Source organism: Pseudonocardia sp. (assembly GCF_050246655.1).
Lineage (GTDB): Bacteria > Actinomycetota > Actinomycetes > Mycobacteriales > Pseudonocardiaceae > Pseudonocardia.
In genome coordinates, this window is record NZ_JBFWVQ010000031.1 from 1 (window position 1) to 55,396 (window position 55,396).

The window sequence follows — 55,396 nt, forward strand, 5'->3', positions numbered from 1 at the left end:
TGCTTCCCACCCGACTCCGGCACCTCCCGGATCAGGCTGCCCTCAGCTTCAACGACCCACTGCGACAGGTCGCAGACGGAGTCCTTCCACCTCCGTTCGGAACAGACAGCGCCTCGTGGCGCACGTGGCACGGCGAGCACAGGCTGATCAGGCGCCGCAACGACTGAACGCCCGTCCGCTCGTCGAAGTCCCACCGCTCGTGCGCTTCGAGCCATCGGCGGACGCCGCGGTCCTCGGCCGCGCCGCACGCCTCGCAGGTGTAGCCGGCGCGGCGGAAGATCGGCCGGCGCAGCCGCTCCCAGTCCTGCGGGGTCACACACGTGCGCACATTGGTGAACCAGCACGTCCGCGGGATGAGGTCGACGAACAGGGCGCCGCCGAACGTACGGTCCTCACCCGGCAGCACCTCCGGAATGGGCGGCCGCACTGCCCATCGGTCGAGGCCAGCCGTGGGCGGATTCGGGTCGAACCAGCGCTTCTCGCTCGAGTCCCAGCGCGCGCCGAGCGACTTCGCGTCGTCCTTCTCAGCGAACGGTACCTCAAGGTAAATCCGTCGGCGTAACGTGGCCGGAACGTGGTGCTCAACCATCGAACTTTCCGATCGCTCGACGTTATCCGATGCATCGTCGCACCACGCACCGACAGGAACCACTGACTGGAGACCAGCGCTGTCCAGCTCGAGCGGCCCGGGCTCCGCTTACGGCTTGAAATCGACCCGGTGCAGCAGTTCAGCGTTTCCGTCCCGTGATCAAGGCCGCTCCCGGCCCCCGCGCACTCCTGCCAGAGAAGGCGGAACAGACCCAGCGAGTCATCGCGCCCCTGGCACGAAGGATCGGCTGGCACGTCCTCGGGAACGAGTTTGACGAGTTGTCCCAAGCCACGCTGCGCACGTCGTCGACCGTGAGGCCACACAACGCCGCGGTCCCCGCCGTCAGGAATACACGCGAAACCACGTCGATGGCGACTAAGGCCGCCGCCAGGCCACACCGGTGGCAGGTGCAGCCGCAGCACGTGCCGAAGGCTGCAGGGGTACACGCGGTTTCTCACACGCTTGATGCCACGGACGTGCTGGCGATTTTCACGAGCAGCGGCTCCGCCCTCGCGCGGCCTGCATTCGCGCCCCTGTGGCATTGAGCCGGAATCGGGCCATCACGGGCGTAACCGCGTTGGCCTTCGCGATATCGTCGTCGCTGTCGCCCCGGCGGGCGGCGGCAACAAGCAGGGCGCGGGGAAGCAGCATCGCTCCGGCGAGCCAGTTCGCTTCCTCTTCCTGTTCGTGGTCGCAGGCGAAGAAGGTGTGCTCGCCGATGCGTTGGATCTGACGCAGCTCGTGGCGTAGGACGAGGTGGGCGAACTCGTGGGCGACGTTGCTGCGCGTCCGCCCGTCGCACTGGGCCTGCGCAGGATCGAGGACCTCGCCGTCCATCGTGATCGGGTTGTAGACCACAGCGGTGCGTCCGTGCACGGTCAGCGTTGCCGCCGACCAGGCGCCGCGCTGCTCCTGGTCCAGCGCGACGAGCAGATCCAGACCGCCGAGTACTCGTTCGGCCGACAGGACCGCGACCTTGAGGTGGCGGGCCAGGGCGGGAAGCCGCATCGTCTCCTGTTCGGAGGATCCAATCGCGTTCCGTAGGTGTGCGGCGTGGCGCTCGGCCTCGGCCTTGAACCCGCGGCGCATCAGACCTCCCACCCGGGCTCGGCGCCGAGGGTGTCATCAGCGAGCAGCGCACCTTGCAGCTGCTCAACCAGCACGTCCATCAACTTCGCCGCCCCCGGAGTGAAGGTGGTCTGGGCGCGTAAGTGCACCGCGGCGTCGTCAATCTGGGTGGCGAGCTTGGTGTAGAGCTGGTTTACCAGCTCGGCGATCTGGTCAGCCGCGTCCGGCGTCAGGTGCCGGTCGGCGTGCAAGCTGGTCCGGATCACCGCCGGAGTGCTCTCCGTGCGGACGCGCGGGGTGGCCCGGAAGAACGCGGCCGGGTCCAAGCCCACCCACGCCACCAGCCGGCTGAAGTTCGCCAGGTCGGGCAGATGGCCCTTCTCCACCCGCGACAGCGTGTTGAACGGGACCCCCGAGTCTTCCGCCGCGGCACGCAAGCTCAACCCGAGCTCCCGGCGACGCTCGACCACCCGCCGACGCAGCTCATCGGCGTCGATCGGGTCGTCCACCGGCTCGCCCTCCACCTTCCTCAAGCGCTGCTCACCTCAAGCGCTGCTCACCGGGTTCGAACCTAGCTCCACCAGGGCTAGAACTCGCGCCGGGGAGTGTGTACCGATGAAGTGACAGACAAGACGAGTTGATGCTACGGTGATCACGTGGCACCGACAGGCCCCCCGACCCGCCGGGCCATCGACACGGAAGACGAGGTACGCACCATGACTGCGCCCCTGGGCACGACCGCCAAGACCGGCTCCAGCTGTCCGGAGAGCGGGGTGTGGGTGGTGGTCGGTACGCCGTCCACCACTGCGCCGATCGCGAAGGGCAACACCATGCCGCCCTACGCGGGCAGGGCCGTCACCTGGAAGCTCCGCTCCTACGCCTGAGCTGACCGGCGCTTCCCCACTTGCCAACACCTCTGCAGGGTCCGCCACCGCGGACACTCGCTCCCCACGAAATGAGATGATCATAGCGAACCGATCGGCCCGCACCGGCCGCTACGTCTCCAACGCAACGGCCGCACGGCACCCGCGCACCACCGTGCGCGAGAAGCCGGGTCCCAACCAGTCGAGCAGCACTGCCTACCGCTCGGCGACCACGGGTAGATACGTCACCGCCCGCACCGCCCGCAACAACCCCAACGGCACGGTCACCGAGAACGGCTGACCTGTCAGCACACCGGCCCGGCCGCCACCAGGTGGCCGGGCCGAGCTGTGTCTGCCCCTATCTTCCCCCGCCTAGTAGCGGCGGCCCTTCGGGAGTCCGAGGTCCGCGATCCCCCGCCGGCTCATCTGCACCGACCCATTGGGGTCCATGTCCACGCGGCCGACGGCTGGGACCCAGTCAACGATTTAGGTGACCTGCACCGGCCGCCGTAACGTCGTGACATCGGACACCGACAAGCTCCACATGGCCACCTCCTGGTTCGACACTGGCATCGCCAAGGTCGAGCGATGGGGCAACCCGGCATCAGCGACAGCACGGGCTTAAGCGGAAGCTCGAAGAGCTATGTTTGCTGATGCACTGCGACGTAAGATCCGACAGCCTGTCACGCCGATTAGCCGCTCACGAATATTTCACCGGGCGGCAAGCAGGGAGACGCCGGATGAGTTCGGGAGCGGTAAGATTTCTACAATTTCTGAGGCATGGGATCGTTATCTGGTCTGGAACCACGCCTTGTGCGACGTCATCTTCTCGGATCGACAGGCAGGCCAGCCCGTCTACTTGGATATGGACGATGCGGTACTGTCGGCGGTCGCTGCTCGCGCCGGCGCCTCGGCGGCTAGCACCCCGACGCAGCAGCTCGTCGAGGCCGTCCGCGGCACCCTCATCCTGAAGAGCGGACCTTCCGACGTATTCCGCGGACATCTGCTGAGGCTGGAACGCTGGCGGCGTGCGGCCGCGACCGGCGGCTCAGCACACATCGACATCCCTCCTCCGCCGACAGTAGGGCTTCTCGCGCTCTTCACGGTGGCCGCCGAGGCAATGGGCAGCGACACGAGCTACGCCGTCCATGCGTACTACCCGCGGCTCAGCTCGCTTCTCGAGGTGGAAACCGACACGGCCAAGGACCGGCTCTCGGCGGCGTACCGAGCGGACGCGGAGAGGCTGTGGAAGGGCCTCAACGACTGGCTGACCGCAACGGACGGCCGGTACGGCGTCCCGACTGCGTACGCCCTGACGCATCGCTATATCGGCCTGCCGCTCTCGCAGGCGCTCGTCCGCGCCGCCGACCGCCGTCACCTCAGTCAGATGTTCCGGCAGTACGGGCTTCCTCCGGGCAGCGAGGTGCCGCCGGCGGACATGCAGCGCCTGCTCGACGCCTGGATGCAGCAATCGCCGTGTCCGGCGAGCAACACCTTGCAGGCGTTGTGGCAACGTCCGGCCGCGCAGGAACGGATCGCCGAGGTCGCAGCCCTCGAGCTGCTCAGCTGGGACAGCGGCACCGACTCCGGTGTGGTCGGCGAACGGAGCACCCGGCACAGCGACGTTCTGCTGCTCGCCCAGCTGCGGCGGTTCCCTCGGCCGGGCCTTGAGCTGTCGTTCCTCGTGCGATCATCGACCGGAGGCGCGCCCGACCACCTCACCGTCTTGGGGGAGAACGAATCCGAACGGCAGCTCGAGGCCATGCCTCTCGGTGGCGGCCTGGTACGCCCACGAAGTGCCGGCGACGTCGACGCCCAGTCGTTGGTGGAAGGCGTGCTCCAGGTCAGCGACCCGGACTCGGCGGTCAACGGACGACGCTTCCCGCGGCGGGTCGTCCCCTTGCGCCGCGACGAGCAGGCAAACGCGTTCGTAGAGTGCGAGCGGGTCCAGCTCGGCGAGGATCTGCTACTCCTCGTGCGGGATGAAGGCCCACTGCTGCGTGAGGTGCAGCAGCTCCTGAGCGAGATCGCCCGCCCCGGTTACTCCGTCAGCACGTCCTTCCCGGGACTGCCGCACGGGTGGGCGCTGGTGACGGATCTGCAGGTCCTGGCGAACCCCCGTGCGGAGCCGACGCGGACGGACCTCAACGCCCTGGTGGCGTTGCTGTCCTCGCAGCTGAGCATCGCGGGTGGCCTCAGGCTCCCGGGGAACCTGCGGAAGTGGTCGAGCCTGCACGCCCCCGAGGTCCGCGCCATCACTCAGGTCGAGGGTGAGCTGACGTTGTCCTTGACGCGGTCGCAGTTCGAGTCCGGTGAGGAGACCGTCTGCCAGGAGTGGCGCAGCCAGCGGGGGGTCGTGGTCGTCGACCTAGCCGATCTCGGCCTCGACGACGGCGACTATGAGATCACGTTGGCGGCCGGATGCCGTGTCCTGCAGCGAACGGTTCTGCGGCTCCGCTCCTCGGATACGCCGGACCTGTACAGCTGGGGCGCGCAGCGCCCTCTTGCTCACTGTCTCGACCAGCCGTCGGGCGTCCTGGCGGCAACACCGCTGGAGCGTGACGTCCCCGACCGCGTCCGCGGAGTGATGACCTACAAGTCGACTGAACGGTCCGAGCCGCTTCGGTCGGCGGCCGCACCCGGCGCCGTCTGGTGGACAGCTCCGGCTCCGACTCCGGCTCCCATAGCGCCGATCTTGATCGCGGCGCCGGCGCCCGGATCCTGCGTCGTCACCGGGGCGCACCGGATCCAGCTACCGCCCTCCTACGGCCGCGCCACCGCGAAGATGATGACGGGCGAGTGCACGCAGTGCGGCCTGGTGAAGCGCTACCCGACCTGGCTCCCCCGGTACGGTCGACGAGACCGCGAGCATGACGGCATCACGCTAGACCCCACCCGGCTGCAGAACCTTCCGGACGCCGAGGCTCAACCGGTGAGCCGGGATGCTGTGCTCGACGGGCTGGTCCACGTCGGAGGCGGGACTGCCGGCTCGCTCGAACGGCTGGTGACGCAGGTTGACGGCTCGGCTCTGGCCGTCTCGCTCTTCCTCCGCGACCTTGAGGTGCTGGGGCACGTCGACGTGCAGCGCGATACGCGTTCAGAGATGGCGAGCTGGCAGGCGGCACCGACCTGCCTCGCCGAGGTTGCGGACGGCAGCTTCGTGCTGACGGGCGCGTGGTCGGCTCGGGCACGGGACGCGCTGCAGACTCTGGTGGAGAGGGCTGGCGGTGAGCTGACCGTCGAGGACAACGGCGTGGGCCCGACGTCGTGGTTCGTCGAGGGACTTCTCGCCGAACAGCTCGCCGACCTGGTCATCGAGGGCGGCCTAGGCGACGACCTGCCGTCCGGGGCCACCCCGCATGTCGTCTCCGACGCCGCGTCCCTGATGCTGAGCGCGCTGCCCCGGCTCACGGACGTCGAACGGCACCTCGCGCGCGTCGCTCTGCCCGGCGCTCGGCGCGTGGAGCGGTTCGACCTGCAGTCGGCATCCTGGCAGGCCGTGCTGACGGCGGAAGCGGCCGGCGCCTACCGCCTTCACGCCGGCTTCCGCAGCACACACGTCTTCCGGTCGGAGCGCGACGTCGACCACGGCGAGGCGGCGATTGGCACGGTGCACCTGGTCAAGCACCTGGAGGCGCTCCGCACCGGGAGGCCGCTTATCGCCCACTACCCGGCCAAGGCCTACCTCGCCGTCCCCCTCGGGGCGGACCTTCCCGGGCTCTACGGACGTGCAGCCGTCCTGTGCAGCGGCAGACTCCCGGGCCAAGCCCGCAAGCAGAAGAGTCGCATCTACCACGAGGTCCCCGCGGCCTTCGCCACACGCCTGTACGAGCTGTTCGCGTCGAAATGAGGATGAATGCCGGTCAGCCCGAGCCCCACCGTTGTCCACCGCGCACTGAGCGACGCCTACCTGCGGTACTTCGACACGGCGTTCTGGTTGCGGGACGAGCGGCTGATGCAGGAACGGCGCCGGCTGCTCGAGCGTCCTGGTCGGCTGTTCACCGAGCCGCTGGTCGAGCCCGTCCTTCCGTACGACGCCACCGTGCCCCTGCTCGACATGGCCCGCGAGGTCGGAATCTCCGACGAGGCTGCCGACATCGTGGGACGGGCGTTGTTCGGCTCCTTCGTCGCCGACGATGAGCCGTTGCTCTTGCGCGAGCACCAGGCCATCGCCGTCCGCCGCTCGTTAGCCGGCAGCAACGAGCGGCACCGCAACGTGGTCGTCACCTCAGGAACGGGTTCCGGCAAGACCGAGAGCTTCCTGCTCCCGCTGCTGCTCCGCCTGGTCGAGGAGTCGCTGTCGTGGCCGGAGCAGCCGGCGGCCGACGAATGGTGGGCACCGGCCGGCGCGAACCGGTGGCGGCCCGTGCGCTCCGAGCACCGGCCGGCGGCGGTCCGCGGGATCGTGCTCTACCCGACCAACGCGCTCGTCGAGGACCAGGTAGTCCGGCTGCGTCGAGCTGTGCGCCGCATCGCTGACCGTTGTCCTGCCTCCCAGCTTTGGTTCGGCCGCTACACCTCGGCGACGCTAGGAACGGTCGAGGACCCGCGGGGTGCCTCCGACCCCGCGGGCCGCGCCGCGGACGAGCTCAGGCGTGTCTGCCGCGAGTTCGACGACCTGAAGGCGGCGGGAGCCACGGAGGAGGACCTCGCCCAGTTCTCCGACCCGCGCCGCAACGAGATGCTGGTCCGCTGGGACATGCGGGTCACGCCGCCGGACCTGCTGGTGACCAACTACTCGATGCTCAACACGCTGTTGATGCGCAGCGTCGACGACCCAATGTTCGACCGGACGCGCAGCTGGCTGCGGACCTCGCCGGACAACGTCCTGAGCCTCGTCGTCGACGAGCTGCACCTCTACCGCGGCACGCAGGGCAGCGAGGTTGCGATGATCGTGCGCAACCTCCTGTCCCGGCTGGGCCTCCAGCCCGACGACCCCCAGGTCCGCTTCGTCGCCACCAGCGCCTCGCTGACCGAGGACGACGACAGCCGCACCTACCTGGAGAGCTTCTTCGGGACGCCGGCCGACACGTTCCACATCACCCCGGGACGTCCTCGCGACCTCGGCGAGATGGCGACGCTGAGCCGGTCCGAGGTGCTCACCGACGAGGCGGGGGGCGGCGGGCAGCTCGACGGCCCGGAGCTGTCCCGCAGGGTTGCGCTGGCCTGCTACTCCCCGGACGACTCGCGGTTCCGGGCAACACCGCTGGCCACAGTCGCCGAGCAACTGTTCGACGACACCACCGGCGACGCGGAGGACCTCCGGGCGCTCGGCACCGTCCTCACCAGGATTGCTGAGTCCGCTACAAGCAAGGACACGATCCCGCTCCGGGCGCACCTGTTCGCCCGGACCGCTCGGGGCATGTGGGCCTGCACCAACCGCCGCTGCTTCCCCGGGACGGGCGTCGAGGCGATTGCGGGCAGCACGCACGACCGAACCATCGGTCCGCTGCTTGACGTGCCCGCCTCGACCTGCCCGCACTGCGGCTCCCGGGTCCTCGAGCTGCTCTACTGCTTCGAGTGCGGCGACGTGAGCCTCGGCGGCTTCGTCGTCGACCGGCTGCAGGAACACGAAGGTCGCGGATGGGTGCTGGGCCCCACCACGATGGCGGTCCCGGCGCTCGACCAGCAGCCCGTCTTCAGCCGCCGCTACGGCGAGTACATGTGGTACTGGCCGGGAGAGAAGCCACTCGACCCGAACCTGAGATGGCGCCATCGCCATCCGTCCGGGAAGACGGCCGAGTTCACCTTCACGCCCGCGTCGTTCGACCCCGGTACCGGGCTCCTCGACTTCTTCGGATCCACCGGGTGGGTCATGACCGTCAGCGGCGCGCCGCTCGATGAGCACACCAACCCGCCGGCGCTACCCGAGTGCTGCCCGAGCTGCGCCCAGCAGGGCTACAACCGCGACGCCGAGGTCTTCTGGCGCGGCACCGTGCGCAGCCCCATCCGAGCGCACACCGCGGGCCTAGCACAGTCCACCCAGGTGTACCTGTCCGAGCTGACCCGGTCGATGGGCGAGCGCACCGAGGACGCCCGCACGATCGTCTTCACCGACAGCCGCGACGACGCGGCCCGCACCGCCGCCGGTGTCGCCCGCAACCACTACCGCGACATCCTGCGTCAGCTCGTCCGCCAGAGCCTCGATGAGCCGGCGCCCAACCCGGTCGTCCTCCTCGAGAAGGCCACCACGGCGCCCGCCTCCCTCACCGACGACGAGCGCCAGCGGGTTGACACCCTCACGCGGACACATCCACACCTGCTGCTACTCATTCAGAAGAAGCAGTTCATGCCGCTCACCGAGGAGGAGCAGGCCCAGCTGCGCGACGCCGAGAAGGAGCAGAACGGCGTCGCCCGCACCCTATGGAGCAGCCTGCGGGGGCGGCTGACCGAGCGTCTCGTCGACACCGGCGTCCACCCCGCTGGCCCCGGACCGTCCATGGCCGTCACGCCCGACGGGTCGCCGTGGTACGCCGCGTTCGACCCGCCCGAACCCGGCATGTGGACCATGCTCGGCCCGGGCGACCTCGCGTCGGCTCGGAGGATCTACACCGACCAGCTCAACGTCGGCCTCGCCGAGGCGCTGTTCGACCGCGCCGGACGCGACGTCGAGTCGGTCGGGCTGGGTCACGTTGAGCCTGTGGGCGTCAGGCTGGACGGTGCCCCGGTCACCGTGGAGCGCGCTCGGGAGATCCTCAGCTCGGTCGTGCGCCTGCTGGGTACCGCCCGTCGCTACGTCGGGGCCGAGTACGCCGACCCCAACCCGAAGGCTCCCCAGGTCGTTCAGCGCTACCTCGCTCGCGTCGGCGGGCAGCTCCACGTGGACGTCAACGAGCTGGAGCAGTGGGTGAGCGACGTGCTCACCGTCAACGTCGCACCGGGCTGGGTGCTGCAGATTCAGACCGGCACCGCGCCCCTGGCGGTCGTGCCCGCTGGCGAGCGGGTGTGGCGGTGTCCCTCGTGCTCCTTCCGCCACCTGCATGCGTCGGCGGACGTCTGCGCCAACCGTCGCTGCCGCGGCGTCGGCCTCCTCGAGGGCACCCTCGACAGCCTCGCTGAGGACTACTACGCCTGGCTCTCGCACCGGCAGCCACGCCGTCTGGCGATCGCCGAGCTCACGGGACAGACCAAGCCGCTGGACGAGCAGCGCCGGCGGCAGCGCTGGTTCCGGGGAGTGCTGCTGCGCGAGCCACGGGAGAACCCGCTGACCTGCGGGCTCGACGTCCTCAGCGTCACCACGACCATGGAGGTCGGGGTCGACATCGGGTCGCTGCGCTCCACCCTGATGGCGAACATGCCGCCGCAGCGGTTCAACTACCAGCAGCGCGTGGGGCGCGCCGGCCGTTCCGGTCAGGCGTTCTCCTACGCCGTCACGATCTGCCGCGACCGCACGCACGACGACTTCTACTTCAACAACACCCACCGCATGACCGGCGACGTACCGCCGCAGCCGTTCCTCGACCTCGACAGGCCGCAGATCGTCCGCCGCGTCGTCACCTCCGAGCTGCTGCGTAGGGCGTTCCGCGTCACCTCCGACCCGCCGAAGTGGCACGCCGGCAGCAACCACGGCACGTTCGGCCCAACCGTCGCGTGGCCGAGCTACCGAGACGAGGTCGGGGCATGGCTGGCGTCGTCGCCTGACGTAGACGTCGTCGTCGACCGGCTGTCGGCCCACACTGGGCTCACCGCCGCGCAGGTGGAGCACCTGGTGACGTGGGCGCGTCACCAGCTGGCGGCGGACATCGACGACGCCGTCGCAGGAATCACTACGCCGCCGGACGAGCTGAGCGAGCTGCTCGCCACTGTCGGTGTGCTGCCGATGTTCGGCTTCCCGACGCGCGTGCGTCCCCTCTACAGCCGCGCCGCCCGCACCCGAGCCGACGTCGAGGGCGCCGCCCTGACCGACCGGGCGCTCGACATGGCTGTATCCGCCTTTGCGCCAGGCGCACAGGTCGTGCGGGACGGCAGCCTGCACACAGCGGTCGGCTTCGCCGCGTACGACGTCAGAGGACGTACGGCGGTGCCGAAGGACCCCATGGGGCCTGCGATGCCGATGGGTCGCTGCCGGACCTGCACCCTCCTGTTCGCCGAGCCAGACACAACAACCTGCCCGTCCTGCGGCGACGAGGTCGCCCTCTTCGACATGTACCAGCCGCTCGGATTCCGCACTTCCTACGAGGCGAAGGACTACAGCGACGAGAACGAGTTCGCGCCCGGGGCGGCGATGCCGGCGGTGACCCTGGCGGCCAAGCCGACGCGCTCTGTCGCGGTGTATCGGGTCGGGCTGGACGTGTACGAGCAGGCCCAGGTCGTCCAGGTCAACGACAACCGGGGCCGCCTCTTCCCGCTACTACAGCTCCACGACCGGTCGGTCGTCGTCCCCGACCAGTCGCTCTACCCCCCACGCAGCTGGCACATCCCAACGGGCAACGACCGAGGCCCGGCGGCCATCGGGGAGATCCGCACGACCGACGTGCTCATCGTCTCGCTGCGCGGGACGCACGTCCCGGGAGGCGTCGTTCCCGCCATCAAACAGACGTCACCGGCGGGCCGCGCCGCATTCTGGTCCTTGGCCGAAGCCCTGCGGACCGCCTGCCAGGTCACTCTCGACGTCGACCCCCAGGAGCTGGTCGTTGGCCTGCAGCCTATGCAGGTTGACGGCACGCCGACTTACCAGGTGTTCATTGCCGACGCCCTTGAGAACGGTGCGGGCTACGCCACCGAACTCGGCACCCGCGACAAGTTCAGGCGTGTCCTGGACGAAGCACGCCACGAGCTGACGCGACGGTGGGAGCAGCCCTGGCACGCCGACTGCACCGCCTCCTGCCCCGACTGCCTGCGGTCCTACGACAACCGCCGTCTCCACGGCGCGCTGGACTGGCGTCTCGCCCTGGACATGCTCGACCTAGCTGCGGGCGAAGACCTCGACCTGGACCGGTGGCTCGGCCGTAGCGAGGTCATCGCGCGTGGTCTCGCCGGCAGCGACGCCGTCGACCTCGTCTGTCACCAGGTCGAGGGCGTACCGGTCGTCGTGCACAAGAGGACGGGCAAGGCGGTCGTCCTGGGCCACCCGCTCTGGCGACGGGAGAGCGACCTACTCACCAGCCAACAGCGGGTCGCCGCCGACACGGCAGCGAAGAAGTGGGAAGCGTCCTCCGTGCTGTACTCCGACCTCTACGAGGCCGACCGGCTCCCGCTTTCCGTGCTGCGGCGGCTCCAGTAGCCCGCCACCCGGGCTCCTGGGCGGTCGAACCGGTCTACCGGGCAGGATGCCGACCGTGACGGAGCTGGTCGCCGGCCGGGCGTACGCGCGTGTCTACCGCTTGTCGTCGCGGCGGGCGGCGGTGCACGAGCGGCTGCTGCGGGCCGTCGAGGTGTCGGGGGGACGCCTGATCTACGCCAGCCAGCCGGACCGGGCTCCGGTGTACCTCGGCGTCGAGACACCATCGGGGGAACGAGTCGGGGTGCTGGCGTACCCGTTCACCGCCAACCAGGTGCTGACGAAAGGCCGCCCCGCCGACGAGCATCGCCTGCAGATCCGGTACGGGAGCGAGAAGTCGTGGACCGAGCGCGAACACCCGCTCGGACGCGACATCGCCTACACCGACACCACGCTCGTACTCGGCGTGCATGTGGACCTGAACCTGTTCGTCGGTCTCGACCCGGCGCTCTATAACCCGCTGCCCATGGGCATCTCGGTGGAGTTCAAGCAGAGCCAGGTCGACGCCGCGCTGCAGAGCCCCCACGGGTGGCACGTGTTCGAACGCGACAACATCACCGGTGTCCGACGTACCATCCCGCGCGCCCGTGACGGCCTGGAGACAGTCGTGCTGTTCAAGCCAGAACGCCTCCTCGACTACGTCCGGCTTGAACGCATCGCGTCCGACCTCAGCCTGGACCCGGCGTTGCGGTTCACGACCGCCGCGGAGGCGAGCACACCAGGCGCACCCGGCGCCTCGGCGGTGGCATCGACCCATGATCTTGAGGAGCAGTTCGCGATGACGAGCGCGGAGATCCTCGAGATGATCAGCGACCGCAACCGTTTGGCCGTTGCCGTCCGCGGCGGTGTCGCAGAGCACCACCTGGGCAAGGCCCTCGCCAGTGAACCGGGAGTCGCCGCCCTCGCCTCGCTGGACAAGGACGGGCAGCACGACTTCGACGTCACCCTGACCGACAGTCGGCTGGTCCGGGTCGAGTGCAAGAACTGCTCACCCGCGCAGTACGCCAACGGGGACCTCAAGGTTGAGGTCCAGAAGACCCGCGCCTCGAAGAACGACCCGGCCAGCCGCTTCTACCGGGCCGACCAGTTCGACATCCTTGCCGCCTGCCTCTACGCCCCCACTGGGGAGTGGCGCTTCGCCTACCGCCCAACCCGCCTCATGGAACGCCACCCCGAGCACGCCGAGCGGCTCGCAGTCCTCCACCATGTCAGTCCCGAGTGGCCCCGCAGCTTCGAGGGGGTCTGTGAGCAGCTCTAGCGAGCGCGTCGCCCGACCGAGTGTCGGGGGCGCATGGCATGGTCTGTGGCATGACCGGTGACCGTGGCGTGGCGATCTCGCTGTTCTCCGGAGCCGGCGGTCTCGACCTGGGGGCCGAGGCCGCCGGATTTACCGTCCGCGCGGCGGTCGAGCACAACAGCGACGCCGCCGACACCATGGAGAAGAACTTTCCGCACCTGCGGTCCCCTGTGATCCGCCGGAACATCCTCGAGGTCTGCTCAGGGGAGATCCTCGACGCCGCCGGCCTTCGACCCGGGCAGCGGCCGGAGTTGCTTGTCGGCGGGCCGCCGTGCACCCCTTTCTCCAAGTCCGGGTTCTGGCTGGAGTGGAAGCGCGCCGGGCTCGACCCGGACTCCTCGCTGCTACAGGCCTACACCCGCGTCCTCGCTGAGACCCGGCCGCGGTACTTCGTGCTGGAGAACGTCTACGCGCTGACCTACAACAACAGCGCCAGCCGGCCCTCCTTCGAGCGCCTCCAGCGGGAGATCCGCGCGGCTGGCTACCACTACGACCTGCGGGTGCTCAACGCTGCCGACCACGGCGTGCCCCAGGCCCGGCCCCGGCTGTTCATCGTCGGCGCCCCGATCGACGAGCCCCGGCCTCAGCTCCCCGAGGCCAGCCATGGTGGTATCTGGGAACGCCGGCACACCGGCCACACCCACCGCCCTCACATCACCACCGGAGAGGCCCTGGCCGGACTCGTCACCGAGCCGGAGCCATCGGAGAACGTTGGTGGTCGCTACGGGCACCTACTACCCGACATCCCGCCCGGGGAGAACTACCTGCACTACACCACCGAGCGCGGACATGCTGACCCCCAGTTCAAGTGGCGCAGCCGCTACTGGTCGTTCCTGCTCAAGCTTTCCCCGGACAAGCCCTCCCCGACCATCCAGGCCCAGCCTGGCCCTTACGTCGGTCCGTTCCACTGGGACAACCGCCGTCTGCGCGTGCCCGAGCTCAAGCGGCTGTTCACCTTCCCCGATGACTTCGAACTCGTCGGCTCCCGCAACTCCATCCAAGCCCAGCTCGGCAACTCCGTGCCTCCCCACCTAGCCAGCCGCGTGGTGAAGGCCATGGTCGGCGACCTCGACGACTCTCAGGATGCTGCCGACACCCAAGACCTGTTCAGCACGACGCCCCAAGACGCGGCGGTTGGGTGACGGGCTGGGTCAGCACCACCGCAGGGCAGCATCTCCGCCGACGCCTCAAGGTCGACACCGAACCCGAGCTGCTGCTCCGCCGAGCCCTGCACGCCGCAGGCGCGCGCTTCCGCCTGCACCGCCGCCTCGTTCCAGGCTGCACCCCCGACCTCGTCCTTCCCGGGCGTCGCATTGCCGTGTTCGTCGACGGCGACTACTGGCACTCCTGCCCCACCCACGGCCGCAGCCGTCCGTTCACCGGACCCAACGCCGGCCTCTGGGCCGACAAGATGCGTCGCAACAAAGATCGCGACCAACGGTCCACGCAGCTGGCACAACAGCTGGGCTGGACAGTCGTTAGGCTCTGGGAGTGCACCATCCGCGCCAACCCGCATGGCGCAGCCAAAGCAGTTCTCGCTGGGACGACCCTGCCGCCCGCCGCGTAAACTTCACAGCAGGGTAGTACCCGCCATCGCATCGTCGCGTTCCTCTTGCGGATCAGCGGCTGCGGTCGAGGTCCTTGGCGTCGGTGTCGCAGGCCTGGGTCTGCACGTCCGTCTCGGTCCAGCGGGTGAGTTCATCGCGCCGGTCGTCGTCGCAAGGATCAGCCGGGGCTGCCGTGAAGAGATCGTCCCGCCTCCGCTGCATCGTGGACAGCGCCAGCGTCGCTCGGTCGACCGTCTCGGATGTGGAGTCAGCAGGCATTCGCCGCCGCTCGTCCTCGCACTCGTTCGCGCCCGTCGGTTGATCGAACTGATCCATGTCAGAGTCGACGTCGAGTTCGGTGATCTCGCGGTGGGCGTCCTCGGCGAGCTGTGCGGCGCGGTGGGCGTCGAGCCACTCCTCACCGGTGACGCGCTCAGCGGGGTTGTCGAGATCGATGCCGCGGACGGCGGCGGCGTGGCGAGACCGCTCGGCCTTGTCCTTAGTCACGGCAGACTCGTAGCGCCAGGCCGCGCGGGTGTCGTCGGCGAGCTGCAAGTCCTCGACCTGCTTCTCCAGCTCGGCCACCCGGCCGCGGGACTGCTCGGCGGCCGCGCAGAGCTGGTCGGCCTCCAAAGGGTCGGCTGCGGCGTCGGCGCGGGCCGACCACAGGGTGGCGTTCTCGCGGGCAGCACGGAGGGCGGCGTGGGTGGCTTCGAGGCGGTCCGCGACATACTCCGGGGCGGCGGCCTTCTCCCGTTCCCACGCCGCGATGCGGACGCGGAGCTGCCCCTCGGACATGGCCTCTTCCTCGGCGCCGGCGGTGGCCAGGTCGAGGGCGGCGTGCGCAGTGTGGAACAAGGCGTGCTTCTCGGCCAGGCCGCGAGGCGGGGCGGCACCCAGGGGGTCCTCGGCGTCGGTGTGTTCGACCAACTCGCGGTAGCTGGCCGCCCAGCCGGCCTTGGCCTCCCACACGGCGCGCTCGTCGGCGTCGTCGGGAACCGGCCCGAGTGCCTCCGTCACCCAGGTCGGCGCGGCGAAGGCGAGGGTGGAGCCCAGCTCGGCGCGACGGGCGTCCGCGGCGTCGGCGAGCGCGAGCAGGCCGGCGCGGGTGTCGGCCGGGAGGTCGGTGGGCAGGAGGTCGCGGTAGCTGGTGACGGCGGGGGCGAGCTTGCCGTCCAGGGCGGAGCGAATGCGGAAATGCAGCACCTGCGCAACGGACGTCGAACCTGCCAGCGACGTCGCCGTCACCGCGTCCGCGAGGGCCCGGCGGGGGTCGTGGCCGGCCAGCTCGGCGGAGCGCAGCAGCTGGTCGAGCGACTCGCGCGCCTCGTCCGCGGCGAACGCCACCCGGTACTCCTTCGGCAGATCACCGGTCGCGGCGAGTTCGTCGAGCCAGCGGCCGGTGCGGCCGGCGAGCGCGTCGTCGAGCACGGTCAGCATCGGGTCGATGTTCGCCGCGGTGGAACGAGCGCGGTCGGCGGCGGCTTCGGCCTCGGCCATGGCGGTGCGGTTGCGGTCCTCGTCCGGCGGGCGGATCACATCGGCCAGCACGGCAGCGGCGGTGCGCTCGGCGACCTCGAACGTCTGGCCGGTGTCGGCGCCTTCGTCGACGTTGCGGGTCACCGCGAACAGCACGTTCGTGTCCGTGCCGCGGGTGGCCTCGACGTAGGCGGTCGCGGCGTCGGTACCGGGTGTGAGCACCCCGAACCCGTCCTGGACGGTGCGGCCGTGTGCGGCGTGCACCGTGGATGCGTAGGCCAGCGCGACGTGCTCGTTCACGTACCGGGCGGGCAGGTGCAGCGGCTCGCCGAGCTGCTCGGCACCGTCGGCGTCGCGGCCGATCACCCGGGCGACGGTCAACCCGCCCCCGTCGGGCGCGAGCCCGGTCACGCGGTAGACGGTGCGGTTGATCGGGGCCTCGGTGTTGCCCAGCTGGCCGTCCAGGTGCCAGGCGTTGCGGCGGGCCTGGACCAGGTCCCCGACTCCGGCGTAGGTGCCCTGCATCCCCAGCGGCACCCCGCGCTCCTCCACCCGCCCGAGCCGGACCAGCTCGGCGCGCAGCGCGCCCGACACCCGCGCCGCGGCAGCGTTGCTGCTGACCACGAGCAGCGCGTCACGACCCCGCAGAGTCGATGCCAGCCACGCCCGGGCAGCGGCGGCCTCGGCCTGCTCCGGGGTGCCGCTGTCCACGAGACGGCCGTGCTTGGCGTACTCGGCGACCACGGACTCGTCGCCGTCGCGCAGCCGCAGCGACGCCGGCCCCTCCCAGCCGTTGCGGAACCGGCGCACCTCGGCGAGCTCGTAGCGGATGCCGCGCTCGGCGATGTCGGCCAGCGCGCCGCCGGCACCGACGGCGGAGAGCTGCTTCGGATCGCCGACAAGCAGCAGCTTCGCCCCGGACGCCTCGCAGCGGCGGTGGATCGCCACCAGGTCCGGCGTCGACGCCGCGCCTGCCTCGTCGACGACGACCAGGTCCCCGGCGTGCAGCCGGAACGCCTCGTCGTCCTCGCCGGCGGTGCCAGCGTCGAGGCGGGCCTGCCCGTCGAGCCACCGGCGGATGTTCCGCGCGGTCACCCCCTCCTCGGCGAGCACATCGGCCTGTCGCTGCCCGTACGCCAGCCCGAACACCCGCCGCGCCCGCTCCTCGCCCGCTGTGGGCGAGCCGGGCGCCGACCGGGACGGAGCACCCCAGGACTCGGCGAGCGTGCCGACGAGGAACGACTTCCCCGTCCCGGCCGGTGCCATCAGCACCTCGACCGCCGCGCCGGAGGTGAGGATGCCGCGCAGGGCTGCGGCCTGGTCCTCGCCGAGGGTTCGCCCGGACCGGGCGAACCGGGCAACCAGCTCCTCCGCCTCCTCCGCGGTCCAGGCCGGGGCGCCGCGACGAACCGCGGCCGCGCGCAGCTCGTCCTCGCCAAGCAGCTGGTTCGCCGTCGCGTAGCGCTCGTTCCCGGGCCGGACGAACACGCTCGTGCCGTCGGCGCGGTAGTAGCGCCGGTCCAGGCCCTCCGGCCCGGTCAACGGGTTCAGGTGCTGCGCCAGCGTCAGGCCCTTGTCGGTCAGCCCGTCCAGCAGCTCGCGGACGTCCCCGTGCGCGACGCCCAGGTTCCCGGGCAACGCCTGCGAGATCTCCCACTCCAGATCGGCCCGGGTCCAGGACTGCTTGCGCTCCTCCAGCGCGGCGAGCGCGCGGGCGAGCACGTCCCGCTCCGACCACGGCGCAGGCTCACCCGCCTGTCGGCTGGTGATGGTCCGGGCGACGTCGCCCAGCTCCACACCCAGCTCCGCGGAGTGCTCCTCCGCCCACCGCGCGATCTGCCCCTCGCGGGTCTCCCCGCCGAACACCTTCCCGCGCCGCGTCGCCAACGTCGCCCGGTCGGCCAGCCGGGTGTGCTCCCGCGCGGTCGGTTCTCGCCCGGTCTCCGCCCGGAACCGGGCGACGAGCCCGTCCAGCGTCGGCGTGATGGCCTTCGTCCGCTTCGAGAACAGCCCGGTGGACTCGGCGTCGACCCCGACGATCTCCCGCGCCACCCCGTCCGCGCGGGTACGCCAGTCCGTGCCGAGCCGCTCCCACAGGTACGCCTCGGCCGTACGCGCACCGACGGCCGACGCGGCCGGCTTCCACAGGTTGAACAGGGTGCCGTCGAGCGCGCGGACCTTCCCGTCCGCGCACTCCTGCCGGTTGAGCACCGGGCCGTGCACGTGCAGCTGCGGGTCCTTGTCGCGCGAGTCGTGCTGCAGGAACTGCGCCGCGACGATCCCGGCTCCGTCGACCCACTGCCCGGCGCCGCCGCCGTGGTGCCCGGCGCGGGAGTAGCCGGCCTTGTCGGCGAGGAAATCCAGCACGGCCCGGTGCCCCACCAGCAGCGACTCCTCGACCATCCCGGCCTTGCGCTGCCACTCGGCCGCGGCCTCCTCGTCGCCGGCGGCGCGCGCGTCGTTCGCGGCCCGCTCGAACGCCACCCACGCGACCGTCATCGACTTCGGCGCGGAGAGGATCACGTCGTAGAACGCGACCGACTGCCGCGCAGACTTCGCCGCCTGCGCGCGCAGCAGCTCCAGCTCCTCCGCGGTCGCCTCCGGGTTCGCCTCGACGAGCTGCGCATAGATCTCGTCAGCCTTCCGGTAATTCCGCGGCGCGCTGCCGAAGCGCTCGGCCTGGCCCCACGTCTCCCGTGATCCGATGTTCGGATCGCGAGGGTCGAGCCCGTGGGTGTAGAGCGCCTTCATCACCTCGGCGTCGACCTCACCGACCAGCCCCAGCGCCGTGGCGCCCTTCCCGTACCAGAGCCCCGGCGGCTCGCCAGCCACGACGGCGCCGGTGTAGTAGCCCTCTCGGCCCTTCGCGACGGCCTCGGTCAGGTAGTCCGTGTCGTGCCCCACCCGCACGTTCAGCATGATCATCTTCTCCCGGATGCCGCGGGCCCGTCAGAGCTCGCGGCACCCCCCGTCGGATCAGGATGCAATGGTCTGGTCGTCGTTCTTGGGTCGTTGAGTAGTTGGCTCTTGGCTCGTGGTCATGTCGTCTGGTGGTGTCGGTCGGTGCTGGTGGATAGCTCGTGGTGCTGGTCGGAGTGATCGTGAATCGGTGATCTGGTCGTCGAGATCGGTCGGGTGATCGAGGTTGCTCGCGAGGGGTCTGCGGCGTGGCGTTCTGCCGCCCGATCGGATGGGGACGTCGCGCGCGCGAAGCGCGCGCAGGACGGCGCCCTGCCCCACCCCGAGCACCGACGCGATGCCGCGGGCGGTCACCCCCGCCCGGTACAGCCGCGCAGCGCGCTCGACGTCCACGACGGTGACGCGACCGGCCGCGCGCCGCAGGCACGAGCGGCACGACGGCACGAACAGCTCCGGATCGTGGACGTCCGCAGCGGCGGACCAGCACCACGCCGGAGCACCGCACGACGCGCACGACCGGTCGGCCGCCGGGCCGCGCTTGGCCCGCACGCGGCACAGCACCGCGCGGCGGCTGCTCGACCCACCCCGGTCGGCGACCGGGACCCCGGCGGCCGGATCACCGGTGCGCCGCCACCGCAGGTAGTGCGCTCGGCAGAACCCGCGTGCCAGGTGCGGCCGCCGGCACCCCGAGACGGTGCAGCCGGTCATCGCCGCCGCCGGATCTGCGTCGCGGCCTGGGCGCGGTCCTCGTCGAGTTGCTCGTCGGTCGGGGCAGGCGCCGTGCCGGACCGTCCCCACTCCCCCGCCAGGGCTGCTGCATGCTGCGCCAGGGGCGCGGGCGGCGGCTCGACGGCCGGTCCCCGGTCGGCCCGGTCGCCGACGTGCAGGGACAGGTCGCACTTGCCCAGCACCTCCCGCACCCGCCGGGCGACGCCGGGGCGCTGCCGGTCGTGCCAGTCCCCCACCCGTAACCACGAGCCGGTCTCCGGGTCGTAGGCGTCAGCGTGGGCGCCGCGCAGCCACCACAGCTCCTCGACCACCCAGGGGTGCCAGAGCCAGCACCCGGTCAGCAGTGCGTCGGGGAACCGCAGGTACACGAGGTCGAGCCACGTGATCAGGTCAGTGAGCACGGCCGGGAGGTGCTCCGCGTCCGTTCCGGCCGCCAGCAGCCACGACTCGATCAGCCGCATCTCGGCGTCCGGCGCCGCGGACGCCGTAGGCACCGGCCGGTCGGCGACCGCGCCCGCGAGGCGAGCGAGATCGGCCGCCATCCGGCGCACGTTCTCCTCCAGCGCGGTGACCCTCCGCCCGGTCCGGTCCAGCACCCGGGCGACGGCCAGCACATGCGGGTCCCGCGGCTCGCTCTTGTCCGCACTCACCGGTTCGGCCCCCCGGTCGTGCCGTCGCCGGGCTGGTCGCGGCGCGAAGGTCGCAGCGGGACGACATCGCCGCCCGTGGTCGGGCTCGCGGGATGGGCGAGTTCAGCGTCGATGTCCCAGGGACCGCGGTAGACGATCGGCCCGCCGTGCCCGGTCACCTTCAGCCGCAGCGAGGCCGCCCATCCACTGACCGTGCGGGCGGCGCCGCGGGCGCTCGCGACGATCCATCGACCCGCCGCCACTCGGTGCCGGGCGAGGCCGGCGCAAGCGCGGACGGTGAGCGCACCCGGGTTGTGGTGGGCCCGCACGTCGCGACGGCGCCACGCCTGCTCCGCCCAGCCGATCACCGGCGGGATGTCGCTCGTGAACACCACCACGCGGGCCGGCGGCAAGGTGGCGAGCTGCGCCACGGGCAGCACCGGCACCCGGCGCAGGTGCCGGGACGTCGTGCGCCCGTTCGCGTCGAGCGCAGGCACCCACTCGTCGCGCTCCCCGGCCAGGGACGACCAGTAGGTGAGGTCGTCGCGGTCGGCAGTGCCGCCGTAGAGGACCCGGGCTCCCGAGTTGTTGATGATCGTCGCTGCCTTCGCCTCGCCGTAGCGGTCCACGAGCTGCGCGCGGGACTGAAAGCAGGCCACGATGTTCACCCCGCGACCGCCCATGTCCGCGGTCCACTGGTGCAGCGGGACCGGGCAGATCAGCGCGCACTCGTCCAGCCGCAACGACAGCGGCGGGTCGAGCCGACCACCCGGACGGAACGCGGCCAGCCGGCGGGCCTCACGGGCGATGTAGCCGGTCAGCGCGCACACCAGCGGCGCCACCTGCGCCTCCTCGCCGCCGACGATGAACACCAGCGCGCGGGAGTCGAGCAGCGTCTCGACGTCGAACGGGCGCCCGCCGTCATCGGCAGGCGCCGCAGCGGCCCGGGCCGGACCGTGGGTCAGCCAGCCCAGCGCCGGCGCGATGGTCGCCGTGATGCTGGTGCGGGTGCGGTCGTTGGTGCCGATGAACTGGTTGATCGCCGCGACGAAGCCGGGCTCGGTGGAGTGGTCGCGCAGCAGCCGCGTGATCTCCTGCTGGTAGCCGTCCAGGTCAGCGAGCCAGTCCTGCACGATGTCCATCGACGTGCCGCCCAGCGCGGCCGCGTGCATCAGGGCGGCGAGGACACGGCACCCCTGCTTGTCCCAGAACTCCCGGTCTCCTCCGGACCCGGACGGACCGGCCCCGCCACCGATCATGTCGGCGGCGCGCTCCATCGCCGTGACCGGATCCGTGCAGCCGATCAACGGGTCGAACGTGATCGTCGAGGTGCGCAGGCCGAGACCGACGGGGTTGAACACGTAGACCGGGCCACGCTCGGCTCGCATGGGTCCGACCTGATCCAGCAGGTCCAGCCGCGTGGAGGTCGCGATCACCGCGCCGGGGGCGTCGAGGATGGCGCCGGCCAGCGACTGCGACTTGCCCTTGCGCGGCCCGCCGAACTCCAGCACCACCTCCTCGCAGGCCGACCAGACCCGAACGCCTCCGGTCCGGCACAACGGCACCGCGACCTCGGTCACCGGCAGCCGCAGCAGCTGCGCCACCCGGGCACCCCACGCGGGCATGCGCAGGGACGGGCGCAACGTGGCCGCGCGTCGACGCATCGCGAACGCTCCGCGGTAGCGGAAGATGTCCACCCGCGACGCGACGCCGGACGTGCGGCGGCTTCGCAGGCCCCAGCGGTTGACGACGGCGGAGCTGCGCACCCACCGGTTCCAGGCCGCGGCCGCACCGATGCCGACCAGCCCGAACGCGACGACGGGGTGGAGCTCCCGGAGCACCGACCACACCAGGAGCACCGCGAACACGCCTGCACACACCGCCATCGCGTGCGCGCCTCGGCGCCACCCGACGTGCGCGGTGAGGGTCGAGGCGGCGAGCAGGATGAAGGTCCAGACGTTCATGCCGGGTCTCCGATGCCGTTGAGCGACGCCGTGACCGGCTCGCCGTCGTCGTGGTGGTTGCGGGTGCGCGCGATGAGCTGGCGCGCCTCGTACTCGGTGATCTCCAGCTCGCGCGAGAGCCGGCGCCGTCCGACACCGGCTGCGATCAGCTCCGTCGCACGGTCGTGCACCGCCGGCGCGTCGTCCCAGTGCCGGGACAGGCCGAGCTCGTCGAGCAGCTCGGGCTCGTCTGCGTCCGTGAGCTGGTACGGGATCGGCTCGTCCAAGTCGGTCCTGGCGGCCGTTACGGGCTCTGGTCTGCCGACCAGCACCGCCAGGTGCACGACGGCGCCCAGGACGGCGGGCGCAACCGCGGACACGATCACGACCACCCACCACGCCGGTGCGAGTTCGAACGCGGCAAGCCCGTGTCCGAGCGCGTTCGCCGCGACGGAGAGCCCCAGCAGGGCCAGGGCCAGGGCCCGGGCGAACGTGCGGGCGGCAGAGCCGGCGTGCCCGCCCAACCAGATCAGCGATCCGGCCGCAGCGCCGGCGTCGACGACGACGGGCAGCAACCAGGCGAGCTGCGGGGCGAACCCGCAGACGAGCGCGAGATCGCGCAGGGCGGAGAAGCTCAGCACCGCGGCCGCAGCGGCGACGACACCGAGAAGCGCGTAGAGGACGGCGCGGGAGTTCACGGCCCCACCTCCACCGCGATGTGGCCGATCGCCGACCAGAACCGGTTGGCTGTGCGCTCGGCGATGTCGATCTCGGCGCGCAGCTGCACGCCAAGCGACCAGGCCTCCACGAGCCGGGATGCCGGGTCCGCGCCGGCGTCGTCGCGCAATACCCGGCCGCGCCCGTAGCCCTCGGCCTGCTGCGCGAGCACCGATGCCACCGCCGCGAGGCAGCGGAGGGTGTCGACCAGCTCGCCGGTGATCGCGTACCAGTCGGAGTGGTCGGGAGTGGCGGCCCGCTGCGCGTGCGCGACGGAGCGCCACGAGTCCCCGCCGATCTCGGCGTGGGCAACGGCCGCCGAACGGCCGCTGCTGTCGTCGTGAATGCTCATCTACCCTCGGTGTCCTTCCATCGCGGTCCCCGCCCGGGTGCTGTTGTGGGAGATCAGGACGGGAGCCCGGTTGCCGCCGTGGCTCTCGTCCGCCGTGTGTCTGACCTGCGCGGCCCACCGTTGGGCGGTCCGCACGCTGACGCCGAACTCGCGCGAGATCTCGACGGGCGTCCGCCCGCACCGCAGAGCCGCTCGTCCCGCGGCTGCCTGCTCACGCGCGGTGGCGTTGACCGGAACGGCCCTCCGGCTGTGGGTCTCGCGGATGCGCAGACCGCGCCGCTCGTTCTCGGTGAGCCCACCGGCGATGCCGTCCGGCAGCTGGGCCACGGCCCACCGCCGGCACTGCGCCAGCACCGGGCACCGCCCGCACACTGCCTTGGCCGCAGCCTCCTGCTCGGCGAGCGCCGGACCGGCCTCCGCCGTCGGGAAGAACAGCTCCGGGTCCGCCGCCACGCACTCGGCGAGGTGCCGCCAGTCGCCGGTACCGATCGTGGGCCGGCTCATCCCACACCTCCCTCGGTCAGCGGCTCGGACGCCTGGGAGACCGACTGCAGGACGGCACCGATCGCGCCGGGCAGACCCGAGCCGACCGGCGTTCCGATGAACAACACGAGCGCGATCAGCGAGAAGATGACCGCTCCCCCGGCAACCCGCGCCTTGGCGCAGATGAAGGCGCCGAGGATGGCGAAGAAGATCAGGACTCCGACGCTCACGCGGCACCGCCGGAGGTGCGCTGGCGCCACTGCGCGGTGAAGTCGGCCGACTCGACCGTGGTTCCGGCGTCGGCGGCCGCGTCGAGCAGCTGCTCGATGGCCCGCGCCGGGATCACGTAGCGGCCCTGACCGGCACCGGCTCGCATCCGCACGGCGGGGAAGCCGTCGGACTGGATCAGCCGGTAGAGGTACTCCTGGGAGATGCTCAGCAGCACCGCGGCCTCGGGCACCGAGTAGCTCGGCACGCCTGCGGCCCTCTTGCCGATCGCGCTCTCCAACGCGCGGAGTCGGAGGACCCCGCGCAGGTCGCCAGCCGATGGTCCGTCCTGGTGACCGTCCGATCGCCTGGGGGCGGCGGACTTGTCCGTTCCCTGCATCTCGCACTCCCGTCTCTGGTCTACTTGCAGAGACAGCATAGCTAGTAAAGTTGGCAGAGTGCGTTCGCTCGTTCGGGTGTACTAGCTGGGCTAGCAAAGATGTTGGAGTAGTCCTACCCTGTTGACCCGTGGAACCACTCGACCCTGACGACCCGCGTCCGCCGTTTCAGCAGGTCGCGAACGCGCTCCGGGCCGCAATCCGCACGCGGAAGTTCCAGCCCGGGGAGCAACTGCCCTCGCTGAACGAGATCTCCAAGTCCTACGGCGTGTCGTTGATGACGGTGCAGAAGGCCGTCGGAGTCCTGCGCGACGAGGGCCTGGTCATCTCGCGACAGGGCAAGGGTTCGTTCGTGCGCCAGCGCACGGAGCGCGCGGTGGGGTTGCGCCCGCACGTGGAGCAGGCATTCGAGCGGGACAGGGTGACGATCGACTTCGCCGGGTTCTCCGGCGAGACCCTCGCCGGCGCTCTCCAGGAGCCCCTCGACAAGATCCGCATCGGCCGGCTCACCCCGGACTCGATCACGTTGCGGGTGCTGCTGCCCGACCTCTCGGTACCGGCCGGGCTCCCCGCGCTCGCCAGCACCGCGGCCGACGACGAGCGGGTCCGCGCGCGCGTGGCGCACATCAGCGACCGGGCGAGCGGGGCGCTGGCGGACGCGCTGCACGAGCTGGCCGAACTCGACCTCGTGCAGGCAGCCTCGCTGGAGGTACGGACGTTCGGAACCAGCCCGCTCTTCAAGCTCTTCATCATCAACGCCGAGGAGGTGTTCTTCGGCTTCTACCCCGTGGTCGAGCACAAGGTGCTCATCGACCGCGAACCGACCGCGATCCTCGACCCGATGGGCAAGGACGCGATCCTCTTCCACTTCGCCGCCAGCGAGGACGACACCTCGACCGGCACCCAGTACGTGAGCGAGGCACAACGATGGTTCGACTCGGTGTGGCAGACGGTCGCGAAGCCGTCGTCGACGTGACGCACCTGCGCGAGCTGCTCGCGACGATCGAGGCCGTGCTGTTCGACTTCGACGGCCCCATCTGCTCGGTGTTCGCCGGCTACCCGGCCCCGAAGGTCGCCGAGCACCTGCGCCTCGACCTGCAAGCGCTCCGCCCCGATCTCGTGTGGTCGGCCGCGGGCTGCTCCGACGATCCGCTGCGCGTGCTCATCGACACGCCGGCATGGGGGCCGGAGTTCGCGATCGCCGCCGACGACCGGTTGACCGAGCTGGAGACGCTCGCGATCGAGACTGCGGCGCCCAGCCACGGCGGCGAGGCCAGCATGCGGGCTTGCCGGGACTCCGGCCGCGGCCTGGCCGTGGTCAGCAACAACTCTGCGCGCGCCGTGCGGACCTACCTCGAACTGCACGGGCTCGTCGACCTCGTGGGCGGGCGCGTGATCGGCCGGCGGCACGGACGGCCGGAGCTGATGAAGCCACATCCCGCACCCATTGAGCACGCCGTGCGCGCGCTGGGCATCGCCCCGTCTGCCGCGGTGCTCGTCGGAGACTCCCTGACCGACATCGTCGGCGCCCGCGCCGCCGGCGTCCGGTGCATCGGCTACGCCGACACGCCCGGCAAGACAGAACTGCTCGCCGACGCCGACGTGGTGATCAAGGACATGCAGGTGCTCGCCGAACAGCTCCGGGACGTTCCTGCACCTCGTAGGTAAGCGAGTCCGACGCCGAGCACGAGGCGATGGCAGCCGCGGCCCACCCTGCTCGACCTCGACCCGGCTGGCGCCCGGCTCTCGTCGGGGCTCTCCGAGCGAGGCCGGGTCCGGGCAGCGCCCGGCCCCCGGAGGGAGCCGGCCCGACAGGGACGGTGCACTGAACTCGACGGCGGGCACACCTGCGGCCGGGTGATCAGCTGGGTCTCTCCTCGCGTCGGCGTGACGGAGTCCTGCCCGGGGTCCCGGTGGCGGTCCGGGCTCGCCGCAGGCGACCGCGAAGCGGCCGCAGGGCCTGGAGCGTCGCCGGGTTCCCGGGCACCGTCACCACGCCGACGCGAGGAGAGACCACACCCTCGGTAGCCCGACCCGGACAACCTCGCAGCGGCAAGGGTCAACTGGGCCAGCTGAAGCTCGACGTCGCCGCCAGGAATTCAAGCCACCGAGCCGGACCCGGCTCACACAACCTGCCGAAGAGCATGATCGTCGCGCTCACATCTCAGCCGACCGAAGACGCCGAACTGTTGGCGAATGAGAAGAATAGGTTGATTGCCGCAACCGGGACAAAGATCCCACCCCACCACTTGATGGCGGAGAAGCAGGCTCCACGCCACCAGTTCTCCTCTCGTTTATAGATGCCGGAGTAGCTCGCTGCCCATGCCACGACAAATGCCAGCGTTGCAGCCCACTGAAATACAACTTGAGCGTTGGCGTTGGCATCAAAGATCGCCGCAACTACAGTAAGGACTAGCGCTGCGGCGAACGTGAGAACGGCAACACGCGTCGCTCGAACGATTGCAGGCAGCTCGCTTGCAAAGTCAACCTGAGCAGCCACCCCCTCCCGAGAGTGCGCCCAAAGCAAGGCCTCATTGCTCGGTCGCCTAATTGAAATCGAGCTTACGCGCTCGTAGAACTTGCGAACGAACCTCGGCAGCTGCTTGAGCGCGTCGACCGGTGTCCGAGCATATCCATTTCGATAAAGAAGTCCGTGCGCGACTGGCTCCTTCGTTCGAAATAGGCCGACGCCCACTGCGGCCCGGTCGACAAGGTCTCCACGGCGGTTCGCCACCTGCCAACGCTTTATGGACGGATCTACGTCATGGAATCTATAGCTCGCCAACCAGTTATGATATAAACACCTATACCATTCCCCAGGTACTGGCCTCTTACATGGCCTCTTCCGCGCGGTGAATGGATACGCACATCGAACCGGAAGGAGGGATCCGCGCACGATCCACACCCACACGGTCACTCCGATCAAGAACACAGGAAAGAGGCCGCCGATCCATAACGGCCACCAAGGACTTGCGGCGTCGCTCAGCTTCTTAGCAGTCCACGCAAGCGTAGAAGGCAGGAGTGAAAGATAGTCATTCAACGGTGCACCCCCCAATGCGCCATTTCAGCAATTCGATGGTGGCTTATCGAAGGGGTGGCCAGCAAGGTCCAAGCAGGTGCTTTCACCATTGTAGTTCGGAAGGGAGCCGGCGGCCGGCACCCAACAGGCCGCCGTCCGGGGATCGACGTGGACGATCCCGCACACGGCAGCCATCGTCGCCTTCCTGGTTGGCTCGTGGCAGGTCCGGTCCGGGGTCAACCCAGTACACCGATCCCGCTGCCGGACACCATGGCGCCGTGCCCGGTCGGTGCGACATCAGGCGATGTTGACGCCGGCCGAGCGCGCGAAGACGATCGACGGCCAGCGGAGATGACCCGAAGCCGCTCACGCCGGGCCTCGTCGTCGGGTAGCCAGCTGCCCGCCACCGCTGCCGGAGGAGTGGGTCGTTCGCAGCCGGTCCGCACCCAGCACGGGTCCGGCTTGATCGATTGGGAGGTTACGGCGACGTCGGTCGGCGCATGCGGTCGCCAAGAATCTCGGCGGCCCGCCGATCGGCTTCGCCGACCCAAGCCGCGTACACCCGCAGTGTCGTCGCACCGCCTCCGCCGTGGCCCAGCCGACCCGCAACCGTGCGCAGGTCGACGCCGGCGGTCAGCAGCTCCGTCGCCGAGTAGTGCCGCAGCGCGTGCAGGTGGCTGTCGATGCCGAGCTTCGCGCACATCGCGCCGTACCGGTGCGTCACCGCGCTCGGGTCCATCGGACGATCCGCGGTCGGGCGATGCGAGAAGACGAACGCCTCGGGTGTCGGCTCCTCGCCGAGGGCGCGCACGCGCTCGGCGTACCGCTCCCGGTGCTCGGCCAGGACGGCGACGGTCTCCGGGTCGAGGGCGAGGCGGCGCACCTGGTGGGTCTTGGTGTCCTTCTCCACGCCGTTCACGTAGTTGCGCCGGATCGTCAGCACGCCGGCCTCGAAGTCGACCCGGCTCCAGCGCAGCGCCAGCAGCTCGGCGCGACGGATCCCGGTGACCATGACCAGCCAGACGAGAGTGCCCCACTGCTCGTCCCCACCGGCCCACGCGGCCTCGATGATCCGCGCTGCTTCCGCCGCCGTCGGGGGCTCGGGCTGCGGCGTGGGCTGACGCGGCTTCTTCGCCACGTCGGCCGGGTTGGAGCGGATCCACTCCCAGCGCACCGCGGCACCGAGGACGGCGCTGAGGATCCAGTGCACCTGCCGGATGGACGACGCCGACATCGGCGTGCACCGGTGCGGCGGGCACTCGACGACCACGCAACCCGCCTCAGCGCAGTCGTGCGGCGAGGCACCGGGGCGGCCAGGGCGCCGCTTGTGCCGCACGGTCCGGCACTCGTGCTCAAGAGCGGTGCGGTGGTCGACGGCCGGCACGCCGTCCCGGCAGCGGGCCCGGCACCGCCGGAGGTCCGCGTAGAGGTCCTCCAGCGTCTTGGGCGTCACCTTCGCGATCGGCACGTGGCCGAGCGCGGGCTCGATCGTCCGCCGGACGTACCCGCGGTAGCCGTCGAGCGTGCTCTCCTCGGCCTCGTGGCCGCGGAGCCACTCCTGCAGTGCCGCACCGAGCGTGGCCTTCGTCCGCGCGTTGCGCTGCTCGTCGACCTGCGACAGCAACCGCGTGAGGATCTTCTCCGCTTCCTTCGCGTCGCGCGTCGACTCGGTGAGGTAGTTGTCCTTGCCCGTCAGGGGGTCCACGCCGGCGTAGACCAGGACCTGGAACGACCCGCCGCGCTGCCGGATGTGGCCGCGCCGACGGCGGGCCTTCCCGCTGGGTCTGGGCACAGCAGGATCGTACTCAATGACACTGTCATTGACAGACGATCAATTGGGCGGTAGTCTCGCCGGAGTAATCGCTGGTCAAACCCGGTGGGCCCCCGGGGGATCGAACCCCGAACCCGCGGATTAAAAGTCCGCTGCTCTGCCGATTGAGCTAGAGGCCCGGCACACCACCACGCGAACGGCCTGGTGGCGCGACCAGCCTAACCGGGAGCGGACCCGCGATCGCACGACCCGCACGGCCGGTCCCGGCCGACGCCGGTCATCGTGTCCGGGACGGCTCCCGCTGTCCCAGCGTCACGCGCTGCCGCACCGGCCGTCGCGCCCGACGGCGCCGGACGGCGTTGATCGCGAGGTCGGCCACGACGAAGGCGACGAGGCTCACCCCGAACACCGGCACGAGGTAGCCGAGCACCGCGACGACGAGCAGGATCGCGGCCCGGACGGGGTGCGTGAGCTCGCGCACGGCGGGCGGCGGCGCGGGCGGCAACGGCCCCTGGTAGGGGCTGCGCTTGGCCCACCACATCAGGTAGCCCACCACGATCAGCACGATCGTGGCGACGGCGAGCAGGGCCAGCAGGATCTGGTTGGCCACCCCGAAGAGGGCACCGGTGTGCGCCTCGGTGCCGAGGGTGCGCACCTTCGCCAGGAAGGCGTAGTCGTCCCAGCCGATGCGCTCGGTCACCGCCCCCGTGTAGGGATCGACGGCGATGCCGTCCCGTCCCGGGGCCGTCTCGGCGACCACCGCCGGCCGGTCGGGGACGGCAGGCGGGGTCACCCGGAGCTCGCCGTCGAGACCCTCGGCCCGGGCGACGTCGAGCATCTCGTCGACGGTGAGGGTCCGCACGTCGGACGGGACCGCGACCGGGGCCAGCGCGAGCTGGGGCACCCGCGCGTTCGGCAGGCCGCCCATCATCAGGCCGGTGACGCTCATCCCCACCAGCCCGAACGCCAGCCACAGCCCGAGCGGACCGTGCACGCTGCGCAGCCTGCTCTGCGTCCCCTTGCCGCGCGGCACCGGCACCAGGAGCTCCCGGGCACTGCGCCGGCGCCGCCCCTGCTTCGCGACCCACAGCAGCACTCCGCCGAGGACGACCGCGGGCAACCAGCTCGCCGCCACCTGCGCGTACAGCCGTCCGATCTCGCCGAGGTGCAGGTTGCTGTGCAGGTCGCGCAGCCAAACGTTCGCAGGCAGGCGATCGTTCATGGTGGTCAGCTCGCCGCTGATGTAGTTCGTGTACGGGTCGACGTAGACGGTGCGCGCCTCGCCGCGCTCCGAGAGGCTCGGCACCGACAGATTCACCCGCGTCGTCCGGCCCGGCTCGGGGGGTGGCACGACGGAGCGCAGCTCGGCCTCCGGGTGCGCGTCCATCGCCGCGGCGACCTGCTCGGCCACCGGACGCGGCGCGTCCCCCACGTGGTGGACGTAGAGCTGCTGGGCGTAGAGGTTGTCGTGGATCTGCGGGCTGAACACGTAGACGAGACCGGTCAGGCACAGCAGCAGCACGAACGGTGCGATCAGGATCCCGGCCAGGAAGTGCACCCGGCGCGCGAGCGGGCGCAGCACCGGGCCACCGGCCGCGCCTCCGGGCGCGCGCGGCTGCGGCGCCCGGGACGTGCGGGGCATGTCGGCGGTGGACACCATGGTTCCTCCCTCTACCGGGGTCATCGGGCCGACCGGGTGGCGAGCGCGAGCTGGGCGTGGCCGGGAGCCGGTGCGGTCGCCGCGGCGGCCGTCAGCGCCACGGCCCCGGCGACGGCGGCGACGGCGACCGCGCGGCGCAGGCGTGTGCGCCCGGGCCGGGCCGGGCCGCGGGTGTCCGCCCGACGGCGCGCCCAGCCGTGTCCGGCGAGCGCGACGGCGACGACGAGCGCGGCCAGGGCGACGAGCGCCGCGAGCTGCCACCCGCGGGCCGTCGCAGCCGCGACCGCCAGGAGCACCGCGGCGCACACCGGCATGAGTCGCGCGAGTCGCGGCACGACGACGCCCAGCTCGGAGTCGGCGGCGCAGCGCAGCGCCGTCCACAGCAGCACCGGCCCACCGACGCAGACCGCGACCGCCAGGAGCAGGCCTGCCTCGGAGGTCACGGCGAGCAGCGCCGGCCCGTCCGGATCCTGCGGCCGCGAGTAGCTCCACGTCGCCGCCAGCGCCGAGGCGCCCGCGAGCACCGAGCCGGCGGTGGTCCACCGCTGGACGGCCGTCCCGGCCGGGTTCCCGGTGAGCATCAGGATCAGCCCGACGGTCACCGGGACCAGCACGAGCAGCCTCGCCGAGAGCCCGGCGCCGACGCCCGCGCCGAACGTGGCCACCACCAGCGCGGGATCGAAGGACTCCGCGAGCGGGGTCCGGGCGGCGTAGCCGCCGAAGGTCAGAATCGTGCCGACGGTCGCCAGGACGAGCGCCCACCACGTGGCCTTGATCAGCCGCCGTACCGGGGCCCGTTCGACGCCCGCGGGCCACACCGCGACGAGGACGACGACGATTCCCACGCCGACGGTCAACGCGGCGGTCGCGACCAGCCGGGTCGCCCCGTGGGCCACCGCGACGACCCGGTCGCGCTCGGCGGCGATCTCCGGGAGGGCGGCCGGCCGCTTCGGCGCGAACACGTGGAAGCGGAGAGTTCCCTCGATCGGCTCGAGCCGGGTCGACGGCAGCGACCACGCCAGCGCGTACGTCCCGCCGTAGCGGGTCTGCGGCATCGTCACCACGAGGGTGTCGTCCGTGCCGGGGGCGTGTGTGGGCCGACCGGTGACGATCTGCTCGCCCGACGGCCTCGTCATCCGGACGGTACCCAGCCCGGCGGGCACCGGACGGTCGAAGGTGAGCTGCACGGTGTCGGGGGACTTGACGATCTCGCCCTCGGCCGGGGTGGTGGAGATCAGCACCGGGTCCCCGGACGGCGTCGGGAAGGCGACGAGCAGGGCCATCCAGCAGGTCGCGGCCAGCAGGAGCATCCCGACGAGCCGGCGGGCCGTCGTGGACGGCGTCATCGCCCACCTGCCGGGGACGGGCGCCGGATGCGGAGCCCGGCGAGCACCAGGACGGCGACGAAGCCGCCGACCGGGCGCCCGCCGGGCGGGAACACCCCCGCGCCGGAGGGGAGCGCCGGCGCGGCGGGCGAGAGCGTGGCCAGACCGGGCACCGCGACGAGTCCGGTCGCGATCACGGCGATCAGCCCTCGGATGACGGACGTCGTGCGGTGGGTCACGGAATGGCTCCTCGGGGGAGGGCCCGGGACCGGGCGGCGCTGCCCGGCCCCGGGCTGTGGGGTAGCCCGATCAGCAGGCGGACTTGTCGATCGGGTTGATCTGCCGGCAGGTGAGGTCCTTGCGCCACGCACCGGGGATCTCTTGGGACCAGCCGTTGTAGACCAGCGGGATCGCGACCACGCCCTGGCCGCCGACACCGGGGTGGGCCGTCACCGCGTCGTCGGTCTTGGTGTCCTCCGTCGCCCCCAGCACCATCTGCCCGGCGATCTCGGCGTCGGCGATGTCGCCGTCACCGTTCGGGTCGATGTCGATGATCTGCATCGCGTTGGAGAACTTGTTGGACACGTAGGCGTAGTAGCCGCCGCCCTTCTTGGCCCCGAAGTTGGCGCCGTGGCAGCCGGCGTTGCACGGCAGGTCCTTGATGTGCTTGTTCGTCTTCGGGTCGATCACGCTGACCGTCTGCGACAGCGTGTTCTCCGCCAGCATCGCCTTACCGTCCGGGCTCACCGGGAGCTGGATGGTCAGGCCGCCCCACGCCCCGGTGGGTCCGGTCAGCGGGTTGTAGTTCTTCCACAGGTCGATGGTCGAGGTGTGCTCCTTCTTGCCGCTCTCGGTCGCACACGCGTCCTCCTCCAGGGAGACACACGTGATGCTCATGCCGAGGAAGTCGGACAGGTACGCCTTCTTCGAGTCCGGCGTCATCGACGTGGCGATCGGGAATGCCCCGACCTTGTCGTGCGTGACGGTGCCCTTCTCCATGTCGACGATCACGGCCGTGTTGGTCATCGTCTCGGGGGCGACGACCGTCTTGCCGTCGTGGCTCGTCCAGTGGGCGTGCGGGTGCGGTGTGAGACCGCTGTCCGGGTTGACGGCGATCCGGCGGGTGATCTCCCCGCCGCCCGGCGCGAGCTCGACGATGTCCTTGCCGGCGTTGATACCGACGGTGAGCTTGTCGGAGCCCGGTCGCGTCATCACGTGCGCCGGGTTGGGCCCGACCTCGATCTTGTGCACGAACTCGCCGGTCTCGCGGTCGAACGTGTCGGTCTCGTTGCCGAACCACTCGTTCCCGTACAGGAACTTGTAGTCCTTGTCGGTCCACATGTTGTGGACGTTGTTCATGTTGATCGAGGGAGCGGCGATCTTCCGGTCGATCGACCAGTCCTCCACGTCGATCTTCGTGATGGAGCCGTGCTTCTCCTTGCCGGCGTAGTCCTCCATCTGGGTGGCGACCCAGACCTCACCGACACCGGGCGTGGTCGGCTTCTTCAGCGCCGGCAGCGTCCGGGGGTACTTGAAGTAGCTGTCGTAGTAGGCGTCCAGGTTCGGAACCAGCACCTGGTTGCCCGCCGAGTCGTACTGCAGGATCGGCGCCGGCGGCTGGACCGGGTTCCACGACACCTCCTCGGTCTCGCTGAACATCTGCCAGTTGCCCGGGTTGGTGATCGTGAAGAATGCGTTCACCAGCCGCTGGATGATGTCCGCGTTCGACGGGACCGCCTCGGGCTTCCCGTTGACGACCAGGCTCTTGCCGAAGTCCACACCCAACGTGAGGGGGTCGTCGACGACAACGGCGCCGAGCATGTAGGGCGCGACCGAGTCCGTGAATGCGTACAGACCGGGCTCGGTGAGCTGGATGGACTTCGTGCCGAAGAAGGCACCCTCCATCGTCTCGTAGGGGAAGCCCAGCGCACCCTCGGGGGCGATCAGGCCGATCGGGTTGCGAATGGCCTCCGACCGCGCCGGGTCGACCGTGAAGTTGACCGTGACCGCCGGGCCCTTGACCGCGAACTCCTTGAGCGAGTCGAGGATCCGGGTGAGGTCCGCGGCGACGGGGACCTCGTTCAGGTTCACGGGGGAGTCGGCCGGGAGCTTCGCCAGCGCGTCGGGGAGCTGGGCGAGCAGGCCCTCGGCCTCGAGGGCGAGCGGCGCGGCCTCTGGGTTGGACGCACCGATGCCCTGGACGGCGGCCAGGGTCTTGTCGAGCGCCAGCGCGTCGACCAGGTTCGGCGTGCCGGACTCCGGAGCGGACCCGGGCCCGTGCAGCCCGGCGCGGGGGTTCGCCGGATCGAGGCTGGTCAGCACGGCCGGGGCGGCCGCAGACGACGACGAGAGCGCCAGGCTGGGCACGCCGACACCGGACGTGCCGACGCGCGGCAGCTCCGCCACGGCGAGCGACTGGCTGCCGAACAGGTTGAGGCCCGAGTCGAACCAGTTGCCGTTCTCGTCGGTCAGCTCGAAAGTGATCGGCAGCGGCCCGGCGCCGACCGGCTGCGATGCCGTGGCGGGGAACACGGACACCGTGGTCGCGCCGACGGCGGTCGCCGCCAGCACCGTCGCCGCCGTGACACGGCGACGTCGTTTTCGAGATCCCGAAGTACCCTGGGGAGCGGGGACTGACATGGGTTTCCTCTCGTGATTTCGTCAGCTCTCAATTTCCACGCAAAACAATTCGGGGGCGTGGAACGCGGACAGTGAATCACGCCGGGCGTTACCGGATTCGCACCGAGAGTTAAGCAGACGTTAAAAGGACCTGTAATCTGCCGTCGGGCTGCGTGAGGAATTGGGTGGATAATCGATCGGGTGAACAGGCCGGAAAAGAGTTCACCTCCGCCGCCGCCCGGGCGTCACGTGCCGCAACCGGCGATCACGCCGGATTCGCGGATTCCCAGAATGCCACGGACCCGGGCCGCGGGTCGGGCGCGCAGGCGCCCCTCGCGCCACCGCCCACGCGCCCCCCCCCCCCCCCCGGGCCTCCGCCCCCCGGTCGGGGGCGGCGGCGGCCCGCGCGGCCACGAGGGGCACCACCCGCTCCAGGAGCCTGCGGGCGGCGAGATGGGTGCCCGGATCGTTCACCGACTCGACCGCGGTCAGCAGCCCGTCGCGGAAGCCGAGCACCGAGAACCGGTGCGGTCCGCCACGGCGCACCAACCGGTCGGGTTCCGGCCCGAGCTTGACCATCTGCAGCTTCAGCGACCCCTGGTTGCTCCAGAACCACGGCACCGCGGTGTACGGCGACGTCGTCTCGCCGAGGATGCGCGCGGCGACGTAGCGCCCCTGGTCCGTGGCGTTCTGGACGGACTCGAGGCGCCGCGTCGTCCCGGTCGCCGGATCACGGACGGTGGCGCAGTCGCCGATGGCGCTGATCCGCGGATCGCTCGTGGTGAGCCAGCCGTCGACCACGACGCCGTCGGCCGTGTCCAGGCCGGCCCGCGCGGCGAGGCCGGTCTCGGGGACCGCGCCCACCCCGACGACGACGAGGTCGGCGGGCAGGAGCTGCCCGGAACCCGTCACCACGCCGGTGACACAGCCGTACCGGCCGATGAGGGTGGTCACGGACTCGCCGAGGCACAGGCGCGCACCCTGGGCCACGTGGTGGGCGGCGACGGCCTCGGAGACCTGCGGCGTCACCGCTCGGCCGAGCAGCCGCTCGCCCCGCTCGAGCACGGCCACGTCGATCCCGCGCGCGCTCGCCGCGCTCGCCACCTCCAGGCCGATGAACCCGCCGCCCACCACCACTGCCTGCCGGGCCCTCGCGAGTGACGCCCGCAGGGCGAGCGCGTCGTCGAGGCTGCGCAGCTCGATCACGCCCGACAGCCCCGACCCCGGCACCGGCAGCCGCCTGGGGGTGGCCCCGGTGGCCAGGACCAGGTGGTCGTAGCCCAGCCGTCGCCCGCCTGCCAGCTGCAGCAGGCGTCGGACCCGGTCGATCCCGACCACCGGGTCGTGGAGCAGCGCGATCTGGCGATCGTCGAAGAAGGACCGCGGGCGCATCGCGATCGCGGCGGGGTCGGTGCCGCCCGCGAGCATCTCCTTGGACAGCGACGGCCGGTCGTACGGGGCGTGTGGCTCGGCACACACCACCGTCGCGCCACCCCGGTATCCGCCCGCGCGCAACGACGCCACGGTCTGCAGGCCGGCGTGCCCGCCGCCGACCACCACCACGCCGCCCACGTCAGCCCTGCTCGGCAGGGATGCGGACGACCAGGTCCATGCCCTCGCGGTCGGGGACGAGCTGGCAGCTGAGTCGGCTGTTCCCGGCCCGGGCGGCGGTCGTCCAGTCCAGCATGTCCTCCTCGTCCCCGGACGGAGGAGCGAACAGATCGACGCCCCGTTCGAGGTAGACGTGGCAGGTCCCGCAGGTTGCCGAGCCCCCGCACTCGCCGACGATGCCGGGAACGTCGTTGGCCAGCGCGGCCTTCATCAAGCTCGTCCCGACCTCGACCTCGACGGTGCGGCGCGAGCCGTCGTCGAGCAGGTATGTGACAGTGGGCACGGGGTCTCCTCCTGGTGGTCGGCGGTTCGGTGGGCGCGGGCGTCAGGTGCACGTCGCGCAGGTCGCCCCGTCGCTGCGTCCGGACAGCCAGCTGTCGAGGACCGAGAACTGCTCGGGCGGCCAGGAGCAGACGACGATCCGGACGTCGCGTGCGAGGTGCATCCGCAGCCGGTGGCGCAGCTCGTCGAGCGCGGTGACCCGGAAGGGCCGGGAGCTGGCCAGGAAGCTGAGGGACCCCCGACCGGTGACGGCGAGCAGCGCGTTCGCGGGATCCAGGTCGAGCGGTAGGCGGGGCCTGGTCCAGGCGATCCGCACCCGGTCGCCCGGTGGCCACGCAGGCTCCGGGAAGCTCGCGATCGCCTGCTCGTCCGCCCGCGGCCGCCAGCAGGGGTCCGAGGTGGTGTCGATGCCCCACCGGTACAGGTAGCGGCCCACCGTGGAGGCGGCCAGGGTCATGCCGAACTCGCGGTTCACCAGCTCCGCGACCGCGCGCCGGGTCCACAGCCGGGCGGGCAGCCCGAACCGGTCGGGCGGGCCGGCCACGAGGTGGCGAAGGATCCGCTCCTGCTGCGGCGCGCCCAGCGCCAGCTGCAGGCCGGGCCTGCGGCCGCGCTGCTCCACCCGGAACGACGCCTCTCCCCTGGCCCGATAAGCGCGCACCCACTCCCCGACGGATTTCCGGGTCACCCCGAACTCCGCCGCGACATCCTTCTGCAATGCGCCCGCCTCCACCGCGTTCACGGCACTTCGGCGGAGCAGTTCCAATTCTTCGCACGACAATCCGCGAGCATCGCGGATATTACGTTTCACACCATCGCTCATCAGCATTCACACGAATTCCTTCCGGCCGAACCCGCAGGTCCGGCGCACATCTCGTCGTGCGGCGCGGACCCGGCGCAGCCCATGTCGCCCGGACCGGGGCAGCACACCCAGAGGTGTCACCGACACGACGCCCGAACAGCGGCGCCAATTACGCCGAACCGCCATGACCGAGATGTCGCTCAGCCGTAAACGCGGCGTAACATAGATCTCAACCAATCCGGGGCGAGACGTGAGCGGTCCTGTACCTGATCTTGGCGATCGTCCGCCACGTCCAGGCCACGACCGCAACATGCCTGCTCGGGCCGCACCACCACCGGTCCGCCGGGGCGACCGGGCGGCCAACCGCGCGCCGCGTCCCGCCCCGCACCGCCGACCGATGTGACCCCACCCACGGCGGTGCCACGGCACGACCGACCGGCCTTCCATCACTCGATCGAGTGAACTAGCGCCAGATAGCCCGTCAGCTCCTGCACGACTGCGCCGTACGGATGCGTCACCTACCTGCCGCTCGCCGCAGGTAATGTGACGGCAATGTGACGGCAATGTTTCGACCGCGCGCGCACGGCGGTGTGCCCCGGGGCACACCATGTACCGATGCGAACGTCATGGCACGGCTTCCGGCACAGCGACCGCCGCCTTCACCAGAGCGCCATCGGCAGGGCGCGCATACCACTTCTGCTCATCGCGGGGCTCCTTCTCGCGGGTTGCGGCGGCGCATCGGCCGGAACCGACGTCAACGCGCGATTCACCGCCCCCGGCGGCGGCCCCGCTGCGACCTACGACCCGACCCTGGTCCCGCTCGGCGCGACGGCGGAGGTGACCGCCGAGGAGGCCGACGGGGCGACCACCGTCACGCTCGCCGTCACGGGCCTGCTGCCGAACCGGGCCTACGGCGCGCATGCGCACGTCAACCCCTGCGGGGCGGACGGGATGGCGGCGGGCCCGCACTACCAGTTCCGGCAGGACCCCGTGACGCCGTCGGTGGACCCGGCGTACGCCAACAGGGAGAACGAGATCTGGCTGGACCTCACGACGAACGCCGAGGGCGCGGGTGCGGCGACGACCACGGTGCCGTGGGTGTTCCCGGCCGACCGGCGGGCCCAAGCGGTGATCATCCACGAGAAGTCGACATCGACCGAGCCGGGCAAGGCGGGCACGGCGGGCGCGCGTCCGGCGTGCATCACCGTCGCGTTCTGACCGCCTCCCACGCGACGGCCCCGCCTCCCACGCGACGACCCCTTCCGGCCGGGCGGGGCCGTCCCCGATTGCCGCCTGGTGACCAGAGACGCACCCCGGCAGGCTGGAGAGACACGACGCGACGGAGGAAGGTGGGCTCGTGGCGCGCACGGACGAGACGGAACCGGAAGGCGGCGAGATCCTCGCCCTGCCGTCGGTGGGAAGCCTGGTGGGCGGCCTGGCTTCGGCCCTCGGGCAGGGCCGGGTGGTGGGCCGGGAAGCGGTGAAGCTCGGCGGCGAGCTCGCGAAGATCGCAGTCGGCCGCTCCGAGGTGGCGCCGCAGCGGGGCGACCGGCGCTTCAAGGATCCGGCCTGGTCGGCGAACCCGCTGTACCGGCGGCTCGAACAGGCGTACCTCGCGACCGGTTCGGCCCTCTCGAACGTCGTGGACTCGATGGACGGGTCGTCGGACGCCCGTCGCGTCGAGCAGGCTCGGTTCGCGACCACGGTGCTGACCAGCGCGGTCGCCCCGACGAACTTCCTGCCGACCAACCCTGCGGCGCTCAAGCACGCGTTCGACACCGGCGGTGCGAGCCTCGTGCGGGGCGTGCGGCAGTTCGTCGGCGACGTGCGCCACAACGGCGGGATGCCGTCGATGGTGGAGCGGGACGCCTTCGTGGTGGGCCGGGACCTGGCGCTCACGCCCGGCTCGGTGGTGGCCCGCGACGAGGCAGGCGAGGTGCTGCAGTACACGCCGTCCACCGCGCAGGTGCGGGAGCGGCCGGTGCTGATCATCCCGCCGCCGATCGGGCGCTACTACTTCCTGGACCTGAGGCCCGGCCGCAGCTTCGTCGAGTACGCGGTGGGCCAGGGCCTGCAGACGTTCATGCTCAGCTGGCGCAACCCGACCGCCGAGCACAGCGACTGGAACCTCGACACCTATGCGGGCCGGGTCCTCGCGGCCGTCGACACGGTGCGGGAGATCACCGGTTCCAGCGACGTCAACGTCGTGGGGTTGTGCGCGGGCGGCATCATCACGACGACGGCGCTCAACCACCTCGCCGCGCTCGGCGACGAGCGGGTGCACAGCGTCACCTACGCGGTGACGCTGCTCGACTTCGGCGAGAGTGCCCCGATCACGGCGTTCGCGGCGCCGAGCCTGCTGAAGTTCGCGCGCGCCCGGTCGCGCCGCGCCGGGATCATCACGAGCCGCCAGATGGGCTCGGCGTTCACCTGGATGCGCCCCGACGACCTCGTCTTCAACTACTGGGTCAACAACTACCTGATGGGCGAGAAGCCGCCCGCGTTCGATGTGCTGGCCTGGAACGCGGACGGCACGAACCTGCCGGGCGCCCTGCACTGCCAGTTCCTCGACGCCTTCGAGCACAACCTGCTTCCCCGGCCGGGCGGCCTGACGGTGCTGGGGACCCCGATGCAGCTCGACGCGATCAAGATCCCGATGTTCGTGACGGGCGCGGTCAGCGACCACCTCACCCCGTGGAAGGGCTGCTACCGCACCACGCAGCTGCTCGGCGGCGACGCGACGTTCGTCCTCAGCTACTCGGGGCACATCGCGAGCCTGGTCAACCCGCCCGGCAACCCGAAGGCGCACTACTGGACGGGCGGCACACCGGGCGAGGATCCCGAAGCCTGGCGCGAGGGCTCCACGCGACACGAGGGCAGCTGGTGGGAGGCGTGGGTGAAGTGGGTCACGCCGCGTTCGGGGGCGCTCGTCCCCGCACCGGACGGCGAGGGCAGCGCCGGTCATCCCGTGCTGGAGCCGGCCCCCGGCCGCTACGTTCGGGACCTTCCGCCGGACGCCGCCGCGCAACGAGCGGCGCGTTCGTCCGACTGAGCTGGACGAACGGCCCGTTCGTGCAGCCTGGATGATGGGGGCGTGAGTGCCCCCACGCGCGTCACGGCTCCGCTGCGGATCGGGCCGTACACGTCCGGGACCCCGGTCGTGCTGGCCCCGATGGCCGGCATCACGAACCCGGGGTTCCGGCGGCTGTGCCGCGAGCAGGGCGAGGGCTTCTACGTCTGCGAGATGATCACTTCGCGGGGCCTCGTGGAGCGCAACCCGCTCACCTTCCGGATGATCGAGTTCACCCCGGACGAGCACCCGCGCTCCATGCAGCTCTACGGCGTCGACCCGGCGACGATCGGCGCCGCCGTGCGCACGGTCGTCGAGCGCGACCTCGCCGACCACCTGGACCTGAACTTCGGCTGCCCCGTCCCCAAGGTCACCCGCCGCGGGGGCGGGGCGGCGCTGCCGTTCAAGCGGAAGCTGCTCGCGAACATCGTCCGCGCGGCGGTGGACAACGCCGCGGGCAGGCCCGTCACGATCAAGATGCGGATCGGGATCGACGACGGCGTGCACACCTATCTCGACGCCGCGCGGATCGCCGTGGACGCCGGGGTCGCGGCCGTCGCGCTGCACGCGCGCACCGCGGCCCAGCGGTACTCCGGGACGGCCGACTGGTCCGCGATCGCCCGGCTGCGCGACGCCGTCCCCGCGTCGGTCCCGGTGCTCGGCAACGGCGACATCTTCTCGGCCGCGGACGCGCTGGCGATGGTGGCCCGGACCGGATGCGACGGCGTCGTCGTCGGGCGGGGGTGCCTCGGCAGGCCGTGGCTGTTCGCCGATCTCGAGGCCGCGTTCGCCGGTCGGCCGCTGCCCGAGCCGCCGACCCTCGGACAGGTGTGCGCGACGCTGCGCCGGCATGCCGCGCTGCTCTGCGCGCACCTGGGCGAGCACAAGGGGATCCGGGACGTCCGCAAGCACATCGCCTGGTACCTCAAGGGATTCGCGGTCGGGTCCGAGACCCGGCGGCGGCTCGGGCTGGTGTCGTCGCTGGACGAGCTGGACGAGCTGCTCGCCACGCTCGACCCGCACGAGCCCTTCCCGGCGGACGCCGAGGGGCCCCGCGGGCGCCAGGGTTCACCCGCCCGCGTCGTGCTGCCCGAGCGGTGGCTCGACGATCCGGACGACCCGTCCGTGCCGTTCGGCGCTGAGCTGGACCACTCCGGCGGGTAACGGGCGGCGGCACGCGGGCCCGCCCGGCAGCCGTCGACCCGGCCGGCCCGGCCGCTCGCCCGGCAGCCGCTTGCACGCCACCGCTCGCCCGGTCGGCTGACACCCCGCTGCCCTCTCGCCCGCCGAGCTTCGTAAGCTCCGGACCCGGGGGCGGGAAGGATCGTGAAGATCCGGACCGCCCTTCGTGTGTAGAGACGTCGCCGTACGAGCTGCACGAGGAGGTGGAGTGGAGTCGGACCCCAACCGCGCGCGGCGCTCCCCCGCCGACGGGCCGGTACCCGGCCGTGGCGACGCCGACCGGGCCTTCGACGAACTCCTCCGGCGTCACGCCGTCGTCGGCCCGCGGCGCAGCGGGCATCGGCCGGTCCTCGCGGACGGCCAGGCCGACGGGCTCTCCGCGAACGGCGGGGCTCCACGCGACGGCCGCTCCACCAACGGGCACGGCCGACACACGAACGGGCACTCCACCCACGGGCGCGGCCGGCACACGAACGGGCACTCCGCCAGTGGGCACGGCGCATCCGGACGCGTGAGCGGCCCGCCGGACGGGCACGCCCCGAACGGGTCCACCGCGAACAGCCGTACGCCCCGCAACGGGCACACCGCCGATGCGCGCCCGACCACCGCACCGCCCGCAGGCCGCGGCACGTCCCGGCACGCCACCGATGCGGACCTGACGAACGGGCGCGCCGCGCGCCACGGCGACGCAGGCTCGGCGAACGGTCGCCCCGCCCGCCACAGCGACGCAGGCTCGGCGAACGGCCGCCCCGCGCGCCACAGCGACACAGGCTCGACGAACGGCCGCTCCGCGCGCCACAGCGACACAGGCTCGACGAACGGTCGGTCGGCCCGCCGGGGCGATCTCGGTCTCCCGGCCGACGGCGGCGGCCCGGGGGCCGGTCGCGGCGTAGCGGGTGGTCTGCCGATCGGTCGCGGGCCAGGGAGCGAGCCCCGGGCCGCCGGCCGCCCTCGGGCGGGCATGCCCGAGCCGGACGGCCCGGGCGCCCCCGACGGCGGTCACGATCGGCCAGCGCACGGCCGCGGGCGCCGGTCGCGGACGGCCGCCAGGCCCGCGGGGCGGCCGGAGGGTACGGGCCGCCACGGACACCCCGGAGAGGCGACGCACGGCCATGGCCCGGACGGCCGTGCTGCCGAAGCGCCGGCATCCGGGCGTCACACCGGCACCTCCCGCGCGGACCGTCCGCGCAACGGACACGGCCATCCGAGCCGCCGACCCATGACCGACCCCGGGCGAACGGGCCAAACGGGAAACAGGACGTCCCACACGGGCCGTTCGCTCGAAGTCGGGGAACCGCCGCGCGACCGCCCACTCGCCGGCGGGGCGGCCACGCCACCCCCCGGTCGCCCGGCAACCGCAACCGGCGGGCGCACTGCCCCACCAGCGGCCGCCCCCGCGGTCGCGCCACCCCCCAGCCACCCGGCCCCACCGGCCGCCGGCCCAGCGGTCACGCCATCCGTGAGCCACCCGGCCCCACCTGCCGGGCCGAGGCCGGTCACCCGCGCGACCCCGCCACTCCATGTCGGCGCACCACCGACGGGCACCGCGCGAACGGCCCGGAGGGGAGATCGTTCCTCCCACCCCGGCCGTTCGCCCGGCGCCGGGGAGCTTCTGCGCGGGCCCGCGGCCGGCCCGCAGACTCGCGGCCGCAACGGTCGCCCCACGAACCCGCCCCAGGGCCACCCCACAGGGCTCACGCCCAACGGCCACCCCACGAACCCACCACCCAACGGCCACCCCACAGCCCTCGCGCCCAACGGCCACCCCACAGCCCTCGCGCCCAACGGCCACCCCACAGCCCTCGCGCGCAACGGCCACGCCGCGAAACCCCCGCCCAACGGCCACCCCACGGGGGCACCGCCCACCGGCTCCACCCCGACCTCGCGGCCCGGCCGCATCCCCCCCGACGTCCGCTCCCCGCACGGCACGTCGGCCGGTCGCGCGCCCGGGCTGCTCCCCGGGCGCGCGGCCGGTACCGAAGCGGCCCCCCGCGGCCGCGTCGCGCCCACCACGGCCGTCCCCGAACTCGACGCCCGCCGTCGGGCCGCCCGCGGAGCCGTCGATGACAGCCCCGCAGACGCCCACGCGACCCGCGACCGTCGAAGGACCGGCGACCTCCCACCGGACGGCGCCGCTGCGCCCGGTGCCGTACCCACCCGCGAGGCCGCCGAGCCGGACGCCGGCGCTCCCCCGGAGGCACGCGCCGATCAGCGCCCCGACACCGCCGCCCGCCGCGCCGACCGCGCCGACCGCGCCGACCGCGCCGACCGCGCCGACCGCGCCGACCGCGCCGACGATCGGAGCGACACCGACGATCGCAGCGACACCGGCGAGGGCCGCGACACCGTCGGCGGGACGCCCGACTCCGACGACCCCACCCCCGGTCGCCTCGGCACCTCGTACGCCGCCCGCGCGGCCCGCAGGCTCCGCGACCGGCTCCGTGGACCCGCCCGCGCCGCCACCCGGGTCGGCACCAGGCTCGGCATCACCCCCCGCGTCGCGAAGATCGCCGTCGTCGTCCTCGCGGGCCTGATCGTCCTCTCCACCGGCACGGCCGCGACCTCCCGTTCCTGGCTGGACGCCGCCGTCACGCAGGCGAGCGCGCTGGACCCGCAGTCCCCGACGATCCGCAACGCGGACGCCCAGGCCGGGGACGAGAACGTCGTCGTCCTGACGGCGGACTTCCCCCGGGCCGGGGCGGCCCCCGACCCGCGCGTCGCAAGCCTCGTCGTGGCGCACGTGCCGCGGGACTCGGACAGCGTGGTGGCACTGTCGCTCCCCGCGGACCTGGAGATCAACCGGCCGCCCTGCGAGATGTGGGACCCGCAGGCGCGCACGTACCGGGACCAGACGATCCCCGCCGAGGTGCGCACGACGCTGATCAGCGCGTTCGAACTCGGCGGCCCGCGGTGCACGACGAAGGTGGTGCAGCAGCTCACGGGCCTCGCGATCAGCCGGTTCGTCGCGGTGGACCGGGCAGGGGTGGCGGAGATGGCGCGCGTGGTGGGGGTCGACCCCTGCCCACCGGGCCCGGCACCCACCACGGACGGGGAACGGATCGAGCGCGAGCACGGGCAGCTGCGGGCCGTGCTCTCCCGGACGCTCTCGATCGCGGGTCTGCTGGCGCCGCCGCAGGTCGCGTCGCTGCACGGGACGTTGCCGTCGGCGGTGCTGGCCGACCAGGTGGACCTGGGCCGGCTGCTCGGCGTCGCGGAAGCGCTCGACGACCTGGACGCGGACCGGATCACCTACGCAGCGGCGCCCGTCCAGCCCACCGCGAACGCCCGCGGGCACAGCGAGCTGCGCGAGGCCGAGGCGAGCACGTTGTTCCGGGCGATCCGCGAGGACACGTCGCTGCCTGCGCCTGCGATCCGCGCGGCGGGCACGGCGCTGCCCGGGCCGGGCGACGTGACGGTGGACGTCTTCAACGCGTCGGGCCGCGACGGGCTGGCCCGCGGGGTGGCCGGGCAGCTCGCGGATCTGGGGTTCGGGGTGGACGAGGTCGGCAACGCGGCGGACACCGAGGCGTCGACGGTGATCACGTACTCGCCGGACCGCGCGGCGGGTGCGGAACTGCTGCAGACCAGCATGCCTGCGGCGTCGCTGGTGCCCGAGCCGTCGGCGAGCGGCGTGCTGGAGCTGACGTTGGGCAGCGACCTCGACGAGGCCGCGGATGGCGCGGTCCGGCCGCCGGGCGACCCTGCGACGATCACGGTCGCCACCCAGACTCCCGGCTGCTCGTGATCACCTCCGGACATTCACCGTTCATCCTGGGTTCACGGTCTGGCGCTGCCCCCAGCGGACGGACGACCTAGGCTCACACGCATGCGTGATGTCTATCTCGCCCAGCTGGACCGACTGGCGGACACGCTCGCCGGCATGTGCGACCGGGTCGCCGAGGCGATGCAGCACGCCACGCAGGCACTGCTCAACGCCGACCTGCAGCTCGCCGAACAGGTGATCAGTGACGACGTTGGCACGGACGAGCTGCGCGCGGCCGCCGAGGAGCAGGCGTTCGCGCTGCTCGCGCTGCAGGCGCCGGTGGCGACGGACCTGCGCGTCGTGGTGTCCGCGATCCACGCCGCCGGAGACATCGAGCGGATGGGCGACCTCGCCCTGCACGTCGCGCAGGCCGCCCGGCGCAGGCACCCGAGCCTGGTGCTGCCGGATGAGGTCGCACCGTACTTCGCCGAGATGGGCCGGGTCGGCGTTGCGCTCGCGCACAAGGCCGCGGAGGTCATCCGGTCCCGCGACGCCGAGGCCGCCACCGAGCTCGAGGCCGATGACGACGCGATGGACGATCTGCACCGGCACATGTTCACCGTGCTGATGGACCGCAACTGGTCCCACGGGGTGGGCCCCGCCGTCGACATCACGCTGCTCGCGCGCTTCTACGAGCGCTACGCCGACCACGCGGTCGCCGTGGCCCGCCGGATCGTCTACGTGGTGACGGGCCGGATGCCGGGCCCGCTCACCGTCTGACGGCAGTGGCGGCCCCACCGCTGGCCACCCAGCTCGACCAGCTCGGCGAGTGCGTCGCCGGCATGTGCTCCGCCGCCTCGACGGCGCTCGCCCACGCCACCAGGGCGCTCGTCGAGGGGCGGGAGCGCCTGGCCGCGAAGACGGCCGAGGGCGATCCGGAGATCACGCGGCTGCGCGAGGAGACCGAGCGGATCGCCTCGGAGGCGCTCGCGATCCACAGCCCGGTGGCGGGCGACCTGCGCACGGTCGTGGCCGCACTGCGCGCCACCAGCGACGCGGACCGCATGGCGAGGCTGGCACAGCACGTCGCCGCGGCCGCGGTCCGCCGCACGCCCTGCGTGCCGGCCGAGGTGGCACCAGCCTTCCGGGAGATGGGCCGCGTCGCCGTGGACCTGGGCCGCAAGGCGGCCGAGGTGGCTCGCAGCCGCAATGTCATCCTGGCCGTCGAGCTGGACGCCGCGGACGACGCGATGGACGAGCTGCACCGGCGGATGTTCGCGGTGATGATGCACCCGAGCTGGCCGCACGGGGTGGCGGCGGCCGTGGACGCGACGCTCCTGGCGCGCTACTACGAGCGGTTCGCCGACCACGCCGTGAAGATCGCGCACCTCACCGTGTACGCCGTCACCGGCGGCGAGCCCGAGGCGCTGTCGCTGTAACGCGGCCGCACCCCGGGCTCGCCCGGCGCGGGGCGGATCAGCCGAATCGGCCGGAGACGTAGTCCTCGGTCGCCTTCTTCTTGGGCTGGGAGAAGATCGCGGTGGTCTCGGCCATCTCGACGAGCTTGCCCGGCTTGCCGGTGCCCTCGATGTTGAAGAAGCCGGTGTAGTCGCTCACCCGCGCGGCCTGCTGCATGTTGTGGGTGACGATGACGATCGTGTACTCGGTCTTCAGCTCGTTGATCAGGTCCTCGATCGCGAGAGTGGAGATCGGGTCGAGCGCGGAGCACGGCTCGTCCATGAGCAGCACGTCCGGCTGCACGGCGATGGCGCGGGCGATACACAGCCGCTGCTGCTGCCCGCCGGACAGTCCGGATCCGGGCTTGTCGAGGCGGTCCTTGACCTCGTTCCACAGGTTGGCGCCCCGCAGCGACCTCTCGACGAGCTCGTCGAGGGCGTCCTTGCGCATCTTCTGGCTGTTGAGCCGCAGGCCGGCGACGACGTTCTCGTAGATCGACATCGTCGGGAACGGGTTGGGGCGCTGGAACACCATGCCCACCTGGCGCCGGACGCCGACGGGATCGACACCCGGGCCGTAGAGGTCGGTGCCGTCCAGCTCGAGCCTGCCCTGGACGCGCGCGCCCGGGATGACCTCGTGCATGCGGTTGATCGACCGCAGGAACGTCGACTTGCCGCAGCCGGACGGGCCGATGAGGGCGGTGACCTGGGCAGGTCGGATCTCCATGTCGACCCCCTCCACCGCGAGGAAGGTGCCGTAGTAGATGTTGAGGTTCTTCGCCTCGATGCGCTTGGCCACTTGCCGTCCTATCGGGTCTTCGGGGCGAACACTCGGGCGATGACGCGGGCGAGCAGGTTCAGCCCCATCACGATGATGATCAGGACGAGCACGGCCGTCCATGCTCGGTCGATGAAGGCTTCGCGCGGGATGCCGGGGGTCGCATAGGAGTAGTAGGCGAACACCGGCAGTGTGGCCATGCGGCCGTCGAACGGGTTGAGGTTCACCCCGGTGGCGATGCCGACGGTGATGAGCAGCGGCGCCGTCTCGCCGATGACGCGGGCGATGGCCAGGGTGACCCCGGTGGCGATGCCCGCGATGCTCGTCGGCAGCACGACCTTGAGGATCGTCCGCCACTTCGGCACGCCCAGCGCGTACGCCGCCTCGCGCAGCTCGTTCGGGACGATCTTGAGCATCTCCTCGGTCGCCCGCACGACCACCGGGATCATGAGCACCGACAGGGCGACGGCGCCGATGAAGCCGAAGCGGGCGCCCGGTCCGAGGATCAGCGTGAACAGCGAGATGGCGAACAGACCGGCGACGATCGACGGGATGCCGGTCATGACGTCGACGAAGAACGTGATCGCGCGGGCGAGCCTGCCGTTGCCGTACTCGACCAGGTAGATCGCGGCCAGCACGCCCACCGGGATCGACATCAGCGCCGTGATCCCGGTGATGATCAGCGTGCCGTAGATGGCGTGCAGGCCGCCGCCGCCCGCGCCGACGACGCCCTGCATCGAGCTGGTGAAGAACTCGACGTCGAAACGCGCGAGCCCGTTGACCACGACCGTGACGATCACCGACACCAGCGGGAGCACGGCCAGCAGGAAGGCGCTCGTGACGGTCACCGTCACCAGCCGGTCCGTCGCCTTGCGCCTGCCCTCGACCACCCGCGACCAGAGGTAGATCGCGAGGGCGAACAGGACGAAGGCGACGATCACGAATCCGGGCACGTTGAACTCGGACAGCGCGAAGACGACGGACGCGAGCGCGAGCCCGGCGCCGAGCGCGATCCAGGTCGCCCCGCGGGGAAGCGTGCCCTTGACCTTCAGGGCAGGTTCGACGGGCGCGGGGACCTCGGTCCTGCCGGGGCCCTGCGTGGAGGTGGTCATCAGTTGGCCCCTGAGAACTCTTTGCGGCGGTTGATGATGTACCGGGCGATCATGTTCACGATCAGCGTGACGAAGAACAGGACCAGACCGGACGCGATGAGCACGTTCACCGTGAGGCCGCTGGCCTCGGGGAACTGCAGCGCGATGTTCGCGGCGATCGTGCCCGGGTTGCCGTCGCTGATGAGGTTGAACGTGATCCCGCCGGAGATCGACAGGATGATCGCGACGGCCATCGTCTCGCCGAGCGCGCGGCCGAGACCGAGCATCGCCCCGCTGATGACGCCCGACTTCCCGAACGGGATCACCGCCATCCGGATCATCTCCCAGCGGGTGGCACCCAGCGCCAGCGCCGCCTCCTCGTGCAGCCGGGGCGTCTGGAGGAACACCTCGCGGCTCACGGCCGTGATGATCGGCAGGATCATGACCGCCAGCACGAGGCTCGTGACGAGCATGCTCCGGCCGATCGCCGAGGCGGGACCTGCGAAGAACGGCAGGAAGCCGAGGTTCTCCTCCAGCCAGCGGGTGCTGGGCACGCTCGCCGGGGCGAGCACGGCGACGCCCCAGAGGCCGTAGACGAGGCTCGGCACCGCGGCGAGCAGGTCGACGACGTAGCCGAGAGTCTGCGCGAGGCGCCGCGGCGCGTAGTGCGTGATGAACAGGGCGACGCAGACCGCCAGCGGGGTCGCGACGAGCAGCGCGATCGTCGACGACAGCAGCGTGCCGAAGATCAGCGGCGCGATGTAGCCGGACAGCCCCTCGCCGCCCGGGATCTCGTCGGCCGGGGCCGTGAGCGCCGGGACGGCCTGGATGAGCAGGAACACCGCCACCCCGGCCAGCACGGCGAGGATGAGGATGCCGGCACCCAACGCCGCCCCGGCGAACGTGCGATCAGCCCTGCTGCGGATTCCTGCGGTGCCCTGGCGCCCGGGAGGCGCCTCGGTCGTCGTGCTCACACGTCGTCCTCTCCAGTGCCGGACGGGGCGGGGGGACGCCGGCGGCCGTCATTCATGATGACGGCCGCCGGCTCCCGCGAACAGTGGTGCGGCATCGCGGGTCCGGCTCAGGCGAGCGGTCCGCCGATGGCATCGAGCGCGGGCTGGAACTCCGCGCGCAGCTCGTCCGAGATCGGCGCCGAGCCGGCGTTCTGCGCCCCGGCCTGCTGACCCTCCGGGCTTGCGATGTACGCGATGAACGCGCGTGTCAGGTCGCCCTGGGCAGCGTCCTGGTAGGTGTTGCAGGCCAGGATGTAGGAGACCAGGACGATCGGGTACGTGCCCGAGGCCGTGGTGTCGCGCGCGAGCTCGTAGACGAAGGTGTACTTGCCGCCGCCCTGCACCTGCGGCGACTCCGACACGATCTTCGCGGCGGCCTCGGCGGACGGGCCGACGAACTCGCTCCCGACGCCGATGTTCGCCTTGCCGAGCTGGCCGACCTGGCTCGCGTCCGCGTAGCCGATCGTGCCGTTGCCGGCGCTGATCGCCCCCACGACGCCCGAGGTGCCCTGCGCGGCGGCGCCACCCGACACCGGCCAGACGCCGTCCGGCTCGAAGGTCCAGACCTCCGGCGCCACGGCGTGCAGGTACTCGGTGAAGTTCTCGGTGGTACCCGACTCGTCCGAGCGGTTCACCGCCGTGATCGCGAGGTCGGGCAGCGTGACGCCCGGGTTGTCCGCGGCGATCGCCGGGTCGTTCCAGTTCTTGATCTTCTGGGCGAAGATGCCGGCGAGGGTGGCGGGCTTCAGGTTCAGCTCGCTGACGCCCTCGAGCTTGTAGGCGATCGCGATCGGCGAGATGTAGAGCGGCAGCTCGATCACCGCATCGGGGCCGCCGCCGCAGCGCGTCTGCGCCTTGGTCAGCTGGTCGTCCTTGAGCGCGGCGTCCGAGCCGGCGAACGCCACCGCACCGTCGGCGAACTGGGTGCGGCCGCCGCCGGAACCCACCGGGTCGTAGGTCACGGTGGCGTCGGGGTTCGCACCGGTGAAGCCCGCGATCCAGGCCTGCATCGCCGCACCCTGCGAGCTCGCTCCGGCCCCCGCGATGGTGCCGGAAGCCTGCGAGCCGTCGCCACTGGGCGCGGCGGTCTCGTTGGCCGCTCCACAGCCGGCGAGCAGGAGGGCGCTCGTCGTCGCGAGTGCGGCGATGGCGGCGCGACGGGCACGCACGCCGTTGGGCATTGTGGACACTGGACTCCTCCGTCGATCGTCCTGCTGGACGCCCATGCGGCCCGGGGTGGCCGCTCGGATCGCGACGCTAAGGACCGAGGGTGGACACGTGGCCCCGATAAGGTGAACGCGAGGTGAACAGGTCACCCGGCGTGAGGGACGCAACGCCCGGACCAGGGCCGTGATCGGCCTGTGACCTGCACGGTTCCGGGCCGTGATCGGCGCGCCACGTGACGGGCGCGTGAACGGCACTCAGCGGGCGAAGGACACGTCCGTGTCCCAGTGCGTGAAGCCGAGATCGCGATACAGGCCCACCGCCGCGTCGTTGTCCGACTCCACGTACAGCATCACCTGGCGCAATCCGAGCTCCCGCAGGTGCCGCAGGCCGGCCAGCGTCAGCGCCCGGCCCAACCGCATCCCCCGCGCGGCCGGATCGACCCCCACGACGTAGACCTCGCCGATCGGCTCGTGCGGGTGATCGCCGTCACCCGAACCGTGGACCTTCGTCCAGTGGAACCCGAGGAGCCGGTCCTCGGCGTCGACCGCGAGCAGGAAACCGGCCGGGTCGAACCAGGGCTCGGACTCCCGCAGCTTCACCTGCGCGACGTCCCAACCGCCCTGTTCGGGATGCCAGTCGAAGGCCGCGTTGTTCACCGCGAGGAACGCGGCCTCGTCGGCGCCCACCACGAACGGGCGGATCTGCACGCCCTCCGGGAGCTCCACCGGGTCCAGCGGCGCGAGCAGGCTGCGCCGCATCTGCCACAGCACCCGCACGCGTGAGAACCCGAGCTTCTCCGCCAGCGCCACCGCGCCGGCGTGCTCGCCGTGCGCCCAGAGCCGCAACCGGCCACCCCGCGGGGCACCCGCTGCCGCCGTGCGCTCCAGCAGGGCCTCCACCAGCGCCGTTCCGGTGCCCGTGCGCCGGTGTGCGGGATGGACGACCAGTTCGCCGGCACCGCCCGCCACCGGATCGGTGAGGTCCAGGTGCGCGAACCCGACGAGCGGGCCGCCCGTCGCTCGGGCCAGCAGGTGCGCGGCCTGCGTGTCCCCGCCACGCCGCACGTGCAGCAGGACGTGCTCGGACAGCGGGGCCGTGCCGTCGGCGTCCGTGGCCGCGGCGACGAGCTCGCCGACCTCTCCGATCTCGGCCTCGTTCAGCCTGTCCCGCCACACCAGGTCGACCACCCGATCGACCCTACCCGGAGGTCAGGTCATGGCGCGGTGGTTGAGGTTCGCGCGGTCGGTGAGGGCCTCGACCCGGCCGTCGTCCTCTCCCCGACCGTCGTCGCCGCTCTCGTCGCTCAGCATCGCGGCGCCGCCGAGCCCGCCGCGGCTGGGCCGGACGAACTTGTAGCCGACGTTGCGGACGGTGCCGATCATCTGCTCGTGCTCAGGGCCCAGCTTCGCCCGCAGCCGCCGCACGTGGACGTCGACGGTGCGCGTGCCGCCGAAGAAGTCGTACCCCCACACCTCCTGGAGCAGCTGCGCGCGGGTGAACACCCGGCCCGCGTGCTGCGCCAGGTACTTGAGCAGCTCGAACTCCTTGTACGTGAGCTCCAGCAGCCGCCCACGCAGCCGCGCCGCGTACGTGGCCTCGTCGATGACGAGCTCGCCCAGCACCAGCGCGCCCCCGCCCGCCCCGGCATCGGCTCCCGGCCGGGAGCGCAGCAGGCGCAGTCGCGCGTCCACCTCGGCCGGGCCCGCGCCGGGCAGGAGGATCTCGTCCACCACCCACTCGCCGGACACCGCGACCAGCCCACCCTCGGTGAGGATCGCCACGACCGGCACGTCCATCCCCGTGCTGCCGAGCAGGCGGCAGAGGCTGCGGGCGGCCACGAGGTCGGTTCGGGCGTCGACCAGCACGGCGTCGTGCGGGCCGGCGTCGAGCAGCGCCGCCACCTCGGGGGCCGCGGTGCGGACGCCGTGCGGAAGCAGGGTCAGCGCCGGGAGGACCGAGCCGGGATCCGGGTCCCTCGTCAGTAGAAGGAGTTCCATACCGGTTGCTCCTCTCCACCGATCACTTCTCGGATCGATGCAGAGTACCTAACGTGCAGGCGTCCGGGGGGACGAGCGCGGCGCAGCTCACCCCCGCACGCCTCGCCAAGGCCTGCCCCGGAGGCCACCGCGGGAGCGCTCCGCTCTACCGTCAGGGGGTACGCGGTCCGCCGGAACGCCGAAGACGGTGGAGCGGGCCACGATGCCCGGAGGTCGGATGAAGCGCATGGTCATCGCGCTGCTGGTGTTCGTCGCCCTGCTCGTCGCCGCGGACTTCGGGGCGGCGGCCCTCACCGAGTCGGCGGTGTCGCGGCAGATGCGCGAGCAACTCGGCCTCGACGAGGACCCGTCCGTGCGCATCAACGGCTTCCCGTTCCTCACCCAGGCGGTCTCCGGCAGCTACCGCAGCGTCGACGTCGCGGCCCAGCGCATCCCGGTCGGCCAGCTCCGGGAGCTGGAGGTCCGCGCCCAGCTGCGCGACGTCACCGCGCCGCCGCTTGGGCAGATCCTGAGCCGCGGCGTCCGCGAGATCACGGTCGGGGAGGCGGACGGCACGCTGCGCATCGGCGCCCGCGACCTCGAACGGCTCATCCCCGGGGTGGACAAGCTGCGCATCGAGAACGTCGACGCGGACGCGCTCGAGAAGGTCGCCTCGGAGGGCGGGGACCCGGCCGTCGCCACGATCGACCCGGACACGGCCGCCCGCCTCGTCGGCACCACCACCGTGCTCGGCCAGCAGTTCGAGGTCGCCGTGATCACCGAGCTGAAGATCGTCGAGGGGAAGATCGAGATCCAGCCCCGTGACGTCAAGCTCGGCACGGACGGGCCGTCGCTGCCGTCGTTCGCCCAGCGGGCCCTGCGCAGCCTGTTCACCATCCGCATCGACCCGGGGCGCCTTCCGCTGTCCGTCACCCCCACCGACCTGCGGGCCGTCGGCGGCGCTCTGGAGGTCACCGGCCGCACCGGGCTCATCGTCATCGGCGGCACGTCCCCCTCGGGCGCGGCAGGCGGCTGATCGTCCCGCGTACCGAGATCGTGGTCCCCGCGCCCGCGGGTTGGGTTACCCTCGACGCCGTGTACTGGCCGCTGACCCGCCGCCGCGCAGTCGATCTGTGCCGCGTCGGCAGCTGCCTGTGTCACACCTCCTGACCGTCGAGTAGCCGGCCCGGCCGTGCCCGGGCCTCCTTCCACCCGTCAGGAGACGTGACGTGTCCAATTCCGCCTGCCCCGTCGACCGGGATCCGCCGGTCGACGCGCGCGGGGTCCGCTTCGCCGCCGCCGTGACCACGGCGGTGCTCGCGCTCGTCCTGGTCAGCGGCAGCGGCCTGCTGCTCGCCGCCCAGGGCGCCGTGTTCGCGCTCGGCGCCTTCGCCGGGTTGCGCTTCGCGCCGTACTCGGTCCTCTACCGCCGCTTCGTCGCCCCCCGCCTGGGTCCGGTGACGGAGCGGGAGGGCTCCGCGCCCGTGCGCTTCTCGCAGGGCGTCGGCCTCGTGTTCGCCGCCGTCGGCGCCGTCGGCTATCTCGCGGGCGCACCCCTCGTCGGGATCGTCGCCACCGCGTTCGCCCTGGTCGCCGCGGCGCTCAACGCCGCGGTCGGCCTCTGCATCGGCTGCCGCATGTACGGCCTGCTGCACCCGCTGATCACCCGCACCCACCGCCGCATCGATCGTCAAGGAGCCACCGCATGAGCCGCGAGGACGTGCTCGTCACCGCCGACTGGGCCGAGAAGAACCTCGGGACGGACGGCGTCGTCTTCGTCGAGGTCGACGAGGACACCACCGCCTACGACGGCGGGCACCTGCCCGGCGCCGTGAAGATCAACTGGACCACCGAGCTGCAGGACCCGGTCCGTCGCGACATCGTCACCAAGGAGCAGTTCGAGGAGCTGCTGTCCGCCAAGGGCATCGGCGCCGACGACACCGTCGTACTCTACGGCGGCAACAACAACTGGTTCGCCGCCTACGCCTACTGGGAGTTCCGGCTCTACGGCCACGGAGCCGTCAAGCTGCTCGACGGCGGGCGCAAGAAGTGGGAGCTCGACGGCCGCACGCTCACCGACGAGGTGCCCACCCGGGCCGCCACCACCTACACCGCGCAGGACCCCGACAACTCCATCCGCGCCTTCCGCGACGAGGTCGTGGACGCGATCGGGAACAAGAACCTCGTCGACGTCCGCTCGCCCGACGAGTTCTCCGGCAAGATCCTCGCGCCCGCACACCTGCCGCAGGAGCAGTCGCAGCGCCCCGGCCACGTCCCCACGGCCATCAACATCCCGTGGAGCGAGGCCGCCAACGAGGACGGCACCTTCAAGTCCGACGAGGACCTCCGCAAGCTCTACGCGGACGAGGGGTTCGACGAGGGCCGGGCGACCATCGCCTACTGCCGCATCGGCGAGCGTTCCTCGCACAC

At 71.7% G+C, this 55,396-nt stretch carries 44 protein-coding genes, 1 tRNA gene and 1 pseudogene; 18 read left to right on the top strand and 28 right to left on the bottom strand.

Translation table 11 applies throughout. The features are described from left to right. Window positions 1-31 precede the first annotated feature (31 nt). The 3 genes from AB7J25_RS12680 to AB7J25_RS12690 form a co-directional block, all read right to left on the bottom strand. Window positions 32-589, bottom strand: coding sequence for a DUF5710 domain-containing protein (locus AB7J25_RS12680; protein WP_428508447.1), 558 nt, complete (start codon window positions 587-589; stop codon window positions 32-34). A gap of 489 nt (window positions 590-1,078) precedes the next feature. Beyond that, on the bottom strand, window positions 1,079-1,678 hold the full coding sequence (locus tag AB7J25_RS12685) for an ImmA/IrrE family metallo-endopeptidase (protein ID WP_428508449.1): 600 nt from the start codon (window positions 1,676-1,678) through the stop codon (window positions 1,079-1,081). Further along, window positions 1,678-2,166 (bottom strand): helix-turn-helix domain-containing protein, encoded by a 489-nt coding sequence (locus tag AB7J25_RS12690; RefSeq protein WP_428508451.1) that lies wholly within the window; start codon window positions 2,164-2,166, stop codon window positions 1,678-1,680. Before AB7J25_RS12690 ends, AB7J25_RS12685 begins: the two co-directional genes overlap by 1 nt. A gap of 207 nt (window positions 2,167-2,373) precedes the next feature. On the opposite strand from AB7J25_RS12690, the gene AB7J25_RS12695 reads away from it, so the two are divergent. The 7 genes from AB7J25_RS12695 to AB7J25_RS12725 all read left to right on the top strand — a co-directional run bounded on the left by AB7J25_RS12695 (window position 2,374) and on the right by AB7J25_RS12725 (window position 14,604). After that, the gene (locus tag AB7J25_RS12695; RefSeq protein WP_428508453.1) at window positions 2,374-2,541 is read left to right on the top strand and encodes a hypothetical protein; all 168 of its coding nucleotides are present in this window, start codon (window positions 2,374-2,376) and stop codon (window positions 2,539-2,541) included. 76 nt (window positions 2,542-2,617) lie between these two features. Continuing rightward, on the top strand, window positions 2,618-2,821 hold the full coding sequence (locus AB7J25_RS12700) for a hypothetical protein (RefSeq protein WP_428508455.1): 204 nt from the start codon (window positions 2,618-2,620) through the stop codon (window positions 2,819-2,821). 510 nt (window positions 2,822-3,331) lie between these two features. Then, complete coding sequence (locus tag AB7J25_RS12705; RefSeq protein WP_428508457.1) at window positions 3,332-6,370, top strand: hypothetical protein; 3,039 nt, start codon at window positions 3,332-3,334, stop codon at window positions 6,368-6,370. A 6-nt stretch (window positions 6,371-6,376) separates the two neighbouring features. Continuing rightward, window positions 6,377-11,743: a DEAD/DEAH box helicase gene (locus tag AB7J25_RS12710; protein WP_428508459.1), complete on the top strand. Its 5,367-nt coding sequence runs from the start codon at window positions 6,377-6,379 to the stop codon at window positions 11,741-11,743. 55 nt (window positions 11,744-11,798) lie between these two features. Further along, window positions 11,799-12,998 carry a hypothetical protein gene (locus tag AB7J25_RS12715; protein WP_428508461.1) on the top strand — a complete coding sequence of 400 codons (1,200 nt, stop codon included), beginning with the start codon at window positions 11,799-11,801 and terminating at the stop codon, window positions 12,996-12,998. 50 nt (window positions 12,999-13,048) lie between these two features. Continuing rightward, the gene (locus AB7J25_RS12720) at window positions 13,049-14,179 is read left to right on the top strand and encodes a DNA cytosine methyltransferase (RefSeq protein ID WP_428508463.1); all 1,131 of its coding nucleotides are present in this window, start codon (window positions 13,049-13,051) and stop codon (window positions 14,177-14,179) included. Beyond that, window positions 14,176-14,604 (top strand): very short patch repair endonuclease, encoded by a 429-nt coding sequence (locus tag AB7J25_RS12725; RefSeq protein WP_428508465.1) that lies wholly within the window; start codon window positions 14,176-14,178, stop codon window positions 14,602-14,604. The genes AB7J25_RS12720 and AB7J25_RS12725 overlap by 4 nt, the downstream gene beginning before the upstream one ends. 52 nt (window positions 14,605-14,656) lie before the next feature. Here the strand turns inward: AB7J25_RS12725 and mobF are convergent, their stop codons facing one another. From mobF to AB7J25_RS12770, 9 genes and pseudogenes are all read right to left on the bottom strand, one after another. Continuing rightward, the gene (gene mobF, locus AB7J25_RS12730; RefSeq protein WP_428508467.1) at window positions 14,657-18,988 is read right to left on the bottom strand and encodes a MobF family relaxase; all 4,332 of its coding nucleotides are present in this window, start codon (window positions 18,986-18,988) and stop codon (window positions 14,657-14,659) included. 51 nt (window positions 18,989-19,039) lie between these two features. Then, window positions 19,040-19,375 (bottom strand): hypothetical protein, encoded by a 336-nt coding sequence (locus AB7J25_RS12735; protein ID WP_428508469.1) that lies wholly within the window; start codon window positions 19,373-19,375, stop codon window positions 19,040-19,042. Between the two features lie 311 nt (window positions 19,376-19,686). After that, the gene (locus AB7J25_RS12740; protein WP_428508471.1) at window positions 19,687-20,361 is read right to left on the bottom strand and encodes a hypothetical protein; all 675 of its coding nucleotides are present in this window, start codon (window positions 20,359-20,361) and stop codon (window positions 19,687-19,689) included. Further along, window positions 20,358-22,304: a type IV secretory system conjugative DNA transfer family protein gene (locus AB7J25_RS12745; protein WP_428508473.1), complete on the bottom strand. Its 1,947-nt coding sequence runs from the start codon at window positions 22,302-22,304 to the stop codon at window positions 20,358-20,360. The genes AB7J25_RS12740 and AB7J25_RS12745 overlap by 4 nt, the downstream gene beginning before the upstream one ends. Continuing rightward, entirely contained in the window at window positions 22,301-22,981 is a 681-nt protein-coding gene (locus AB7J25_RS12750; protein WP_428508475.1) for a DUF2637 domain-containing protein, read from the bottom strand. Before AB7J25_RS12750 ends, AB7J25_RS12745 begins: the two co-directional genes overlap by 4 nt. Next, complete coding sequence (locus AB7J25_RS12755) at window positions 22,978-23,352, bottom strand: hypothetical protein (protein ID WP_428508477.1); 375 nt, start codon at window positions 23,350-23,352, stop codon at window positions 22,978-22,980. The genes AB7J25_RS12750 and AB7J25_RS12755 overlap by 4 nt, the downstream gene beginning before the upstream one ends. 249 nt (window positions 23,353-23,601) lie before the next feature. After that, window positions 23,602-23,856, bottom strand: a pseudogene (locus tag AB7J25_RS12760) (WhiB family transcriptional regulator); the annotation flags it as partial. Beyond that, window positions 23,853-24,065: a hypothetical protein gene (locus tag AB7J25_RS12765; protein ID WP_428508479.1), complete on the bottom strand. Its 213-nt coding sequence runs from the start codon at window positions 24,063-24,065 to the stop codon at window positions 23,853-23,855. The gene AB7J25_RS12765 and the pseudogene AB7J25_RS12760, both read right to left, overlap by 4 nt. Next, window positions 24,062-24,343: a helix-turn-helix domain-containing protein gene (locus tag AB7J25_RS12770; RefSeq protein WP_428508481.1), complete on the bottom strand. Its 282-nt coding sequence runs from the start codon at window positions 24,341-24,343 to the stop codon at window positions 24,062-24,064. The genes AB7J25_RS12765 and AB7J25_RS12770 overlap by 4 nt, the downstream gene beginning before the upstream one ends. 227 nt (window positions 24,344-24,570) lie before the next feature. On the opposite strand from AB7J25_RS12770, the gene AB7J25_RS12775 reads away from it, so the two are divergent. Both AB7J25_RS12775 and AB7J25_RS12780 read left to right on the top strand, forming a co-directional pair. Next, the gene (locus AB7J25_RS12775) at window positions 24,571-25,416 is read left to right on the top strand and encodes a GntR family transcriptional regulator (protein ID WP_428508483.1); all 846 of its coding nucleotides are present in this window, start codon (window positions 24,571-24,573) and stop codon (window positions 25,414-25,416) included. Beyond that, complete coding sequence (locus tag AB7J25_RS12780; RefSeq protein WP_428508485.1) at window positions 25,383-26,108, top strand: HAD family hydrolase; 726 nt, start codon at window positions 25,383-25,385, stop codon at window positions 26,106-26,108. Before AB7J25_RS12775 ends, AB7J25_RS12780 begins: the two co-directional genes overlap by 34 nt. A gap of 496 nt (window positions 26,109-26,604) precedes the next feature. On the opposite strand, the gene AB7J25_RS12785 is transcribed toward AB7J25_RS12780, so the two are convergent. From AB7J25_RS12785 to AB7J25_RS12830, 10 genes are all read right to left on the bottom strand, one after another. Then, entirely contained in the window at window positions 26,605-26,940 is a 336-nt protein-coding gene (locus tag AB7J25_RS12785) for a hypothetical protein (protein ID WP_428508487.1), read from the bottom strand. A 997-nt stretch (window positions 26,941-27,937) separates the two neighbouring features. Continuing rightward, entirely contained in the window at window positions 27,938-29,251 is a 1,314-nt protein-coding gene (locus AB7J25_RS12790; protein ID WP_428508489.1) for a tyrosine-type recombinase/integrase, read from the bottom strand. An 85-nt stretch (window positions 29,252-29,336) separates the two neighbouring features. Next, a tRNA-Lys gene (locus AB7J25_RS12795) sits at window positions 29,337-29,409 on the bottom strand. 98 nt (window positions 29,410-29,507) lie between these two features. After that, on the bottom strand, window positions 29,508-30,890 hold the full coding sequence (locus AB7J25_RS12800; protein WP_428508491.1) for a PepSY-associated TM helix domain-containing protein: 1,383 nt from the start codon (window positions 30,888-30,890) through the stop codon (window positions 29,508-29,510). Window positions 30,891-30,910: 20 nt separating this feature from the next. Further along, window positions 30,911-32,236, bottom strand: coding sequence for a copper resistance protein CopC (locus AB7J25_RS12805; protein ID WP_428508493.1), 1,326 nt, complete (start codon window positions 32,234-32,236; stop codon window positions 30,911-30,913). After that, window positions 32,233-32,454, bottom strand: a complete 222-nt coding sequence (locus AB7J25_RS12810; protein WP_428508495.1) for a hypothetical protein — start codon at window positions 32,452-32,454, stop codon at window positions 32,233-32,235. The genes AB7J25_RS12805 and AB7J25_RS12810 overlap by 4 nt, the downstream gene beginning before the upstream one ends. A 70-nt stretch (window positions 32,455-32,524) precedes the next feature. After that, window positions 32,525-34,786, bottom strand: a complete 2,262-nt coding sequence (locus AB7J25_RS12815; protein WP_428508497.1) for a YncE family protein — start codon at window positions 34,784-34,786, stop codon at window positions 32,525-32,527. A 270-nt stretch (window positions 34,787-35,056) separates the two neighbouring features. After that, the gene (locus AB7J25_RS12820) at window positions 35,057-36,406 is read right to left on the bottom strand and encodes an NAD(P)/FAD-dependent oxidoreductase (protein ID WP_428508499.1); all 1,350 of its coding nucleotides are present in this window, start codon (window positions 36,404-36,406) and stop codon (window positions 35,057-35,059) included. A 1-nt stretch (window position 36,407) separates the two neighbouring features. After that, complete coding sequence (locus AB7J25_RS12825) at window positions 36,408-36,728, bottom strand: 2Fe-2S iron-sulfur cluster-binding protein (protein ID WP_428508501.1); 321 nt, start codon at window positions 36,726-36,728, stop codon at window positions 36,408-36,410. Window positions 36,729-36,770: 42 nt separating this feature from the next. Then, on the bottom strand, window positions 36,771-37,556 hold the full coding sequence (locus AB7J25_RS12830; protein ID WP_428508503.1) for a helix-turn-helix domain-containing protein: 786 nt from the start codon (window positions 37,554-37,556) through the stop codon (window positions 36,771-36,773). Between the two features lie 588 nt (window positions 37,557-38,144). Here AB7J25_RS12830 and AB7J25_RS12835 point away from each other — a divergent pair. The 6 genes from AB7J25_RS12835 to phoU (AB7J25_RS12860) all read left to right on the top strand — a co-directional run bounded on the left by AB7J25_RS12835 (window position 38,145) and on the right by phoU (AB7J25_RS12860) (window position 46,923). Next, complete coding sequence (locus tag AB7J25_RS12835; RefSeq protein WP_428508505.1) at window positions 38,145-38,747, top strand: superoxide dismutase family protein; 603 nt, start codon at window positions 38,145-38,147, stop codon at window positions 38,745-38,747. A 139-nt stretch (window positions 38,748-38,886) separates the two neighbouring features. After that, on the top strand, window positions 38,887-40,581 hold the full coding sequence (locus AB7J25_RS12840; RefSeq protein ID WP_428508507.1) for a PHA/PHB synthase family protein: 1,695 nt from the start codon (window positions 38,887-38,889) through the stop codon (window positions 40,579-40,581). Window positions 40,582-40,623: 42 nt separating this feature from the next. Further along, window positions 40,624-41,763, top strand: coding sequence for a tRNA dihydrouridine synthase DusB (gene dusB, locus AB7J25_RS12845; RefSeq protein ID WP_428508509.1), 1,140 nt, complete (start codon window positions 40,624-40,626; stop codon window positions 41,761-41,763). A gap of 1,477 nt (window positions 41,764-43,240) precedes the next feature. Then, window positions 43,241-45,526, top strand: coding sequence for a LytR C-terminal domain-containing protein (locus AB7J25_RS12850; protein WP_428508511.1), 2,286 nt, complete (start codon window positions 43,241-43,243; stop codon window positions 45,524-45,526). Window positions 45,527-45,607: 81 nt separating this feature from the next. Further along, window positions 45,608-46,264: a phosphate signaling complex protein PhoU gene (gene phoU / locus AB7J25_RS12855; protein ID WP_428508513.1), complete on the top strand. Its 657-nt coding sequence runs from the start codon at window positions 45,608-45,610 to the stop codon at window positions 46,262-46,264. Window positions 46,265-46,269: 5 nt separating this feature from the next. Beyond that, the gene (gene phoU / locus AB7J25_RS12860; RefSeq protein ID WP_428508515.1) at window positions 46,270-46,923 is read left to right on the top strand and encodes a phosphate signaling complex protein PhoU; all 654 of its coding nucleotides are present in this window, start codon (window positions 46,270-46,272) and stop codon (window positions 46,921-46,923) included. A 37-nt stretch (window positions 46,924-46,960) separates the two neighbouring features. Here phoU (AB7J25_RS12860) and pstB read toward each other — a convergent pair whose 3' ends face one another. The 6 genes from pstB to AB7J25_RS12890 all read right to left on the bottom strand — a co-directional run bounded on the left by pstB (window position 46,961) and on the right by AB7J25_RS12890 (window position 52,987). Further along, on the bottom strand, window positions 46,961-47,740 hold the full coding sequence (pstB, locus tag AB7J25_RS12865) for a phosphate ABC transporter ATP-binding protein PstB (protein ID WP_428508517.1): 780 nt from the start codon (window positions 47,738-47,740) through the stop codon (window positions 46,961-46,963). 8 nt (window positions 47,741-47,748) lie between these two features. Then, a complete protein-coding gene (gene pstA, locus AB7J25_RS12870; protein WP_428508519.1) occupies window positions 47,749-48,831 on the bottom strand; it encodes a phosphate ABC transporter permease PstA in 1,083 nt (360 codons plus the stop codon). Continuing rightward, window positions 48,831-49,736, bottom strand: coding sequence for a phosphate ABC transporter permease subunit PstC (pstC, locus tag AB7J25_RS12875; protein ID WP_428508531.1), 906 nt, complete (start codon window positions 49,734-49,736; stop codon window positions 48,831-48,833). Before pstC ends, pstA begins: the two co-directional genes overlap by 1 nt. A 155-nt stretch (window positions 49,737-49,891) precedes the next feature. Next, window positions 49,892-51,004, bottom strand: coding sequence for a phosphate ABC transporter substrate-binding protein PstS (pstS, locus tag AB7J25_RS12880; RefSeq protein ID WP_428508533.1), 1,113 nt, complete (start codon window positions 51,002-51,004; stop codon window positions 49,892-49,894). Between the two features lie 240 nt (window positions 51,005-51,244). Further along, on the bottom strand, window positions 51,245-52,177 hold the full coding sequence (gene mshD / locus AB7J25_RS12885) for a mycothiol synthase (protein WP_428508521.1): 933 nt from the start codon (window positions 52,175-52,177) through the stop codon (window positions 51,245-51,247). Window positions 52,178-52,198: 21 nt separating this feature from the next. Beyond that, a complete protein-coding gene (locus tag AB7J25_RS12890) occupies window positions 52,199-52,987 on the bottom strand; it encodes a winged helix-turn-helix transcriptional regulator (protein WP_428508523.1) in 789 nt (262 codons plus the stop codon). A 217-nt stretch (window positions 52,988-53,204) separates the two neighbouring features. Here AB7J25_RS12890 and AB7J25_RS12895 point away from each other — a divergent pair, with 217 nt between their 5' ends. The 3 genes from AB7J25_RS12895 to AB7J25_RS12905 form a co-directional block, all read left to right on the top strand. Then, complete coding sequence (locus AB7J25_RS12895; RefSeq protein ID WP_428508525.1) at window positions 53,205-54,002, top strand: LmeA family phospholipid-binding protein; 798 nt, start codon at window positions 53,205-53,207, stop codon at window positions 54,000-54,002. 193 nt (window positions 54,003-54,195) lie between these two features. After that, window positions 54,196-54,675 carry a DUF4395 domain-containing protein gene (locus AB7J25_RS12900; RefSeq protein WP_428508527.1) on the top strand — a complete coding sequence of 160 codons (480 nt, stop codon included), beginning with the start codon at window positions 54,196-54,198 and terminating at the stop codon, window positions 54,673-54,675. Next, the coding region (locus AB7J25_RS12905) for a sulfurtransferase (RefSeq protein WP_428508529.1) at window positions 54,672-55,396 on the top strand (725 nt) is incomplete at its 3' end. The genes AB7J25_RS12900 and AB7J25_RS12905, both read left to right, overlap by 4 nt.

Bases quoted from the DNA above. Each gene is read 5' to 3' on its own strand.
- AB7J25_RS12680 (WP_428508447.1), bottom strand. From the start codon at position 589: ATGGTTGAGCACCACGTTCCGGCCACGTTACGCCGACGGATTTACCTT.
- AB7J25_RS12685 (WP_428508449.1), bottom strand. From the start codon at position 1,678: ATGCGCCGCGGGTTCAAGGCCGAGGCCGAGCGCCACGCCGCACACCTA.
- AB7J25_RS12695 (WP_428508453.1), top strand. From the start codon at position 2,374: ATGACTGCGCCCCTGGGCACGACCGCCAAGACCGGCTCCAGCTGTCCG.
- AB7J25_RS12700 (WP_428508455.1), top strand. From the start codon at position 2,618: ATGATCATAGCGAACCGATCGGCCCGCACCGGCCGCTACGTCTCCAAC.
- AB7J25_RS12710 (WP_428508459.1), top strand. From the start codon at position 6,377: ATGCCGGTCAGCCCGAGCCCCACCGTTGTCCACCGCGCACTGAGCGAC.
- AB7J25_RS12720 (WP_428508463.1), top strand. From the start codon at position 13,049: ATGACCGGTGACCGTGGCGTGGCGATCTCGCTGTTCTCCGGAGCCGGC.
- mobF (WP_428508467.1), bottom strand. From the start codon at position 18,988: ATGATCATGCTGAACGTGCGGGTGGGGCACGACACGGACTACCTGACC.
- AB7J25_RS12745 (WP_428508473.1), bottom strand. From the start codon at position 22,304: ATGAACGTCTGGACCTTCATCCTGCTCGCCGCCTCGACCCTCACCGCG.
- AB7J25_RS12755 (WP_428508477.1), bottom strand. From the start codon at position 23,352: ATGAGCATTCACGACGACAGCAGCGGCCGTTCGGCGGCCGTTGCCCAC.
- AB7J25_RS12800 (WP_428508491.1), bottom strand. From the start codon at position 30,890: ATGGTGTCCACCGCCGACATGCCCCGCACGTCCCGGGCGCCGCAGCCG.
- AB7J25_RS12805 (WP_428508493.1), bottom strand. From the start codon at position 32,236: ATGACGCCGTCCACGACGGCCCGCCGGCTCGTCGGGATGCTCCTGCTG.
- AB7J25_RS12830 (WP_428508503.1), bottom strand. From the start codon at position 37,556: ATGCTGATGAGCGATGGTGTGAAACGTAATATCCGCGATGCTCGCGGA.
- AB7J25_RS12835 (WP_428508505.1), top strand. From the start codon at position 38,145: ATGCGAACGTCATGGCACGGCTTCCGGCACAGCGACCGCCGCCTTCAC.
- phoU (WP_428508513.1), top strand. From the start codon at position 45,608: ATGCGTGATGTCTATCTCGCCCAGCTGGACCGACTGGCGGACACGCTC.
- pstA (WP_428508519.1), bottom strand. From the start codon at position 48,831: ATGACCACCTCCACGCAGGGCCCCGGCAGGACCGAGGTCCCCGCGCCC.
- pstS (WP_428508533.1), bottom strand. From the start codon at position 51,004: ATGCCCAACGGCGTGCGTGCCCGTCGCGCCGCCATCGCCGCACTCGCG.
- AB7J25_RS12890 (WP_428508523.1), bottom strand. From the start codon at position 52,987: ATGGAACTCCTTCTACTGACGAGGGACCCGGATCCCGGCTCGGTCCTC.
- AB7J25_RS12895 (WP_428508525.1), top strand. From the start codon at position 53,205: ATGAAGCGCATGGTCATCGCGCTGCTGGTGTTCGTCGCCCTGCTCGTC.